Below are 57,671 nucleotides of genomic sequence, written 5' to 3'. Positions count from 1 at the left end.
GATACAGGGTGTAGCTGTAGATCACGTGGAAGAACTGTTGCTTTCTTCTTGCCGCCAACTTTAATTTCATATGTGTGAGACATGAAACCGCCACGGTTCAGAAGACGAACAACTTCGTTCAGTGCAATCTGAATTGATTCTGGTTCTTTGCTATCGCCGTAAATTACAGCAGGTACAAAACCGGCACGACGTGCTGCACGGGAGGCTCCCTTACCAATCCGATCACGCGCTTCCGCTTCGATGGTGATGACTTTAGCCATTCACTTTCTCCAAACTTTAAACCTGGTATTCAGACCATCCGAATACCGACCGTCGCTTCCTCCAAGGATGTAAGGACGGATTCCCCATAACAGGCATCGCTGTATGAGTCGGCGCGATGTACCGCGAATCCCCCTGAAATGCAAGAAATAAAGCAGTATTACTGCTATATTTATGACGCTATCCAGTGATTGTGATTAGGATTTCAAAAATAGGGATGTCACTGTTCAGTATCTATTCATATAAACTATGGATGATAGTTCATAGATATATAAAAAATGAAGATTTAGGAGCCAGCAAATGAAGAATATCTCCGCTCATGCAAAAGCTGCAATTGGCGCAGTGTTTATAATGGCTGCGGCTATGCCGGCACAAGCCGATGTTAAAGTGAGTTATTCTGACACGCTTGAGAAATACCACAGTGCCTTGGATCGAGTGGAATTGGGGCGTGAAGAGACTTTTCGTAAATTCCGCACAGATCGAGGTAGAGGCGCTTCAATTCGACCGCGGGATTATATTAATAAAAGTCGGTTTTCTGGCACTGAGTGGGGTAATGAACGCGCGATCCCTGAAATCGAGAATTTCAGTGTAGATAACTTAATTGTTGCTATGTTCGAGCGTGGAATACATGCAGCAAAACCTGACTTTGATGGTGATATTCTTGTGCATGTTGATCACTTACGCGTGCGCAACCATTCTGTGTCCATTCTTAGTTCTTTCAATACCTTTATGGAGGGTACAGTAACTTTGTTGGATGCTGATGGTAAAGTTGTGGCAAAAGAAAAAGTCAAAGCTTATCCAACTCGCAATTTTACAGTTTCTCGAAGTTATAAAGGGTCTGAGTATGCCTACCGTACTGGATCTCTTAACACTCGAGTAGGGCCGATTTTCGCTAATTTTTCAGAGGCAGCACTGGAAAAGCTGTTTCCTGAATATGATGCTCCGGGCTTTATTCTGGTTGAGGATTAATCAAGCCATAATATTTGTAAGCATGGATATAGTGAGGGGTTCAATTGAGCCCCTCTCTTCGTATTAAAACTTGTAGGATAGGCCTAGACCGTATGTGCGTGGTGGGCCAGCGATAAAGGTTGGAATACCGAAACTGCCGCCCGTATTACCGCCATCGATGATGTATTCTTTATCGAATACATTATCCATATAACCTTGAATGGTTAGTCTGCCTTCCATAAGCCTTAGGCCAGCTCTGATATTCATCAGACCAAAGCTATCCTCGCGTGTGCCCGGTACAACAAAGAGTGTGCTGCCGGACGCCGGGTCAACAACCGCAAAGTCATCCTGATTGTCATCCTCGAAGTAAACTTCAGATTTCCATGTGTATGTGGGTGTCAGGAAGAAGGTGCCGAAATCAAGTTCATGCTCATAGTGGAAGCCCGCAGAGAAAGAATGATCTGGTGACAGGCGGAACTGGTTGCCGCCAAATACCTGTGCATTGCCTTCATCATCTGTTTCGTTAAAGCGGCCACGGTTATAGGCGTAAGTAACGAAAATATTCAGATTATCTGTTGGTTTGGCATCGAACCCAATTTCAAAGCCGTATGAATCAGCTGTACCACCATTTACGTTTTCAAAACGCGGTGGCTGACCAGGGCCTGCATCAACAGCAACTGATGTCTGGAAGTTTTTATAATCATAATAATAAAGCGCACCTTCAACCGTAAGGCGGTTATCCATAAAGCTGCCTTTAGCGCCCAGTTCGAAACTGTTCACTGTTTCTTCAGAGATCAACGTGAAAGCAGGTGTTACACTGGCATCTGGGTTGGTTGTGAACGAATCTTCAATTACTTCAGGACGCCTGCCGCGGCTATAGTTGAAATAGATATTGGCATCTTCTGAAAGCGCATAAAGAAGAACTGCCCGCCAGGAAAAACCACCAAAGGTGCTATCAACATCAAAATCATCAGAAGAAATAACACCGTTTGAATTACCTGCGAGCAGGGCTGGTGTGCCAACAATAAGAGGGGTTAACGGGTTTGGTATTTCAACAGCGGATGAGAAAGATGTTTCTTTATTGTCGTGGCTATAACGGCCACCTGCGATGAAGGTTAAACGCTCTGTAAGGTCTACTTCCACTTCGGCAAATACATCGAGAGAGACATTATCCGCAAAATTGGTAAAGGTTTCCTGCTGGAAAACACCTGTTGGAATGCCTGCTGCTGCAAGTGTTGCATTCAGGATTTCCGGGTTGCCGCTCAGGTAAGCTTGTGCCAGCGGAATGCTGCCACCAAAGAAGGCGGTACCATCAACCGGGTCTGATGTTGCGGCAACGGAACCGAAAAGGCCCGCTGTTGTACCGATATCGATACCGAGTGGTACGCCTTGGCTACCTTCCTCGACGAAAATACCGCCACCAAAGAAACCACGAACACTGCCGCCAGCATCATAGCTGAAGCGCATGTCATGGCTGAATTGCTCGCCTTTTGCATCTTCTGCAAAGATAAAGATATCAAAGCCTGTACCGTCTGGATCAAATACTTCAAGGCTATCAAATTCGCGGTATGCAGTTGTGCTGAGAAGGCGCCAGTTATCGGAGAAATTCCAATCAACAATTGCAGTAATATCAAACAGCTCACGGTCTACAGAAATATCTGTGCCGCCCAGGAAGTTTCCAAATGTGTTCAGGGAGGCTGGAGAGTTCGGGCTCGTGTTGCCACCAATTGCCGGAATAACACCTGATTTAAAGCTGGTGCCTGTAGGGGTATCTTTTGAATAGTTTGCAATCAGATCAAGTGTGAAATCTTCGTGCGGGCGGAAGCGAAGGCTGGCGCGAGTGGCAAATGTATCGGTGCCGTTCAGGGCTGGGCCTTCTGTGTTTTCCGTGTAACCATCCGCATAATCATATGAAGCAGCAAGACGGAAGGCTACTTTCTCACTAAGTGGTACGTTAACAAAGCCGTCAATACCAACGGTATCAAAGTTGCCGTATGTGGCGTTAATACCTGCTGATGGTTCAAATTCTGGTTTGTTGGTAATGATATGAACAGCACCAATTTGTGCTGAACGACCAAAAAGTGTTCCTTGTGGGCCTTTAAGAACCTCTACACGCTCGAGATCATAAAGGGGTACGACAGAGCCGCGGGAACGAGAGATAGAAACGTTATTCTGGAATACGGAAACACGGGCTTCAATATTTGATGCACCGCTGTCTGACGTAATACCACGTAGTACAAAGCCCGGGTTATTCACGCTTTGCTCTTGTACCACAAAACCGGGTGTGAAGGCTGAGAGCTCTTCAAAAGAATCTACGCCGATCTGATTTAAGAAATCACCGTTATAAGCGGTAACAGCTAATGGTACATCAATAGCACTTTGCGCTCTGAACTGCGCTGTTACTGTGATGATTTCAATTTCATCTTTAGCGGTTTCTGGTTTGCTTTCCTGTGCAGTGGCTGGTGTGGATGCCAAGGCTATGGCGCTGGCTGAGGCTAAAAGAAAAGTACGCATTTTGAAGAACTCCCTGAAATATATGCTCAGCCTCCTACCGGAGGGGAATGAAGAATGGGTGATGGTTTTGCTACGCTTTTGTGTAATGACTACAGCGTGTTAAGTTTATTGTCAAATTTGACAATAAACTATCATCTCAAAAGATAGGAAAGAACGTAAGTTTTCCGTAACGGTATAAGCCCGGTCAATAACAGTATTTGTTATTGAGGAAGCGCTATTTGACGTTCAATTGACATTAAGTGGTGTAGTGCCGACTTTAAAAAATATAAGACAGCGAGGATACTATGACTGACACAACATCGGCGAAGGCTGAGAAAAAGAGACAATTCTCCGTTTCAGCCCTTTATGATTTATTGCTTATTGTAGGTGTGCTTGTCGGCGTAAAGCAGACAGCTTTGCTTTATTCATCTCAGTTTGCGGGGCCTATCTCAACTTTTACGGCTATGATCGTGGCGACATGGATGTTGCATAGACGCGGTATGACATGGGCCGACCTTGGTTTTGTAAAACCGGAAAAGATTTGGAAAACGCTTCTTCAAGCGGCTTTGGTTTTTGGTTTTATTTTACTGTTTCTGGCAGCAGGTGGTTTCATTGCTGACCTGTTCTTTGACAAAGGCTTTGTTGTTAATCGGTTCGAAGGTGTGGAAGGAAATGTGCCCGTTTTTATTATGTGGTTATTCCTTGTATGGACTCACAGCGCCTTCTTTGAAGAAATGCTTTTCCGCGCTGTTATTATGAATCGCCTCAGCACGTTTTTAGGGGGTGATACAGCGGCGACAATAGCGGCAATTGTTCTTTCCTCCATCTTTTTCGGGTATCGGCATGCATATTATCAAGGTGGGCACGGCTTTATTGTGACAGGATTCGCGGGGTTGGGTTTTGCTATTGTCTACGTGGTTTTAGGTAAAAAGAACCTTTTGCCTCAAATACTTGCGCACGGAACAATAAATACAATCGGCTTTACTTTACGGTTTCTTGGTATGCGAGAATAATAAGTTAACGATTTGGTAACTATAGATTCTACTATTCAGTCGCTTTCTTATCTGATATTCACCCTCGGGCTCGGAATTAGGGGAGGGCGACAGAATAGTGAATAGAGTTCTCTATATACTTTCTATCTGCGTTGCGGTGATTGCCGCGACACCTGTGTGCTCTCGGGCTACAGAAGGCCCTTCAGCGGCACCACTAAATGTTTATACACATGGTTTTGGGCCGTTCGCCTTTCTACGTAAAGATGGTGCTATCGAGGGGCCTGGGGTTGATGTGCTTTCCTGCGCCCTGGGCGCAATGGGATTAAAGTATCAATTGAATGTTGTGCCTCTCGCTCGTGCTCGCCGATTATTTGGTAATGAGACACTTGATCTTTGGTTTCCTACCTATCACTGGAGTGGCAGGGATAATGAGCAGTATATTATTGGTGAACTGGGGCGGCGGGAGCTGTCTTGGTATATTCGCCCTGACGCAAAAATAAACCCTGATAATCCGGATTTTAAAGCAAATGCTCTTATCGGTACATTTGCAAAGTCTGGCCCTGAAACAATGCTACGCGAACGTGGGTACCAGCTCGGCAAAACCAGTGATAACGGAAATCAACTCCTTCTTTGGTTGCTTGAAGGGAAAGTGGATGCACTTCTGACGCTTAATTTTCGTAATCTCCTATCGCCCAGACTGAAGCAAAGGTTCGATGAACTTCAAAAAACATATTACGAAACCTTCCGTATGGGTTTTGAAGTTGCCCAGCATTTTGATGAAAAACATCCGACCTTCAGGCCTGCGTTTAAAAAGCATCTAAAGGCTTGTGACCTTACCACCAAATAATCTCTGAAATTGCTAGAAAACCGACAGGCTAAGGTTTAAAACGCACCTGTTGATTGATTTATTAAAACACTTTCGCGTGAAATAACTCTTATAGTTGTGTTCTGATCTTGTGTTTTGAACAAGGTTATACAATATTATAACACCTATAAGTGGATTGTGTTATCAAAAGGGTTGAGGTGTTTTATGATCAAGATTAAGCATGGCTTACAGGCTTTTGTTATTGCAGCTGCGTTCGCACTACCTGCAAAAGCTGAAGTTACCGTTACATTCTCCGATTACTTGAATAAGAAAATGGGGCAGATAGACCGCATTGAAAAAAGCCGGGAAAGTAAATTTCGCGAAGCAAGCGCGGAAGGACCAAATCCACGCGTAGCAACCGGGGCTGCTGTTCTTAAAACGCGCTTTAGAGATATGAACTGGGGGAATGCGGAGCTTATTCCTGATGTTGATAATTATAACGTTGAAGCTCTTATCACTGCTATGATGGAACTTGGTGTAAAGGAAGCTGCCCCTGATTTTGAAGGCAATATCAATCTGCATATCAAAAGAATTAATGTGAATAACTTTGCAGCCGTTTCAATTGCCAGCAGAAATACTCCTACACGGATGCAAGGGACAGTTTCTGTTTATAGCCGCGAAGGTGATTTGATCGCTGAACAGAAAGTCATGGCGACCGTTAATCGGCCTAATTTATCGTCTCTGCGAGAGTTTGAAGGTAGAGGCTATGCTTATGCCGCTGCCGCAAAAGATACGCGTGTTGGCCCTATTGCTGCAGAATTTACTCAGAAGGCATTGGAGAGGATTTTCCCGACATATGATGCTCGCGGGGCTGTTCTGGTTAGATAATCAGAATATTGAAATTTAAATAAAAAAGCCCTCAGTCGATTGGACGAGGGCTTTTTTTGCTTTGTTCTTTACTACCTTTTAATCAAACAGGCTGGAAACGCTTGTTTCGTGTGCGATACGGTTCATCGCTTCCGCAAGAAGCGGAGCAACTGTTACCACACGAATTTTCTCACACGCTGCCACTGCATCTGTCGGGCGGATACTGTCAGTGATAACCACTTCGTCCATGCCGCTTTTCGTGATGCGTTCAACTGCAGGGCCTGAAAGTACGCCGTGCGCTACATAGGCTGATACTGATTTCGCACCAGCATCAAGTAGTGCCTGAGCTGCGTTACAAAGTGTACCTGCGCTGTCCACGATATCATCCACTAGGATACAGTCTGTGCCGGCAACATCACCAACAATATGCATCACTTCAGAAACACCAGCGCGTTCGCGGCGTTTATCAATGATTGCAATTGGCGCATCCATGCGTTTCGCATAAGCGCGAGCACGAACCACACCGCCAACATCAGGAGATACGATTGTCGTTGTACGGCCTTCGTATTTTTCCTTCAGGTCGCGCACAAGAACAGGCATCGCATAAAGGTTGTCTGTCGGGATGTCGAAGAAACCTTGAATCTGGCCAGCATGCAGATCAATCGTCAGCACACGGTCAGCACCCGCTGTTGTGATAAGGTTCGCAACCAGTTTCGCAGAAATTGGCGTACGCGGACCAGGCTTCCGGTCTTGGCGCGCATACCCGAAATATGGGATAACTGCTGTAATACGGCGTGCGGATGCACGACGAAGAGCATCAATGCTCACAAGCAGTTCCATCATATTATCGTTTGCTGGGAAATTGGTCGGTTGCACAAGGAATACATCCTCGCCCCGAACATTTTCATGGATTTCAACGAATACTTCCTGATCGGAAAAGCGTTTGATATCCGCTTTTGCGAGAGGAATGTTAAGATACTCACTAATCGCCTCAGCGAGTTCCCGGTTTGAATTCCCGGTTAGAATCTTCATGCCCATTAAATGGCCTCCACGGTGATGAAGATTGACGTCGGTTTCCGTCCCTTTATCAGTGCACAAGGTGCCTGTAAAGCAGACAGATGCATCTCAGGCATATTTGTGCAGAAGGGAAATTAAAATCCACTTAATATTGTGACTTATTTCTTACAGTTAGCTATGCAGGCAGCATTATTGCGGAAATTTGTCTGCCATAGTCTGGTTCGCCTCTATGTGTAGTGCGGCGATAGGAAAAATGCACATCACTTGTGTATGTATCGATTCTCACGTTATGGTGGGCGAGAATGTTTGCGGTTTCTAGTCGCGCGGTTACGAGGCCGGGTAAATCGAACTGGAAATGATCGCTATCCTTGCCCGCAATGAAGAATTTTTCGAACGATGTATTTTTCTCAAGAAACTGATCTTTGAAACCGGCTCCAACCTCATAGCTTGGTTGGTGAATAGTAGGGCCAATAGCAGCTTTAATATTGGCGCGCGTGGAACCCAGTTTTTCCATTTCCAGAATTGTGTTTTCAAGCACACCGCTAAGTGCACCTTTCCAGCCCGCGTGTGCTGCCCCAATAACACCGGCTTGTTCATCTGAAAATAAAACTGGTGTGCAATCAGCTGTTAAAATTCCGAGAATAAGCCCGGGTGCTCTGGTAACCATCGCATCGGCCTTCGGGCGGTCCTCCCCCCAATCTGAGGAGGCAACGACAACATCTGCGCTATGGTGTTGATAACAAGAAAGCACATGAGCATCGCGGCGTTTTGCAATATGCTCTGCAACGATTCTTCGGTTCTCGGCCACATTTGCGGCATCATCATTAGAACCAGGGCCACAGTTGAGACTACGGTAAATACCCCGGGAAGTGCCCCCCTCATTACTCATAAAAGAATGAGGAAAAGAGCTGAAATCATCAATAGTAATGTGCTTGGACATGAGATCAATCATCGCTGAGGTGTTGTTTTTTCAAAACCTTATCTGCTTTAATTGGTAAAATAAAGGCGGGGAGAATACAAATAGCAGCTTCCTTCCTGATTTGACTGATTATCCTATGGATGCACAGAGGGATATTTAAACGGTTGTTCCAAGCTAGATGTCAAATCAGTCAAATCAGTTAAATCCTATTGCAAACTCATGAAAAAAGAGCAGCAGGCAATTGCCAAGAGCAATAGGAAGAAAACTGCCACCGTGTCTTCTGGGTAGTTACATAATCTTAGGATAAAGTATCGCTCACAGGAGTGTTCTTCTTAGGATTATATTGATGAGCGGTTAACCTATTTATAGTTGCTCTTGCGCGTAAACAAGCGATTGCGGCAGCGGAAATTTTATACTTGCACTGATGTTTACTTTCAGTTGAGATGCATATTCATTTATCCAACTGTTTTGTGAATCGGGGAGATTTGTTGTGGTTAAAAAGAAACTGGCTTATGTGGTTGCAGGAGTTCCAGCTCTTTTATTAGCGGCCACCCTCCACACTCCTCTGCAAGCGCAAGATGGTAGTCCTGCTGAAACAGTATCAAGCGCGAAGGTTTGTGGTGCAATCGACGATACGGCAAAGCGGCTTGCCTGTTATGACAAGCTGTTCCGCGCGAAAAAGGTTGCCGCTGAGAAAAAGCCCGATGCGAAAAAACTTCAAGCGGCGCTGAAAGAAGCAGAAGAAAGAGCAAAAGCCGCTGAAGCGCGCCTTGCAGAACTCGAGCGCAAACAACAGGAACTCGCGAAACAGCAAGCTCAGGCCACAGCTACGCCAGAGCAATCGTTTGGCAAGCGTGAACGTAAAGCCGAAGAAATTGATGAGCTGGAAGCTACAATTGAGGAAGTGGCTACGCTGAAGAATAATCAGGCAATTATCTTCCTTGATAACGGGCAGATTTGGCGCTCGATTGAATCTGCAAAACGCTTCTATCTAAAAGCTGGAAAAAAGGTGCGGATTAAAAAGGGATCACTTGGGTCTTACCGTTTGTTTGTTGGTTCATCAAATCGAGCTCTGCGGGTTAAACGGAAACGTTAAAAGCTTGATAAAGGCTTGAGCTACCTAAAACCCTGGTGGTGGAGGTAGCTCATGGTTTTGAACGGCAAGCACTTTAAAGAGAGTTCCCATTTCGTCAGGTGCGGTAAGGCGCTTAAGTTCAGAAAGAATCTTTTCCTGTTTGGCTGCATCCGTGCCAGAAGCTAGTGCCTGTGCACGGCTGCCTATCCCTAGCGCCATCAGGAACATACCCTGCGGTGTTGAACCATATGCCTTTGAATGTGCCTCTGTTGCCGCGCGGTGAAGCTGATCAAACGCTACATGGGCGGTGAGATCAGCTGCGCCGGGTTCAGCGAACGGATCAACATATTCGTGGTTTTTAAGTGCCTGGAATGTATCGCCAAAGCTACTTATCCGGTAGCCGTAATCGAGGAACAGGGCCGAACCGCCATGTGTATTCAGGCGGAGTGCTATATCCCCCATAATGGAAAGGGCAGATGGGCAAATCTCGGCTATGCTGCCGTCCGGTCCATCTTTCATATGTTCGGGTATCAGCGCAACATGAGCGGTTGGTTTGGTAACAACCAACTGAAATACACCATCTTCGGCGTGCACCCGACGTTCCAGCCATTCGCCGTTTTGTCGTTCATACTGATGAATGGGAAGGGCATCAAAAAACTCATTCCCAATAATCAGGCTGGGGCCCTCTGGTACCGTATTCAGGGTATCGTGCCAGTTACCGTGTGGTACTTTCTTTTTTTGAAGTTCCCTTAATTGCAAGCTGGTTTCAATGAAATGAACCTCTGCGGCATCCACAAAGCCTTCTACAGGTGCTGTAGCGCGCAGAATATCAGCCATTAAAGTACCACGGCCGGGGCCGAACTCAATCAGGTGGAAGCTTTGCGGCTTGCCCATTTTATACCAGCGGTCCGCCATATAAAGCCCAATGATTTCACCGAACATCTGGCTCACTTCAGGGGCGGTGATGAAATCACCATCTTTTCCGAAAACACGTTCTTTCTGATAGTAACCGTGCTGAGGATGCATCAGACATTCGGCCATAAACTCTGCAAGCGTAATTGGCCCAGTGGCTTCAATACGGCGGATCAGGCTTTGTTTCAGCTCGGTCATCTAGCTTACCCTTTATTTGCCAGCGCTTTCTTGTGGCGAATACCTTTGCTGATAAGCCATGCGGCCAACAGGAACATAGGTACTGAAAGCATCTGCCCACGGGAAATACCTGCCATAAGGCCGATATGGGCATCAGGCTCACGCACAAATTCCACAATAACACGGGTAAGCCCGTATCCCGCAATAAAGAGGCCTGCAAGTACACCAGGCATATCTTTTGCCACACGGGTTTTATGGTAAAGCAGTTGCAGAACAATAAAGAGAATAAGCCCTTCACCCAGTGCTTCATAAAGCTGGCTTGGGTGGCGCGCTAGTCCGCTCGGGTCACTTGGGAAAATCATTGCCCACGGTACATCAGTGGGCCGGCCCCAAAGCTCACCGTTCACGAAGTTTGCAATCCTGCCAACAAGCAAACCAATAGGGCTTACGATGGCAACGGTGTCTGCCACACGCATTAAATCAAGCTTATGTTTGCGCACATATAAGATCACGGCGATCACAACACCTGCGAACCCGCCGTGGAAAGACATGCCGGTAAGCCCTCCATCCCAGAAACGAACGATACCTACAGGGTCTGCCATATATTTCGCGAAATCATAGAAGAAAACATACCCAAGGCGGCCACCAAGAATAATCCCGAACACAGCCCATGTGATGAAATCATCAATATGGTCCCGGCTCATGGCGGCACCCGGTTGGCCTGATAGCCGGCGGATATACCACCAGGCAAACAAAATACCGCCCAGATAAGCCATGCTGTACCAGCGAATAGCGATAAAGCCGAAATCAATCAGAACAGGATCAATCTGCGGATAGGGGATGACGCCAAGTGTCATAAGGAAATGCCTTTAATGTCGCTTCAATATCTGCGCCATCATGCTTTCTGGGCGCTTTGTGTCAAGTGAAGGCTTTGATAGAAAGGATTTAGGGCATATGTGCGGCACATCGCCCATTGCAATTCTATGTATTTTCCCCCATATGAAGCACACTGATTTATAAGGAACATACCAATGCAGACACAGAATAAATTCATGGATGACCTTGCAAAGCTGGCAACAGGTGCTGTTGGTGCAGCTCATAGTGTGAAGGGTGAAATGGAAGGCGCGTTTCAAGCCTGGCTTGATCGTCAGCTTGCTGGAATGGATCTTGTAAGCCGTGAAGAATTTGAAATTGTACGTGATATGGCTGAAAAAGCCCGTACTGAAAACGAAGATTTGAAGGCTGAAATTGAAGCTCTCAAGAAGAAAATTGGTTAATTTTGCCATTTAAATACTGCTTTCGGGGGTAAAATTATCCCCGATGGATATATATCTTATCCACTTCAATATACCTTTGTAACAGCCTGAAATACCGCTTTAAATTTTCCTGCATTAAAGCGATGGTTGAAGAGTTTTCCACAAGAAATTTGGCCCAGACAAGAATATTTCCTTGCAAGTTTGGAAATTCGTGGCACGCTATATTTAGTGTTAAGTCTGTAAGAGGGAGCCAGATATCGTGTTTCTGGTTATAAATTACTAGACGTTGACCGGCGGAAACTCAGCCGGTTCAGGCCGGCGTTACATCTCATAAGGGGAAACCGAGATGACGACTTTAAGTACCGGGCATTCCGAGATTGCACTAAACAATCCTGTAGACATGGCTGAAGAGCTTGCAGGCGCTAATGACTGGAGCGTCGAACGGCACGGCGATAATGAACTCGTCATGTTTATCTCAGGTGAATACACCGATCTGCAATTTCGCATCATGTGGCGTGAAGAATTTAAAACACTTCAATTCGCCTGCTTGTTTGATCTTAAAGTCCCAGCCAGCCGAAAAGCCGATATTTATAAAGTTATTGGGTTGATCAATGAACGTATGTGGATTGGTCATTTCGAATATTGGGCAGAAGAGAATGTGCTGCTTTACCGCCACGCCAGCCTTGCGAATGATTTAATGCTCGGCGGTATTGGTGAAGATCATATGGTTACCATGGTGGAAACAGCGCTTGGTGAAAGCGAACGGTTCTTCCCTGTGTTCCAGTTTGTTATGTGGGGCGGGCACAGCCCAGAAGAAGCCATTGAAGCGGCAATGCTTGAATGTGCTGGATCAGCATAAAACCGCAGGCCTCAGGCTTAGGGAGCGGTACCGGGATTTGATAGCTTTTTTAACAGGTTGAAAAAGAAATTGTCATTTTCCTGTGCTTGAATGGAAAGGTAGGTGGATGTAGCATCCATCTACCTTTTCTATTGAAATATGAGGCCTTTATGCAGCACGTTTTCTCACCGGATAATCCACTGATTCTTGTTGGTTGTGGACATATGGGCCATGCGATGGCGCTCGGCTGGCTGAGTGCTGGGGTTTCACCAGAAGCAATTTTTGTGATTGATCCCGCGCTGGATAGCGCCTGCTTGTCGGGCGTGGCTACAAAACGCTGCGTTACTTCGTTTGAAGAACTGCCCAAAGGTACGTTGGCGAAAGCCGTCGTTCTGGCAGTGAAACCGCAGGTGATTGACCGTGTGTTGCCGCAGGTGGCAGGTGTTGTTGACAAAAACAGCCTTGTTATTTCTGTGGCGGCAGGGGTTACGCTTGATCAGATGCACAGAGGTATCGAACACGAATGTGTGCTTATTCGCTCAATGCCAAACACACCAGCGGCAGTTGGCGCAGGCATTACGGGGCTTACTGCAAAGGAAGGTATTGCGGCTGCTGATAAAACACTGGCGAGAGAGCTTTTGTCAGCCACTGGCGCAACCGTATGGATCGACAGCGAAGATCAGATGAACGCTGTAACCGCTGTTTCCGGCAGTGGGCCAGCTTATGTGTTCTATATGGTGGAATGTATGGCCGCGGCTGGCGTGCGCCAAGGCTTGCCCGAAGATGTGGCTATGGCACTGGCAAGGCAAACTATTATCGGAGCAGGTCGGCTTCTGGCGGCGGATAGTGATATCGAAGCTGCGGAACTAAGACGCAGAGTAACAAGCCCCGGCGGCACTACAGCCGCCGCCCTTAATGTGTTGATGCAGGAAGAAGGGTTGCCTGACCTCATGCTGAAAGCTATTGAAGCCGCAAACAAGCGCGGCGCTGAACTAGCGGGATAGGGAACCAGCCCTACTACATGTGCATCTTGATGGAGACCTTACCTCTGATGATGCGGTTAATGCAGTACAAAGGCTCGGGTCTAGAGGTGTGGAGTTACTGCAAAAGGCAAAAGAGAAATCGATCAGCGCAACGTTGCAGTGAATGGTGGAGTAAACAAATGTGAAAGCTGCGGTGTTGAAACTGTTCTGGGACAAAGAAGCTAGAAAGGTGTTACACCCCCAGGCAGTGAGCGACAAAGAGATCATATTATTCCACGTTCGAAAGGCGGTAATGGACCTCTTGTAAATGGTCAAGTTCTATGCTCGGATTATAACATACGCAAAAGCGATAAGGATCCAATGGCGCTATAATGGTTGAGTATCAAGCGAAATATGAAGATACCTATGTCAAAGTTCTATTTGAACTTAAGTAAGATGAGGATGGTTATCCGCCTGAAAAATGGGAAAGCTTATGGGCGATGCCGCTAGAGGAGGGATTATTCAAGATTGATAACATTCCTTTCTATGTTCCTCGATTAAGCTGTGACGATGTTGTGAAAGCCCGAAAGCTTGGGGATGAATATCTGTTTGAAAGTGTTAGTGAGCACTCTGAGAATAGTACGATTAGAATGATCATTTATGACTTGGGTGATGTTGAATCAGTCCGAGAGAAGCTGACTTCTTTAGGTTGTGATGTCGAGAAAAGTGGGACACCGGGCTTCATTGCGATCAATATACCTGTGGCAGCAAAAGTTAAAGAATTGGTAGCTTACTTGGAGGCGGGACACGATAAAGGTTTATGGGATTATGAAGGAGCTTCTTTGAGGTTTTAGAATTACTTTAACTCTGTTGCCGCATGGCTTGCGACGTTTGTTAGGGGCAAGCGTCTGGGCCTCTTTTTACCATCAATCTTTCTACACACCTGAACGCAGGTGCATGTTTTGGCGTTTTATTTTTTAGAAACAGGGACTTGAGGTAAGGCTACGGACCAAGCTACAAAAAGCGCCGCGTAGTTTTTGGTTGTAGCCGTCTGATTTTATTGGGTTGTTGTTATGGAGTTGAGAAACGGCTCCGCCTTCACATGAGACTTTTGCTCATGCGTTAATGCGTGATGTAGCTGCTAAATACTGCAGCGTTTTGAGGCTTAGTTGAATCGTTGGTTGTCATGCTTAAGGGGTGGACTTTCAGCGAACACGGTGGTGAGCTGGCGGGTTAAGGTTTTTTAGGGAATTGGTACCAGTATTTTTCCGGGATATTTTGAACCCGTTTGCTGAGGCGCGGGTTCTCCAGTTCAAAAACGATTGGGTTATGCTTCATAACAGCATCAAGGGCAATTTGCAGGTTTGAGGCCTTCTTGAACATCCGGTCATACACCCCGTTTTCCATGATGCGTTCCAGCCCTTGCTGAAGAATAGCCGCGTGTTTAATATCTGATTTATTCATATAAAAGAATAAGTCAGATTTGTATTTCAGTATGACATGGGTGTTGAGCAGGATTTCCCCGCGTTTAAAATAGCGCTCAAGGGCTTCTTTGTTTCTTTCCCATTCCATGACAGAGCGCGGATATATATCAACGCGCTGCCTTGCCAGCATAATAGGAAGGCTCTCGTTCGGTGCCGGGACAACCGTTAAGCCATTATGCTTGAGTATTGGGGTATCCGGCCAGGTGGTGCCTGAGGCGAAGGTGAAGGTCTTCAGATCTTCAAAAGAAGTAATCTGATTGATTTTGGCATCACTCTTTGGCTGAACGAATAATACCCGGGTACCCAGAAGGCCTTTCGTGAGCGGAATATCAATTTGCAGAAGCGTTTGTTCCCGGTCTTTGTCATGGCCGGTTAGATAAAGATTAAAAGGGGCCTGCCCGTGGCTAAGTTCAGAGAGTGTCCGGGCCTGATTATAGCGTACCAGCGAATAGTTCTCGAGGGTGTGGTCCCCATCTGCGGCGTTTAAGGCTTCTTGCAGTAGTTCAAGGAAAAACGGGTCAGATTGAGCATAGGAACCAAGCTTGAAATGTTCGGCATGACAGGAAAACGTGCCACAAAAGAAAAGGCTGAATATACCGAATATCCATATTTTCACTAACGTCATGGGTTGATCCTACAGCGTTGATTCTCAAACAACAAGTATGCGGCAGATAAAAAAAGACCCCGGAAAAATCCGAGGTCTCGAAAGTGTATCAACATAGGGAGTTTACGCATCAAACGTCTATCAGCGTAAATTAGTAAAGGGCCGGTCCCGGAGGGGAAGTGGGGGAGGGGGAGGAACTCCGGGACCGACCTTTATGGCGGAAACCGCCAAAACTTTAAACTCGTTGCCGCTGAGCAGTTAGTGTGCTCGTTGGCGTTGACAGGTATATAGGCCTGCACCACAAAAAGGAAAAGAGATGATTTCGCCGTACCAGCCATGCGTTTTGTGCATGCCTTTCAATTGTGAACTATTTGTTAAACGCATTGCTTGACGGCAGCGATTAATGCTTCATTATAGCGTTTGAAAAAGCCTATTTTAGGCAAATACTTAGCGGGGGATGCTCATGAACTGGTACAAAATGTCAGTGGCTGGCTTGGCAATATTTGCAGCGGCTGCATGTGGTGACAGTGGTGGTGAAACTACTGAAAAAAAAGATTGGAAGGCCGAAGTTTTAGTTGCGGTGGACCAACGTGATGTGGCGAATCCTGTTTTTGAAGAAGCTTTGAATGCAAATCAGCCTGAAGTTTTGGCCTTTATGGGGCATATGGGCGAAGAGATGTGCGGCAAGATTGCACCGTATTTGGTAAGTGACGATAAAAATTACCGCTATTATGCCGCGATTGGTGCCGCATACTGCCAGGATGAAAAGCTTTCCGCGAATCTTCTTTCTGCATTTGATGCGGAAGAGGATGTGCGCATCAAAGAAGTTTTGGCTGTGGCTCTGGGGTATTCGGGCGGTGAAGTTGCACGGATGCCGCTTTTTGATAATTATGCGGAGCTGGATGAAGCGGGTCTTGTGGCGATTATTCAATCCATCGCTTATGCTCAGGTGAAGGCATCTGATTATCAGCTCGCACCATTTGGTGAATTGCTTGATCTCACTTCCGATAAAAAGCTGGGGTATGCTGCGGCTTATGCGCTTGGGCGTGTAAACGGCCTGAACAGTATGCTTGAGCTTGCGGATGTTGAACGCGCTATCAGTGAAGCGCCATCTGTTGATGTAAAAATTGCTCTTACCCGTGTTGCTCGTCAGTTCGGTAATGAAGCAGCACCGCTGTTGTTATCACTTATCGAAGGACAGGCGAAGGTGGTTCGTATTGCAGCGATTACGGCAATGGCCCGGCTTTCTGATGAAGCAACAAAGCTGGCACTCTATAACCTTGTTGAAGACGAATCTGCTCATGTAAGGCATGCAGCTCTTGCGGCGCTTGCAAACCGGAATATGGATGATCCCGGTGTTGAAGCTATTCTTGATAACGCGTTATCAAACGGTACAAGCTGGGATAAGGTTTCCGCTATGCGCGGTATTCGGGCGCGGGATGCAGAACTTGCAAACCGTGTAGCCAGTGAATGGCTTGCAGGCGATGATTATTACCTTGCGTTTCAAGGGTTGATTATCCTGTCTGGTTCTGATGAAGGCCGCGAAATTCTGAAAGAATATGCTGATACACATAAAGATACTGTGCGCGGCTATGAGGCAGCTGTTGCGCTTGATCCGTCTATTGAGGCGGATACTGTGCCGCGTGCAACACCGGATTTTGCTACAACGCAAAACTATGTGACCAAAACACTGACCCTTTCTACGACCCAAGGCGATATTATAATTAAAATGCGCCCGAATGCACCCTTTGCCGCCACAAGCTTTTTGCAAGCAGCAGAACAAGGCAAGTTGGATGGTATGCTATGGCACCGGGTGATCCCGAACTTTGTTGCGCAAGCTGGCCAAAAGGAAGACCCAGAGCTTTATAAGTGGGGTAGCATCCGCGAGGAATGGGGCGGTGCTCATGAAATTGGTACTGTTGGTGTAGCAACCGCGGGCCCTGATACCGGGACAACCCAGTTCTTTATCAATACAGCATACAACATGCACCTGAATGGTCGTTACACTGTGTTTGGCGAGGTAACCAGCAGTATGAATGTGGTTTATAACCTTCAGGAAGGCGATAAGATTATAAAGGCCACTGTTAGCCGTTAAAGAAATAAGCCACCTCATTTTTTTGATGGGGTGGCTTTTATATTTGCAGCCTTCAAAACAGGTGTGATTAGCGAAATGGAAGCCCTCAATTTTGTCAATTTAATACAGGCAGGTGCCATTGCTATTGGGGTGTTAGGCGGCGTTCTCTTTTGGCTTACCAAACCGTATGAATTTCGGGGCATTGCATTTTTCTATTTGGCGATGGCACTGGCCGCCACAATCAATATTCTCGAAGAAACAGGCGTTACCAGGGATATTTATCTGGTTAGCCCTGTTTTCATCATGCTTTTTGGGCCAGCAACATATCTCAGTGCAAAGCTGATTATTGAAAAAAAGTTGCTGTGGCGTGAAGCATGGCATTTGGCACCAGCCTTACCGCTCCTGTTTTTCACCTCATACACTTATGAAGTAATTGCCGTTGGTACAATATGGCGGCTTGCCTATGCGCTCTTTACTATGTCGATGATCTGGAAATACAAGCGCTTGCTTGATGAAGAACGTTCTGATGCTGAAGAACACTCGCTGAATTGGCTTATATGGGTGTTGGTTATAACCGCAGCTTTCAACCTTGTTGATCTTGTCCGTTTGAATATTCAGCCATTGATCTCCCACGGTTTGAATATTCTTGGGCAAGGTGTGAATAATGCAGTTTGGCTTGTTGCTTCAATGGTCATTATCGTGAAGTTCCAGATGCAGGGAAATCTTCCAAAGAAAAGCGCAAAACTTTTGCCTGATACCAAAGATGGTGAAGCCAAGACGGAAGATTATACTGCGGTTTTTGAAGAACTGGATAAGCTTATCAGGTTGAATGAATGGTATTTAAAACCACGCCTTACTTTGAATGATTTAAGTGAACTAACCGGCTTGCAGGTTCGGGAAATATCACGGGCAATTAATGTGGTGAAAGAGCTTCCCTTCAACGAATATATCAATGGCTTTAGGGTTGAATATGTCTGTAACGCTATCGAGACAGGGACCAAGCAATCCTTGCTTGAAATTGCAATGGCAGCCGGGTTTAGTTCGAAAGCATCCTTCAATAAGGTGTTTAAGCAAATCGCAGGGATGACACCGTCAGAGTATAAAAGCCGCATAAAGGCCTAACAACAAGATGATAGACGTCAAATAACCTGTTTCTGGACGACAGGATTATTTGCTCTTCCTAACTCATAGCTTTCTAAAGCGAGGAGTTAGGTATGAAATTTATCCCCTGTGTGCTGGCAAGCCTATTGATTGGCTGTAGCGCTGTAAGCGAAGACATTGAGCCACTAGGTAATGGCTTTATCTTACAAAATGTAAATGTCGTTGATGTAGCGAACCGTTCTATTCTTTCGTCTAAAACCATCAGGGTGGAAAACGGTAAGATCACCTCAATTACTGATGTGGATGTATCTGATAGGTTGGCTGACCTTCCTGTTATTGAAGGAAAAGGCGGGTATGTAACACCAGGCCTGATTGATATGCATGTGCATATGTATGAGCGCGCAGCTTATGTGATGACCTTAAGCCACGGGGTAACCCATGTCCGCATTATGAACGGCGTGCCAAAGCAACTTGAATGGCGTGATAAGGTAAATGCAGGAGAGATGCTTGGTAGTAGCTCAACGGTTAGTAGTCCGATTATCTCTGGCTACAAAGGGGCTTATTTGCATCATGGTGTTGAAACCGCTGAAGAAGCCAAGGAAGCTGTTCGCAAGTATCATGGTGAAGGCTATGATCTGATCAAGCTTTATGGAAACTTGAGCGAAGCAGCCCTTAAAGGCGCTGTTGCTGAAGGCAAGCGGCTGGATATGCCAATGGCCAAGCATGGACCGCACGCATCGGGTGAGATGCCTGTTGGCAAACTAAAGGGGTTGCAGTCTTTTGAACATGCGGAAGATATCTATCAGGGCCCGCTGAATTACAAATTTGAACCTGAACGTCTGCTGGGTATTATTGCCGAATTGAAAGTAACAGAGGTACCGCTCACACCAACACTGAATATCTTTTATCAGTTAACGAAACTGAGTGAGGAAAAAGAAGCGTTTCTTGAGCAGACCCCAAAACACTATACCTCTGATATCATTGCGCTTGAGGCTACTAAAAACCAAGTGGATCGCTGGCTAACCGCCTCTGACAAAATGGTGGCACATAATAAAAAGACCTTTGCCTTTTTACAGTTGATCACGAAAAGCGTGCATGAAGGGGGAATTCCTCTACTGGTAGGCTCTGATTCAGGCGTGCTATTGTCCCCGCACGGTCTTGCAACGCACACTGAGATGTGGCTGATGAAAGAAGCCGGACTTGATAGTTATGAGGTATTGGCGGCAGCCACCATTAATTCAGCCAAGGCGCTGGGGATGCAAAATAAGATCGGGCATATAGCGGTAGGGTATAATGCAGATTTTATCTATACCGCATCTGATCCCATTGATGATCTTTCTGTACTCGTGGAGCCTGCCGCAGTTGCAAAGGCGGGGCAATGGTATACGCGCGGAGAGCTTGATGAATTAAGGGAGTATGCCATTAAAAACCGGAGCTTCTGGGAAGAAGTTAGCGTGCTCTTTGGGGGTATGTAAATCACCCATATGAAAAAGCCCTCGCGATGTTGCGGGGGCTTTGTATTTTAAAGGATATTACTTTCAGCTTTAATCTGCCGCACCATGAAATCACGGAACAGAGCCACGCGGAGCGATCCTCTAAGCTCAGGCGGATAACAATAATAGCTATTAAACGGTTTGCCCTCGATTTGGGGCAGAACCCGCACAAGCGTTTGCCTGTTGTGCACCAGATAATCCGGTAAAACCGCAATGCCCATACCGGCTTCCACAGCATGCATCACGCCGTAAAGGTTATTTACCTGTAGGCGCGGCTTCCGTTTCTTGGTTGGGTTACCAACATTTGCGAGCCAGCCAAGGTTCTTCAGTGTCGGCAGGTTTGTTGTGCCGAAGGTGATAAGATCGTGGTTATCCAAGTCTTCAGGTGTAACGGGTGTTCCCATACGGTCCAGATACTCCGGGCTTGCATAAATGTGGGTGTGGAAACTAGCCAGCGGGCGCTGGATCAAATCAGCCTGTTCTGGATCATGAAGGCGGATCGCCACATCCGCTTCACCAGCAGCTAGGTCAAGATCGGCATCATCAAGGATAACCTGCACATCAATATCAGGATATTCAGCCATAAACTGTTCAAGATGCGGCGTGAGCCAAACCGCACCGAACGTTACCATTGTGGTTACACGGAGAAGGCCTGATGGACGCTCTTTTGATTCCATCAAACTGCGTTCGGTTTCTTCAATGCGGTGGACCACATCACGGGCAGTGTTGAAAAGTTCCTGCCCTTCCTGCGTAAGAACAAGGCCGCGAGCATGGCGTGTGAACAGAGAAACATTAAGGCTTTCTTCAAGCGCGCGAATTTGGCGACTGACAGCAGACTGGCTACAGTTCAGCCGGGCACCAGCATTTGTAAAACTGCCAGATTCCGCAACGGTATGAAAAATGCGAAGTCTATCCCAATCCATGCCATGTTCTCCTAAGTTTCGCTGACTATCCCATTCCTTGGGGCAGGGTGCAAGTCCTTCATGTCTTTATGTTTTCACTGCTTGCTGCGGCCCTTCATATTGCATAAACTGACCCTTACACAATCTTGAGGTTAGCTCCGTGACAAGTAACGATAAAATTCTGGAAGCAGTAGCAGGATATTTCAAACGGGAATATCCAGGCATGACAGCAGAAGCTGTGATTTGCTTTATGATTTTATCCGATCTTGGTGATCAGGCACGCATGTATGATATCGGTGTTGGCACTGGCATGACATGGGAAGAAGTGTACCAGCATATGATGCTGATGAAAGTGGGGAACGGTGCAGGGTTGGTTGCATACCAGCAGCTCGCGGACGGACATTATATGGTGATCCTTACTGATAAAGGTAAAGCAGCGCGGGATGCGCTTCAACAATCGGTGCCAGCGGGCTGATGGATATTGCACTTGCTCTTTTTGAAGGTAGGCGAGGGGCTATTGCCCGTGCAACTGATGTTGCGCACCATATAAAAGATAATCCGGAAGAATTTAGAACTTTTCTAAAGCTTTTATCCAGCGAGGATGAAGTGATTGTTTCCCATGTCTCGCATGCTTTGCAAACTTTGGGGGAAATAGCACCTGATCTGGTTAGCGGTTGCTCTTCAGAAATTGCAGTAAAGCTTATTGAAAATAGCCAATGGGAACTTACCGAAGCTTTTTCAAAGATACTTTCCATACTCACTTTGAATGAAAAGGAAACAGAGGCTGTTTTTGATACACTTTTTGAGCGGTTTGAAACAGGAAAGGGTAGTTTGCTCCGCACATGGGCGCTTCAGGCACTTTTTGATTTATCTGTACTACATCCACGGTTTGAAAGCCGAGTTTCCAAAGCGCTGGGTATTGCTCTTGAGATAGGCAGTAAAGCCATGCAGGCCAGAGCTAGAAAACTGCTTTCTCAATAAAGAATGAGGCCCACACCTGGGGGGAGCGGGCCTCAAAACCTGATACGGTTTAACTCAAAACATAGTACTCGAAACAATTAACTCAGAACATCATACTCAAAACACGGGTACTCAGAACTAAACTACTCAAAACAAGTTACTCAGAACAAAAACACTCGGAACACTATACTTCGAACAAACTCAATACTTGTACTCAGTACAAATTCCTATTCAGCGGCTTTTGCTGCTGCATGGTGCATTTCAGCAATATATTTTTCCGCTTCCAGTGCTGCCATACAGCCCATTCCTGCTGCTGTAACAGCCTGGCGGTAAACTTTATCAGTTACGTCACCCGCAGCGTAAACGCCCGGGATATCTGTTTCTGTGCTATCTGGCTTTTTGATCAGATAACCTTCTTCATCCATCGGAAGCTGATCTTTGAACAGCTCTGTTGATGGCTTGTGCCCGATTGCAACAAAAACACCGTGTACATTAAGTTCTTCAGTTTCACCTGATTTAACGTTCTTCAGGCGAACACCAGTAACACCTAGAGGTTCTTCTGTGCCAAGAACTTCATCAAGCACGGTATCCCATTTTACTTCCACATTCTCTGTGGCAAATAGACGCTCCGCCAAAATCTTTTCAGAGCGGAACTCATCACGGCGGTGAACGATCGTTACTTTCGAGCAAATGTTCGCCAGATACAGCGCTTCCTCAACAGCAGTGTTACCGCCACCGATTACCACAACTTCCTTGCCGCGGTAGAAGAAGCCATCACATGTTGCACATGCTGATACACCGTAACCGTTAAATTTCTCTTCAGATGGAAGACCAAGCCACTTAGCTTGCGCACCTGTTGCGATCACAATTGTATCAGCAGTGTATATAGTGCCGCTGTCACCAATTGCTTTCTTTGGTGTAGATTTCAGGTCAACTTCGTTGATGTAATCATAAATGATATCTGTACCAACGTTTTCCGCCTGCTGGCGCATAGCTTCCATAAGCTCAGGGCCTTGAACGGCATCAGCAAAGCCAGGATAGTTCTCTACATCCGTTGTAATGGTTAGCTGACCACCAGCTTGCATGCCAGTTACGATTGTTGGCTTAAGGCTTGCGCGCGCAGCATAAATCGCAGCTGTATAGCCCGCTGGGCCAGAACCAATAATCAGCATGTTGCTGTGTTTTGTATCAGTCATCTAATCATTCCTTAGTCTCGCGCTCATGCTGCGCATTATTCCTCGGCAATTAGCCCGCCAATTTCTTGGGGCAATTTCTTGAGCATGTACATAATGCCTGAAATCGCACTTGCCAATGCATAACACGCAAGATCACGATGGATTGTTTCGATATTTATAATCGAAAAAGCTGAATATTAGGTGAAGAGACCTATTCCTGCTTGCCCAGCATCAATGTGAACAGGATCACAAAGTATAGCGGCAGCAGTACATAAGCACCGCCTACAACACCCATCAAGCCCCACTGAATACCAGCCATGATCCACAGCATAGCAACGTTAATAAGAAAGCCGATGAACATAACTTCGCCGCCTTCTTTAACTTCGCGCACCATAGGGCCGAGAATAGGGATTAGGAAAAATAGCTTCTGGAATAGAAGACCAAAATCCAGTTTGTTTTCTGGTTTCAGAGCAATATCAGACATGGGGAGTACCTCACATAAACTTCAAACTTGATGCTTATGTATGTGTTTTGGTTGCCCCTGTAACTGTGGACAATTGTCGCAGGATTTAACCCTTTGATTTTGTACAGTATTGTAGGGTTTGGTGCGTGAAGCTCTATTATGTCCTGCTATTATTTTACAGAGAATCTATGCACTATTCCGGCAAGGGCGGCATTTTGGGTGTAGCATTTGGTGTGCGTTCATAAACAACTTCGCTTTTTTCACCCCACACGCCGCGTAGCTTGAACTGTGTCCAGCTATACATCTGCCCGTTTCGGATGGAATAGCCCGCTCTGGTTTCTGTGGGGCCTTCTTCTGTTGTACCACGGATATATTCATGCACGATAATGCTGCCGTATGAACGCTCGGTGATGACACCGTCGGTATAAAAGCCGCTATTGTTTACATATCGGTATATAATCTGCTGGTCCACATCATCCCAGTGGATAAGGCTTTCGCCTGCGTATGCTCCATCATTTACGCTGTGGATAATGCGAACAACCTTGCCACCAAAAGCCCATTCCCACCGTGTTACATCAATGAAGCGCTTTCTGGGATCAGGCGTATCTGAAAGAGAGGTCCAGGTTCCAATGAAGGGAATAAGACCCTTCAATTGCTCAAGAGGCTCTGCCGCGCGCACATTTACGGAAACACATAATAAGATGAGCATGGAATAAATGAAACGCAAGAAAGCCTCCTCTTCATATGGCGGCAGAATAAGCAGGAATTTATGCGCTGCCAACATAGCTTTGATTATTTTTCAGATTTTCCAGGTGATCTTCATGTATGCTGACACTTTCTGGCGTTGTTGTTTTTTACCTACTGCATTCCACGACTAATTATCAGAGAGGTAGATATGAAACTTTATTGGGCACCACAAACCAGATCAGCACGTGCTTTATGGATGCTTGAGGAAATTGGGCAACCTTATGAGCGAGAGCTCATAGAGATTAAGGAAGACACGGCTCGGCCTGATGCCTTGTTAGCTGCTAGTCCTATGGGCAAAGTTCCTGCGCTTGTTGATGGAGATGCAAGCCTTTCGGAATCAGCTGCTATCTGTCTCTATTTAGCTGATCGTTATAGTCTCGGCAATCTGTCTCCTGCGCTGGATAGCGCTGAACGCGGTAAGTTTCTTTACTGGATGATATATGTACCGGGCGTGATTGAGCCAGCTATGGCTGAAAAGTTTGGCGGTTGGGAAGCAAATAAATACTCTCACGGTTGGGGTGATTATGACAGCATGATCGAAACACTTGTATCAGCGTTAACAGGTAAAGAGTGGCTTGTTGGGGATAAATTTACCGCAGCTGATGTTATGGTAGGTTCAACATGTTACTTTATGAAAAAATTTAACATTTTGCCTGATAATGATGTTTTAGGTGCCTATGTGGCCCGTTGTCTGGAGCGGCCAGCCTACCAGACTGCTTTAAAAATAGATGAGGCTGGCTAATGTGCTGAGCACTAAGGGTGAGGAAATTTGTTCAGGCGCTTATTTGGTTTCATACTAGCTAGCGTTGTCTCTGTTTCCGCTTTTGCGGTGGAGAGAGGGACGATATCTTTATGCTCAGATGAGAACTTTTGGGCGCCATATGCATTTTCATATGACGGTAAGAGTAGTGGAACAAATATAGAGATCGCCAAAGAGGCTCTGAAACGGTTGGGTTACCGTGTTAAGGCTCAACCGCTTTCGTGGCAACGGTGTTTATCAGAAGCCCGAAAAGGTAATTACGATGTTATAGTTTCAGCTGCTTACAGGCCTGAGCGTGCTGCTGATTTTTATTACCCTCCTGGGGCTGAAGCTGGCGAGATTTCCCCATACCGTATTATTCAGGCCAGTTATGCGCTGGTTACCAGACGGGGTTATGTTTGGGATGGTATAAGGGATAATTTGCCTCATCCTGTTGGTTTACCAAAAGGATATTCAAATGCCCTTGAGCTTGAGGAAACAGGTGTAAAGGCGGTTTATGCGGAGCGTTATAGCCAGCTGTTTCGTATGCTGCTGAGAGGGCGGTTAAATGGAATTATTGTTCTAGAACCTGCTGCAAGGATCTATCTTCTTGATGAAGATTACCGAAACAAACTCACCGTTCAGCCAGCCATTTACAGTTCAAAATCTTATTATCTGATTGTTTCGAAAAAGGGGAAACTTGCTTTAGATCAGGCCAAGATGCTCTGGTCGGAGGTCAAATCGATCCGCGAAGATAATGATGAAATGTATAATATTCAGATGAAAGTACTTAAACAGCTACGTAAGTGCCTGAGTGCTGCAAAAGATTGTAAACGGTAGCTTTTTTGAGTTTGCATGTAGCCTGAGCTTGGCTATTGTTTGCGAATGGAAAAGCAAGGGACCTATCAATTGGAAGATGAAAAAGCCATCGTGCCTGAGAAGCTACGTTCTCAGTGTGGGATTGCTGCTGCCCTTGATTTGATTGGTGACCGATGGACCTTGCTTATCATCCGTGATTTAATGTTTCACGGAAGAAATACCTATCAGGAAATTCAGAATGGGCCTGAACAGATATCGACGAGTACGCTCGCTGCTAAACTAAAAATGCTGGAAGAAAAAGGCCTGATCGGCAAAGAAATGTATCAGGAAAATCCGGTGCGGCACCGATATTATTTAACATCTGCGGGTAACAGATTAAGACCAGTATTACTGGCAATTGGGAAATGGGCAGATACAGAGGTTGAAGGTATTGGCTGCCAACCTCTATTTCCACAAAATGATCAAGATGCCTGATCCTTAGTTTGATTTATGGATATCAAAGCTCAGGATTTTTAGCTCTTTTTTATCTACCACGCAGATAATGCTGGCTTCTTCACGGCTTTTGCCTTCAACCATTTTGATAAGCTCAAAACCGAAGTTGCGGTTTACCTTTGTTTTCTTATCAAGAAGGATGCGGCCCTTACCAAGCTTCGCACGTGTTTCTTTCATGCATACCTTAAGAGCTTTATCGGATTTGCCCGCAGCAATTGCCGGAGCAGTGAAAGATACGGCTGTAAGCGCCAAAACAGACGCTGCCACTAGGGAGGTTTTTTTCACAGTATTGTCCTTTAATATACGGCCGCCTGAATACAGGCGCAAACTACATTACGCTGCTATATAGACCGAGACTTCGGTTTTGCAAGTTACTTTGTTTGTAAAACATAAACTGCGCGGATTAGCCGCAGCTAAGCAGGTGTTTTGAGGTTATCTGTGTTTGTTTTTAACTTGTGTACCACAGCGCGGACAATTTAAGTGACCAACCCTTATCTTCAGGCTGCCGAACAAACTAATGCGGAAAATCTCGCCGCAGGAACGGCAGCGTCTTTGAGGTTTTTTCCAGATGTGCACAAAGTAAAATGCGCCAAAAACCGCTACAGAAGCGATGGCTGCTGTTTCTGGAAGTGCTATCAATGCAATAGGTGCCATCATTAAAAAGATCGCTAAACCCAAAAATTTGTCTACGGTTGTCATCTTACACTCAATACGTATGCACAAGTATGTTTCATGTTTGCCTGAATTTACCCTGAGCCCGAATACAACTGATAAGCTTCAAAAAGTTAAATGTCTATTAACGGAATTGAGAGATTTGAGGGTTTTTCATATTTATTTTTTATGACAGCTACAAAGTTCTAAGAATTGACGTATCTATTTAGAATTTAAATAAACTTTCGTAAAATTTATTAGTATCCGGGTAATGGCCTAAACCTCTAAAACGGATATTTACAGAACGCCTGCTGGTTCTGATTTGAGTGGAATTTCAGGTTGAGTGAAAGCAAAGAATGGTTAAAGCATATTCCAGATAATATTCACCGCAGCCTTAAAAGAATTCTGGTTAAAGAGCCGCCACTCTGTTGGTTGACCGCGCAGCCATGTTTGAGTGATCTTGATATTTTCCAGATCAGCATCTCTGGTGGTAAGTGGGTTATCGGAAAGAATAACAAAATCAGCAGATTTCCCCGCCGTGATAGAGCCAGTCTCATGTTCAAGGCCTAACTGCCATGCAGCATCTATTGTCATTGCTTTCAGAGCTTCTTCAGGGCTGAGGGCTTCAGGTGTTGCCATAGGCTGACTTCCGGTGCGGCTCAGCCGCTGGCGTGCTGTGCGCATTACCCTTAGTGAACCAATGGGGCTAGCGGGGTTGTCTGTATGCACAGAGACTTTTTGCCCCGTGTTTAATGCAGTTTTCAAAGGCATGTAACGGTTAACACGCTCTTGGCCTACTAAATCACCTAAAGCGTGACCATAGAAATACACATGATCCACAAAGAAACTTGTGGTCATACCCAGAGAATGAGCGCGCTCTAATTGCTCTTTGGAAATAAGGGCACCGTGTTCAAGCCGGTGGCGGTGGTCAACGCGAGGATTAACCTTGAGTGCAGTTTCAGCAGCATCAAGAACACGCTTCACAGCGCGTTCGCCCTGCACGTGAACAGCTACCTGATATCCTTGATCATGATATTTTTGGAAGAGAGCTTCAAAGTTATCCTGATCATAATTCAGCGCAGCCAGGTGGTTATGGCCAAGATGCAGGCGTTCTTTGACCAATTCAGTGTTTTCATAGGGTTCTTGAAAAGCTGCCCCTCCCGCGAAGGGAGAACCATCCATCCAGAATTTTACACCAATCACTCCGCCTTGTTCCGAATTATCATCAGGTTTGCTTGTTTCTGGTAGCTGGTTTGGTAAGGCATAAATAACGGAACGAACAGGCGCATTATCCATTCGTGTAACTGCTTGATAATCACCTAGCGGATCATCACTTTGAATAACAATACCCATGGCCCCCAGCGTAGTGTAGCCAGCCTGAGCATACTTGGGAAACTGTGTCGCGAGAAGGTACTTATAAGCACCTTCAGGTGGTTTTGGGATAGCGTTCATCAGAACACCAATCGCGCCCACTTCGCGTACGGTGCCTGTAAGTTCACCGTTTTTATCTTTCATAAACTCGGAGCCTTGGGGCGCTTCTGTATCCTTTGTGATGCCAGCAGCTTCAAGCGCGAGCGAATTTGCATAGGCATCATGCATCATCTGCGTGAGGATCACCATCGGCATATCGGGGGAAAGAGCGTCCAGTTCTTCAAGGGTCGGCACGTGGAGATCAGGCAACATCACAGGATCCCAGCCGTAGGCAACCACCCAACCGTTGTTACCGCCCTCCGCAACCCCTGCTTTTAGGCTTTCTATCACCTCAGCGCGGTTTTTATTCGTGAAACCAGATACATCGGTAACGGCCCCCAGTGTAGCAGCAGACATTGGGTGCGTGTGGGGCTCAATAAAGCCGGGCAGCATGGTTTGGCCGTTAAGATCAACTACCTCCACATCATCCGTTGCCAGTGCGCGGGCAGCGGCTTCTGTGGTGGCTGAGATAATTCTGCCGTTTCTAACGAGTACAGCTTCTGCGGTTGGATTTTTATCATCCATGGTGACAATTGTACCGCCCACAAAGAGTGTTTCTTTGCTTGCATGAGGGGGCTGTATCCAGAAACAAAAAACGAGAAATGAAAGCGCCAGCACCACAAAAATAGCTGTGATAATAGGTAGTTTCCGTTTTTGCATCATAGGCTCTCCGTTATTCCCCGAAATGACAATAGTCTGAATTTTGCTCAGGTAAAGGGTTTCTTGCTATTTCGCGAATGGCTTTCTAAGCTGCCGCTTAAAAGGGGAGAAATTATGAAAAACCTTGTTTTATCAGGTATGTTACTAGCCGGATTTGCAGCGCCAGCGCAGGCAGAGGGCGTGTTTGAAACACTGAAAGCAAATTGTGGGAAAGCCTTTAAAGGTGAAGTCGCGCGCGGTGAGCAGGATGATGCATGGCGCAAAGCCACGATTATCATGCATGTGCGTGAATGCTCTGATAAAGAGATTAAAGTGCCTCTTCATGTGGATGATAACCATTCAAGGGTTTGGATTATAAGCCGCACAGAAGATGGTATGCGCCTTAAGCATGATCACCGCCACGAAAATGGCCATTCAGATACGGTTACCATGTATGGGGGCGATAGCCGTAAAGGTGATGGTGCTGTGGGAGATGATGAAATTGCCTTCCCGGTAGATGCTGAAAGCATTGCGATGTTCAAAGAAAACGGGCTTGAGCGTTCTGTTACCAATGTGTGGCACATTGCTATTAAAAACGGTAAATTTTCATACCGCCTCACCCGCCCGAACCGGGATTTCATGGTTGAGTTTGATCTTTCAAAACCTGTCACAACACCACCAGCCGCTTGGGATTTGGTTGGGCACTAGTAGTGTTGATTAACTATAATTATGATTTTCCCATATTTGGTTGTTTAATATGGTGAGCATTTTGATAACTGATAGATTGGTTCTCCTAGAGTCATACATACTCTTCACTAGATGAGAATCTAGTGAAGAGTATGTATAAAAAAAGGCCCCGGTTTCCCGAGGCCTTTCTGTTCAGATAAATCTGGTAAGGAAGCTTAGAGCTTCTCAGCGTTTTTACCGAGGTATTCAGCAACGCCAGCAGCGTCAGCTTTCATGCCTTCGTCGCCTTTGTTCCAGCCAGCTGGGCAAACTTCGCCGTGCTCTTCGTGGAACTGAAGCGCTTCAACAAGACGTACGAACTCGTCTACGTTACGGCCTAGTGGCAGGAAGTTAACATACTGGTGCCAAACCATGCCGTCTTTACCGATTAGGAATGTACCACGAAGGCTGATGCCTTCTTCTTCGATAAGAACGTCAAAATCACGTGCGATTTGCTTTGTTTTGTCAGCAACCATTGGGAAATCAACTGGGCCTAGGCCACCTTCAGAAGTTGGTGTGTTGCGCCATGCAGCGTGTGTGTGCTCGCTATCAACAGAAACAGCAACAACCTTTACACCAAGCTCTTTGAACTTGTTCATGCGGTTGTGGAACGCAAGAATTTCAGAAGGACATACGAATGTGAAATCAAGCGGGTAGAAGAATACGAGGCCGTAATCGTCGCCGATGTATTCTTTTAGGTTGAAAGATTCGTTAATGCTACCGTCTGCCATAACAGCAGCGGCGGTGAAATCTGGAGCTGGTTTACCTGCAAGAACAGCCATGTGGGCCTCCTATAGAATTGAAGTAAATGTACAAACTGAATATCGAGCAATTACCACAGCGCTATGACAGCAATATGGCTTCGCTCGCTCGCGCATACTTTATGCTTTTTGGGGGTAAAATCAATGTGCTTTAAAGCGATTACTGTAATCGCATTTTTCGATTAATATATAGTGTAATCAACGGTGTGATAAATTAACCCTGCGCTCTAAACTTTCGCTTGTCAAGTTTTCTCTTGGGAGTTTCAGAAAAGCAGATTTATAGTTTCATCAACAATATAAAATGCGAGGCTGTGGGTGCTTGAGTTCTACGACAATCTGTTCCGTTTCTGGGCTATTGGGCTTTTCTTTTTTCTGGGTGCCATTGTGGTCAGGAACTATGGCCGCACGCAAACAGGCTTGCTTGGTTTTGCTTCTGCTATATCCGGAGCCGCTTATCTTATTTGTTCTAGCGCGGTGGATAAAGGGGATATCGGTTATCTGATGCTGGTTATTGAGCCCTTTTGTTATATGGGGCCGATTGTGGTGTGGCTGTTCAGCCTTTCCCTGTTTCAGGATCATTTCAAACTAAACCGCTATCATGTTCTGGTGTCTGCCGGGTATCTGCTTCTTTCAAGAGTTCTTGAATATGAGTTCGGGAATGATGTTTGGGGTGTATTAGGGCCGCTTCTTGTTATCCATGGGCTATCACGGGTAGGGCTTTTGGTTCATGCAATTTATATCGCATGGCAGGGCTGGGCAGAGGATCTGTTAGAGAACCGCAGGAAATTCCGTTCCGTTTATATTGTGCTGGTAACAGGTGTTTCTGCCGTGATTTTCTTTATTGAGGTAATTTACCGACCGGATGTGCCAACGGCAGCACTGCATCTTTGGCAGTCAGCCTCATTTGCGGCGCTCGCGAGCACCATTGCATGGTTTGCAGTGGCCCCACGGAAAGGTTTGTTGGACGCAAAAACTGTTACAGTGAGCGAAAAGAAGGCAGCAGAGAAAACCGCCAATGCCAGCGATAAACTTGATCTTAAGACTATCAATAAGCTTGTTGTGGAAGAAGAGGGGTATCTGGAAGCGGGCCTTACCATTGCCAAACTGGCGCAAGATGCCAAATTGCCAGAGCACCGTCTGCGCCGGTTGATCAATCAACATATGGGCTATCGTAATTTTGCAGATTTCCTCAATCACTACCGGATTGATGCCGCCAAGAAACGGCTTGCGGATGCAGAAGCACGGCACACACAGGTGTTGGTGATTGCGATGGATCTCGGCTACGGCTCATTGGGGCCTTTCAATCGTGCGTTCAAGGAACGTACGGGGCAAACGCCTACGGAATATAGAAAACAAGCGCTTGCTGAAACTGAATAAAACTCGCCGATTTTGAAAAATCAGTGTTCGTTTTCAAAACCAGACAGCCAGAAAGCCCGTAATCCTTCATAGTTTCCATAGTCCCGAGTTCGACAGTTCGGTTATGAGGAAATAATAAAGATGGATACATTAATCTGGGTTCTTGAGCGTTTGTGGCGCGGGTTTACATTCGATTTTACTCGTTACTTTTTAGCCGCTGGTGGTGTTTATCTGATTGTGTGGGTGCTGTTTAATAAACAGTTCGCTCCGCTTAAGATTAGAAAGAAAATACCGCGGACACGCCAGATGGTGATCGAATTCCTCACATCAATGCGCACAGTGCTGATATACGGCTTTGTTGGCTTCCTTACCTTTTGGGGCATTGAAAGCGGTGTGATGCGCTATTACCCGGATATGGAAGAATACGGCACTGTTTATTATATTTTCTCCATCCTCTTTATGATTGTGGCGCATGATGCCTATTTTTACTGGACACACAGGGCCATGCATATGCGCGGTGTGATGAAATATATCCACGGTGAACACCATAAATCCATGAACCCAACACCCTGGACAGCATACAGGTTTGATATATTTGAAGCCGCATCCCACGCACTGTTTGTGCCGCTGTTCCTTTTATTTGTGCCGCTTCATCACGGTGTGATTGGGGTATTCCTTATCCATATGATTATCAGAAACGCTATGGGTCATTCAGGATATGAACTGTTCCCGCGTTCTTGGGCTACCCATCCTATCCTTGGATGGTTAAACTTGGTGACCCACCATGATATGCACCATGCGAACGGAAACTATAATTTTGGGCTCTATTTCACTTGGTGGGACCGTATCTGCGGAACGGAGCACCCGGATTATATCGCTCGCGTAACGAAAACCCCGGGTGCAACACGCGCAAACCCACAAGGAACAGCTGAACCTGTTCATTTGCCTGCCGAATAACCAGTATTTGAAATTAGAATAGCGATAGCATGAAGGGCTGCTGATAGATGCGGCTTTTTGTGCTATTCTGTTTTTTGTTCACATTTGTTAAGCCATTAAATTAATGAATTTCAACTATTTATATATTTAACCTTTAAAGAATTCATCATATAGCCCATATGGTGAAATGCTGTGTGGTAAGGGAATAAAGGGGCCCTAAGCGTGACAGTGCTTGAGCTGTTAGATAACTTTCTCCGGTTTGGGGCGATTGCATGCTGTTTGATGACAGCAGCCTTGGTGCTGCGCGATGCCCGTAACCGTATATCAGCCAAGCTTTCCGCTTTTTGCTGTATTACCACATCTTCCTATTTGGCATCTTCCATACCAGGGCTCGGTGAAACCATTGGCTTCTGGATGTTGCCAATATTAGCTGTTTGTTTGTTCGGGCCAACGGCGCTTTGGCTTTTCAGCCTTTCCATGTTTGAGGATGATTTCAAACTGAAACGGTTCCACTATATTGTGGTGGGCATTTTCGCAGCTCTTTGCCTTATTCAGTATGCCCTTTACTGGACTTTTCTTGATCAGCCGCCGCTTATTTCCCCGACCAAGCTTCATGCAGAGCTCCGCGGGGTGCATTGGCTTTCAACCATTATTAGTTGGGCGGCACTTTTGATGAAAGTGGCTATGTCGTTCCATATGCTCTATAGCGCATGGAAGGGTAAGGATGATGATCTGGTAGAAGCGCGCCGTAAATTCCGCGAAACCTTCGTAATGGCATCTGCGTTTATTTCCTTTGGTATTGTTATCACTGAAAAATGGCTTTTGGGCTTTGGCCACAGTACGGGCGCTATTTTGCTGCTGGGGCAATCGGCTTCTATTATGGCTGTGGTTATATATATGATGTGGCATGTAGGGGGCATTGACGGTAACTGGCTATTTGGTGAACCAGAGACAAGCCCGGTGCCCGCGAAGCCAAGACGCCCACTTTCTGCCGACCGCCATGATCTCGAAACTCTGGATACACTTGTGACCGAAGGTGTGCTTCTTGAAGCAGGGCTTACCATCAGCAGGCTGGCGGATATGGCTAGTATGCCTGAGCACCGTCTGCGCCGATTGATTAATGAGCATCTGGATTTTCGTAACTTTGCTGATTACCTGAATTATCACCGTATTGAAGCTGCGAAAGACCGCTTGGCCGTGATAAAAGATCGGCACGTACCAGTGCTTACGGTGGCGATGGATTTAGGGTACGGCTCCCTTGGGCCTTTCAACCGGGCCTTCAAGGAACGCGCGGGAATGACCCCTAGTGAATTCCGCAAAAAAGCGCTTGCCGATTGTTAAAAACAGTCGCTGATTTCTTTAAAAGCTGCCTATTTTCAGAATTGATAAGATAAAACGCTTCACACCTGTGCATTCTGCCCCTAGATAAGCCGCAACGCTTTATCTAACTCATGAATAAAATCTGTTCGAGAGTATTACGAGACACGAGGAGAGACGTTATGTCTTCATATGCACCTTCCCAAGAGTTCCTACCACTGCGCGGTATTTCGGCTGCTTTTCGTTCTGGCCTTAACACGTTTTTCAGCCGCAAGGCTGCGCAGTCCCTTATTGCTGCTGGCGCGCTAATCGCGGGCACAGCGTCTGCAACAGCGCTTGATGCTTACGAAGTTGAAGGCTTCTGGCTGAACAAAGCTGGCGACGCGATTGTGAAAGTTGGCCCTTGCACAAATTCTCACGCACGTCTTTGTGGTGATGTTGTTTGGACAGCAAACGGCGCCAATGTTGCTGTAGGTGATCGCGTTCTAACTGGTTTCCGTGTAGACGGTAACAAAAGTGGTGATCGCTGGACACAAGGCAAAGTAAGCCTGAACGGTAAAAAAGGTAAAAAAGGCAAGCTTCGCTTCGCTGAAGATACGCTGAAAGTTGGCACATGCCGCGGTTCAAAATGTAAGAACGTTACATGGACACGCCCAAGCGCAACACAAACAGCACAAGCTGGCCTGAACGGCGCTGAATAAGCTTTCCCCAGAAGCTTAATATTGAATAAAAAAGGCGGAGCATTTGCCCCGCCTTTTTTAGTATCTGAAGTTTGCCAGTGTTATTGACGAACTACCTTATGGCCTTTTGCTTCTAGAAGCTCTTGCACTGAGTTCTTCCCTGCAAGGTGACCTGCGCCTACAGCAATAAAGATATCACCTGAACCCTTCATCAGTTCATCGATTTGCTCCGCCCAGTTTTCATTACGGTCATAAAGAGCAACTTTCGCCAAAGCAGGTGTTGCTTGCATCGCTTCATTCATAAGCGCGCCTACTTCTTCTGGTTTTCCAGAAGCCCAATTGGTTACAAGATTGTTGAGAAGCGTTGAGCTTTCGCCAAGCTGTTCCAGCATTTCAATAAAATAGGCGTTTTCGTTTTCAGAACTTAAGGTGCCGAATATTTTGATCTGGGTTTCAACAGATTCTAGATATTTTACATCTTTAGATGCCGCTTTAGCTTCCTTAAATAGTAGTTTGTCGACACCTGATTCTGGATTGAAACCATTTTGTACATAGTTCTGTACAGTGAGGTTAAGTCCTATAATCCAAGGACGATATGGATCAAATTGCTTGAGCGCAGCTTCTGGAATCCCTAATCCACCAGAGAGTTCCTTAATTTTACTGAAATCTTCCGGGCTAAAGCGGTTGCTGAATGTTACGCCAGCTGGGTTAAGCGCATATGGTTGTATAATAGCCATCATTTCCGACTGAGGTGTTTCTTCAACAGCTGCTTCGAAATAGACAGTTTCAGAACCTTTAAAGGCCGTTGTTACTTTATCTGAGCGCCAAACTGTATCAGGCTTGAGAAGATGCACTGTGCCAAATAGATAGATATTGCTGTCTTCATCAGAAAGCTTCCACAGTGCTGGACCATCTTCGGCTTGTACTGGGTTTGCAAAGAAGGCCGCTGTCGCAAAAAGGGCCGGTGCAAGGGCTGCTGCCGCTGCTTTTTTTAGTGTTAGCCGAAGTGCCATAGTGTAATTCCTCAATCTTTATTAACGCGCTGCTTATGCATTTTTTCTACGCGGTTACCTTTACAGTCTCAGGACAATAAAAAAGCTTACAGAAATTATTCGTTCGGTATGAAATAATTCAGGTATTCCTGATAGGTGATTGATTTATCGTTGTTTTTATCTGTCACCATAAACAGCTGTTTGATTTCATTGTCGTTTTCTGTCCATTCTATAAGGCCATTTGTTTTGGCTAAATGAACGGTTGCCTCTTCTGTAGCATCCGGGTGCCAGCAGGTAGCCGCATAATTGAAAGAGTAAAGAAGAGTTTGCGAATGAAAGAAATCATCTTTTCTTATCTCTTGCAGTGCTGCTTTAAACTCCGAGGTTGATATTATTCTGTCTGCATTTTTATCGAGATAGCTGAATTCAGTTTTGAGATCGACTGCGTTAGGAATGGTGGGAGATTTTCCAAATTCTTCTTTGGATAACATGTTGTTCTGATCGGTATCCAGCGTGTTGAACAGCACTGTTTGCTGTGCTGTTGCCAGCTCCAGAATATTACAGCCTGGGCCTTTACGCTCATCTTCCGAGATCATTCTTTCATCAATTAACTTATCAAATTCCGGGAATTGAAACAGATACCCGCCAACGATATGTTTGTATTTCTGAGAGCGCACCGCTGGCTGAACCGTAGCCAAATATTCATTTAAAGATATTTGCCCGTTACTATTGGCATCAAGAATGGCGAAAAATGGCTCAATAAGAGGGCTTTGTTCCTGCTCTACTATGTTGGCAAGGCCGAATATTCCCCCAACTGTAATAGCACCTGCGATAAATCCTGTTGCTAACATTATCAATCTCCTGTTTGGTTTTTCTTCAGGAGTGAGCTGCCCGCTTTCTAAATACAGCGTGATTGCTTCTCTCAAAACACCACTGGCTGTTGCACCGTTTTCTTTACAGGCTTTCATAAAGGCCTGTTTGTTTTCATGAGGAAGACGAACTTCCAGAAACTCGGTTTTCTTGGGGGTTTGGTTGCTGTTTTTAGTCATACGAACTTCTCATTTCCTGTGGGTAACAGGGGTGATCAATGAGAGAGCATTATACAATCAATTCTGTGTATGGCTTGAGAAAAAACATGTCCCCAGAAAGGCTTAAGCGTGTCCGGACAGGCTGTTTTAAGGGGATGTAGTTATTTTATTTATTAAGCTGGTCACGCAGCGTGCGCATGCAGGCACTTGCTATTTCACACTGAAGCTTTGCCTGTGGATTATCATCTTTTGAACAGATATCGCTTAGACGTTTAAGGCTTTCTTCCAACATATGAACAGTGGAAAGCAGGGTTTCTTTATCGGCGCTTGCTTTATCAATGGGTGGATCCCATTCCACAGAATCCGGAAGTGACTTATCCTGCGGTTCTTTCGCTTGTGTGAAGGCAGGCGCAACCTCATCTGCAAGCAGGCTTTCAATTGCTGCCGCAGCTGAATCAATAGGGCTTTTAGGCTTGGAAGGTTCCGTCACCGGTGCCTGAGTGGTTGTATTAATTGTCGCCCTGGCCAGAGTTTCCGCACTTGGGCGCTTCATCTCGCTTGGGTTAATCGGCGCATCATCATAATCAGCAAGTACAGACGGCTCTTCCGTAAAGGCTGCTGGTGTACGTTTACGCTCACGCTGTGGCGGAGCGGCTATATGATCTTTCGGGAAAAGATCACTGTTATTAACAACTTCATCAAGAAATAGGGCGTTTGCATCTGTTTCGCTTGGGAAAACTGTATCGTCGCCTTTTGCAGGGAGGACAGGCGCCAGGCTGCCTTCATATCCTTCAAAAATACCGCCACACTGGCTGAATACTGGTGTGGCTTCCATTGTCCAGTTTTGATGCGCATCTTCAAGGAATTGAATAGTTACGGGGGCATCATGAATAGCGCTGCGGCGCTGGAAAGCGCGCGCTACCGGATGGCCGAGTTTTTCGTTTAAGCCTAGAAGATCAAGAATACTGGTGTCACCGCTTGCGTACCCTTCACCGAAAATGGCTGTCGCGAAGGGAGAGATGCTAACAACAAAGCCGTCCCGATCACTGATCCAAGACCAACCACCCGGGCTCGGGTCTTTAGCGGCTTTGACTTTAGATGTCTGCGTTTCAGCAGGTGATCGCTGGTCGTCGGCTATCATCGTTGGCTGCTCATCAGCAAACATTTCTGTTTCTGGCTCGCTTGCAGGAACACTGTGCATATCATCCTGATCAGGGAATTCAGTTTCCTGTTGCATTTCGCGTGAGCGCTCAGCAATCAAATCTTCATCGGTTTTCAAAATACGGAGGCTGGATTGCCGGGTCTTATGCTCAGGAAATGGTGTTACTGTTCCTGAAGACTGTGCCGCTGTGCGCGTAATGCCTAAATCATCACTCCACAGAGCCAATGTGGATTGATTGTCAAAAGGCGGAGCTGCGGGTGCAGCACGAGCCAGTGCAATCCATACATTAGCGGATAAATCGTTCCGAGTGGCAATAATCTGGTGATGTTCCCGGCCTGTTTGACTGATAAGCTCAATCACTTCTTCTTCATCCATCGGGAGCGATTTAAGAAGATTAGAGACAAGGCTTGCGCGGTCGCGGCACAGGCGAATTGCCAGATCAAACGGCGGGTTTGACATGCCAGCGATCAAATCAGCAGCTGTACGGCGATTATCAGAATCTACATGCGGGATTAGCGCTTCAATAACATCAAGAAGCTGGGAGCGTGTTGGAGTAATTTTCGGGGCTTTGCCAGTAAGGAACAAATCAATCAAGTTACGGAAAAGAATGGAGCGATCTTCACCATCGCGCTCTCGGGCATATGCCACAAGCTCACGAATCCTGCTGTCTAATGCATTCATGTCAAACGCAGAAGCGCTGGCCACAGCTCACTCCCCACCCAAATAAACACCCGATTCACACAAAATTCGGAAAGACTTGCGCTTCCCGAACCATATTCCTTGGGCAACATAACTCCCGAATCACCCAATAGTTTCATTGTACTTATTTCAGCGGCGGATGCTAGTAATGATTACACTTAGAAATAAAATTATCCGCATTTGGAACTTTATTTCCCAGAATTGCTTATGTAAGATACTTGGCAATTATTCAGTTTTTAAGGAGTTTCCCTAATGGGGCGTGTCAAACTAGATGCTGTTGACCGTAAAATTCTATCGTGCCTGCAATCAGAAGGCCGAATTACGAATGTTGAACTGGCTGAGCGTGTAGGAATTACAGCGCCGCCTTGCTTGCGCCGCGTTCGCGCGCTTGAAGAGGAAGGTTACATCCACGGCTATCACGCAAACCTTGATCAGGATAAGCTACAATTTGGCTTAACTGTTTTTGCAATGGTTGGGCTGCATAGCCAGGCGGAAAGCGATCTACAAGCATTTGAAGAGCATGTGAAAAACTGGCCAATGGTTCGTGAATGCTACATGCTTAACGGTGAAATTGATTTTATTCTTAAAATCGTTGCTGCTGATCTCGCTGCATTCCAGGAATTCCTGACAAGTGAACTTACTCCTGCACCAAATGTGGCGAGTGTGAAAACATCTCTTACTATTCGCACATCAAAGCATGCACCGGGTGTTCCGCTTCCTGAAGTAAGCTAAAAGCTTGCAAATAAGATTTACAAGGCTCGGTATTTTTACCGGGCCTTTTTTATACTCCACTGAGTTCTTGACCACGGGGTGCTCTGCCTTACCTGATAAAGTGTAAAGCTATGGGGAGGTTTAAGTGACAGAGACATCAGTAAGTACAGAAATTCAAGATGATATTCTGATCGTTCGTATAAACAGGGCGGAGCGCCGGAACGCTGTTGATGGTGAAACCGCGGAAGCTCTTTATCAGGCATTCAAAAATTTTGATGGAGATGAAAAGTTTTCTGTTGCAGTCCTAACCGGTGAGGATGGTTATTTTTGTGCTGGGGCTGATCTTAAAGCGCTTTTGGAAGGAAGTAAAAACCCACTTCAAATGGGAGGGGATCTGGGGCCGATGGGAGCTTCGAGGCTTCAATTGTCCAAGCCAGTTATTGCCGCGATTGAAGGGCATGCGGTAGCGGGCGGTATGGAGCTCGCGTTATGGTGTGATCTCCGGGTGATGGCGTCTGATGCCGTAATGGGAATTTTCTGTCGGCGCTTTGGTGTGTCTTTGATTGATATGGGAACCATTCGTTTGCCGCGCCTTATCGGGCAATCTCGATCCATGGATTTGATCTTAACAGGAAGGCCTGTTGGTGCTGATGAAGCCGAGCATATTGGCCTTGTTAACCGGGTGGCTGAGCCAGGAAAATCTCTGGAAGTGGCTATTAAGCTTGCTCAACAAATCGCAGCGTTTCCGCAGGCTTGCATGAGAAATGATAGGCTTTCAGTGCTGGAACAGTGGTCACTTACCGAAGAAGAAGCAATGCAAAATGAATTTAAACGAGGGCTTTCAGTTATTGATGCGGGAGAAACTGTGGCGGGCGCCAAGCGGTTTGCATCAGGCGAAGGGCGGCATGGAAAGTTTTAAACAGGTAAGTTTATTTGGCTTTGCCAAGGAAGTTATAGTTCATCAAACAATTGATCTTGGTGCTCGCTAGGTCTCTATAATTTTTTCGATTTTTGGATAGGGCGAGGTAAACATTCTCTACACCTAAGCGAGGGGTAACGGCTTTGATTTTCGACAGCCCCTGATTTTTAATTTCCTGCTCAATAACAGGTGTTGAGCCCGCGATGTAATCCAGTTTGTGTCGGGATAGGTTTTCTACAAGCGAAGCATAGCTATTTTGCTCCGATTTTACTGGGCCACCTGATCTGACATAAGCATCAAATCTAGCTTCAAGCATTGCACCCAGCAAAATACCGACACGCTTACCGTCCAGGTCTTTGAGGCCGCTGATTTGCGTAGAGTGCATATGTTCGTCAGTGAAGATGTTCATTTGAGTTTCCCGTAACGGGAATTTTGCAAAATCGAATATTTCTTCACGTTCAGCCGTTTTGTGGGCTGGCACGATGGCATCCACTCGGCCATCAACCGCTATGGTATAAGCCCGGTTCCAAGATGGGGCAAAAATAACATTAGCACTTAGGCCGCAAGTGCTGGCACCTCTTTCAATGCGTTCAGCGATAAGGCCTTGTGCGCCAAAGGGCGTATTTGCACGTTCCAGACTGGAGGAAAGATCAATTGTAATAATAGATAGCGGCTTGTTCTGAGATTCTTCCGCAGTACTTGAGGAAGCCATTACATGCAGTATTGACCAGAACAGAATGATGTAAAGAGTAGCTCTGTGCATGTGATGTTTCCGTGCCTCTCTCAACTTAATATATAACTCAGGAAAGTGGCTTGGTAAATAAAACTGAGATTTCGGAATGTGTTAACAAAAAAGCCTACTCAAAATAAGCAGGCTTTTCATATCTTCAGATATAGAATTAGCTATACAAAATCGATCTTTTCAACGTCGTAGTAGCGATCACCGCCCGGTGTTTTCACTTCTACTTCATCGCCAAGGCGACGACCGATTAGAGCACGAGCGATTGGGGACTGGTAAGAAATACGACCAGCTTTAACATCGCCTTCTTCCTCGCCAACAATCTGGTAAATAACCGTTGCATCGTCTTCATCAATAAGCGTTACCGTTGCGCCAAAAACAATACGGTCACCAGCAAGTGCTTTAGGATCAATTACATCAGCGCGAGAAAGCTTGCCTTCAAGTTCTTGAATGCGGCCTTCAATATGGCCTTGCTGTTCTTTCGCGGCGTGATATTCAGCGTTTTCTGAAAGATCACCGTGTGCGCGTGCTTCTTCAATTGCCGCAACAACATTTGGGCGCTCAACGGATTTTAAATTTTTTAGTTCTGCTTCCAGTTTAGCGTGGCCTTCTGCAAGCATGGGCACTTTATCGTTCATGTGTCCCGTCCGACTTTTCTATTTTCACATCCGGCAGAGCAAATGATGCTCCAGCCTTTACAAAATACGAGCGCCGACTCAAAAGAGCCGGCGCACTGTTCTGTCATTATGTAGTAAAGAAATTGCAAAAAATCAAGCCTAAGCCGATTCTCTGCTGATTCCTTAGTCGTAATCCTGAATCTTCTTCACATCCAGTGCACCAGCTTTTAGTGCTTTCAACGACTTAACCGCAGCGCGGGAAGCGGCAATGGTTGTGAAGTATGGAAGCTTCATCGTAAGTGCTGTGTTCCGCAGTTCATAACTATCCTGAATAGCTTGCTTGCCTTCAGTTGTGTTGAACATAAGCTGTACGTCGCCATCTTTCATGATGTCTAGAACATGTGGGCGTGCGCCTTCGTTCACTTTGTAAACGCGTTCTACTTCAAGATTGTTGGCCGCAAGGTAATCAGCCGTACCTGATGTGGCGATAACACCGTAACCCATATCGAGAAGATTACGTACCATCGGTACAAGCGCATATTTATCACTGTCTTTAACAGAGATGAAAACTTTGCCTTCTTCAGGTAGCTTCACGCCAGCAGCCAACTGGGATTTATAGAAAGCCATAGAGAAGGTTTTATCGATCCCCATCACCTCGCCAGTAGATTTCATCTCTGGGCCAAGCAGTACATCAACGCCCGGGAAGCGTGCCCAAGGGATCACCACTTCTTTCACCGCAACATGCTCAGTGATTGGATCAACCAGATCAAAGTCTGTTAGTTTTTCACCAGCCATTGCACGAGCGGCAAGGGCTGCGATTGGGCTGCCTACAGCTTTTGCAACAAATGGCACGGTACGGCTTGCGCGTGGGTTTACCTCAATCAGGTAAACTTCATCGTCTTTCACCGCGAACTGAACATTCATCAAACCAACCACGTTAAGAGCGCGGGCGAGTGCGCGAGATTGGCGCTTTACTTCGTTCACAAGGCCAACAGGCAAGCTGTATGGCGGCAAGGAACAAGCACTGTCGCCTGAGTGAATGCCTGCTTCTTCAATATGCTCCATGATGCCAGCAACATGAATGTTTTCACCGTCAGATAGCGTATCAACATCTACCTCGATGGCATCCTTAAGGAAGCTATCGATTAGTACTGGGCTGTCACCTGAAACCTGCACGGCTTCAGCAATATAGCGGTCAAGGCCTTCACGGTCATGTACGATTTCCATCGCACGGCCGCCAAGGACATAACTTGGGCGGATAAGAACCGGATAGCCAACACGTTCTGCAACCTGAACAGCCTCTTCGTGGCTGCGAGCAAGGCCATTGTTTGGCTGCTTAAGGCCAAGTTGTTCAACTAATTCCTGGAAACGTTCGCGGTCTTCCGCAAGGTCAATCGCATCCGGGCTTGTGCCTAGGATTGGAATGCCTGCTGCTTCAAGGGCGTGAGATAGTTTAAGCGGTGTTTGGCCACCAAACTGTACGATCACACCTTTAACTGTGCCGTTTTCCTGCTCGCGGCGGATAATCTCAATCACATCTTCTGCGGTTAGCGGCTCGAAATACAAGCGGTCAGAGGTGTCATAATCTGTTGAAACCGTTTCAGGATTACAGTTGATCATGATGGTTTCATAGCCTGCGTCAGAGAGCGAGAAACATGCATGACAGCAGCAGTAATCAAATTCAATGCCTTGGCCGATACGGTTAGGGCCGCCACCAAGGATAACCACTTTTTCGCGGTCTGATGGGTTTGCTTCACATTCGGCAGGCTGGCCTGCTGCAAATGTTTCGTAGCTTGAATACATATAAGGTGTTTTCGCATCAAACTCAGCGGCGCATGTATCAATGCGCTTAAAGCTTGGGCGTACGCCTTTTTCGTGGCGTGCATCCATAACAGCTGCTGGTGTAACGCCTGCAAGCTGGGCTAGGCGTACATCAGAGAAACCAAGCATTTTAAGTTTGCGTAGCGAGCGTTCATCAGCTGGAATGCCGTTCTCTGAAACTGATTTTTCAGAGTTTACAACGCATTCAAACTGCTGAAGGAACCACGGATCAAAGTGTGAAACACGGTGGATATCTTCAAGGGATACGCCTTCACGGATTGCCTGAACAATGCGGAGAATTCGGTTATATTTCGGTACTGCCAGATCGTTCAGAATTGGCTGGAAATCACCAGATGCTGGATCATAATCTTCGAACGTGATTTCATCCAAGCCTTCGAGGCCCGTTTCCATAGAACGCATAGCCTTCTGAAGGCTTTCTGCGAAGCTACGGCCCACGGCCATTGCTTCACCAACAGATTTCATTGCGGTGGATAGGGTTGGGCTTGTGCCTTCAAACTTCTCGAAAGTGAAACGCGGGATTTTGGTTACTACATAATCGATTGTTGGCTCAAACGAAGCTGGTGTAACGCCCGTGATATCATTCAGAAGTTCATCAAGTGTGTACCCAACTGCAAGCTTGGCAGCGATTTTTGCGATCGGGAAGCCGGTTGCCTTGGATGCCAGAGCAGAAGAGCGGCTCACGCGCGGGTTCATCTCGATAACAATCAAGCGGCCGTTCTTCGGGTTCACAGCGAACTGTACGTTCGAACCGCCTGTTTCCACGCCGATTTCACGAAGAACTGCGATCGAAGCGTTCCGCATGATCTGATATTCTTTATCCGTAAGCGTAAGGGCAGGGGCTACAGTAATACTGTCGCCTGTATGAATACCCATTGGATCAACGTTTTCGATGGAACATACGATAATGCAGTTGTCCGACTTGTCGCGCACCACTTCCATCTCATATTCTTTCCAGCCAAGGATGCTTTCTTCTACAAGTACTTCTGTGGTTGGAGAAGCATCCAGGCCTTTGGTAACGATTTCGATGAATTCTTCTTTATTATAGGCAACACCGCCACCTGTGCCACCCATGGTAAAGCTTGGGCGGATAATAGCTGGGAGGCCTGTCCATTCGAGGGTTTCAAGGGCTTCTTCAAGGGTGTTTGCTGTACGGCCGCGACATACTTCCAGACCGATTTTTTCCATCGCAGCATTAAAGCGTTTACGGTTTTCAGCCTTGTCGATTGCATCTTCATCAGCGCCGATCAGCTGAACGCCGTATTTCTTAAGAATGCCCTGTTCAGAAAGCGCCAGTGCTGTGTTCAGGCCTGTTTGCCCGCCCATAGTTGGCAGGATGGCATCCGGCTTTTCCTTGGCGATGATTTTCTCAACAACCTCGGGCGTGATTGGCTCCACATATGTGGCGTCCGCCAGTTCCGGGTCTGTCATGATGGTGGCAGGGTTACTGTTCACCAGAATAACGCGGTAACCTTCTTCTCGGAGGGCTTTACAAGCCTGTGTTCCGGAATAATCAAATTCGCAAGCCTGACCGATCACAATAGGACCGGCGCCAATAATCAGGATGCTTTCAATATCGGTTCTTTTTGGCATGTTGTGTTATCCGTTTTTCTGGCGTCTGTTACATCTGTTATTTGTGCTGAGGACCAATAAAAAGCCGCAAAAACTATGCGGCTTTATGATTCTCAATCATATTCATAAATTGTTCGAACAAATAGAAGCTGTCCTGCGGCCCGGGCGATGCCTCTGGGTGTTGCTGAACACTGAAGATTGGCTTCTTGGTATGTTCGATACCACACACTGTTTTATCAAACAGTGAGATGTGGCTGATTTTGACATCTTCCGGCAGGCTATCACCATCCACGCTAAAGCCGTGGTTCATTGACGTGATTTCCACTTTCATTGTGCGCAGGTCCTGGACCGGGTGGTTTGCGCCGCGGTGCCCTTGGTGCATTTTGTATGTCTTGCCGCCGAACGCGAGGGCAAGTAGCTGGTGCCCAAGGCAGATACCAAAGATTGGCAGGCCTGTTTCAATAAGCTTGTGAATAACCGGTAGGGCATATTCACCCGTCGCGGCCGGATCACCCGGGCCGTTCGATAGGAAAATACCGTCCGGGTTATGGCTCATGATATCATCAAAGCTGGTTTCGGCTGGTACCACAGTAACCTTCGCTCCAGTGGCTGATAGGCAGCGAAGGATGTTATCTTTCGCGCCGTAATCAACCGCAACAACGTGTGCTTTTGGGTTTTCAAGAACGCTGTAGCCTGATTTCAGGTCCCAGCGGGTGCCGTCCCAGCTTTCATTGCTTTCGCGTGTTACATCTTTCGCCAGATCCATACCTTCAAGGCCTGGCCATTCTTTCGCTTGCTTGATTAGCGCAGGAATGTCGAACGTGCCGTCTTTACTATAAGCAATAACACCGTTTGGTGCACCGTTTTCGCGGATATAGCGTGTTAGCTTTCTGGTATCGATCCCGCAGATGCCGACAAGGCCGTTTGTCTCTGCCCAATCTGCAAGATGGTGTTCAGCGCGGAAACTTGATGGGTCTGTAATCTCTTCTCTAATAACAAGACCGCGTGCTGCCGGAGTGCGCGTTTCAATGTCTTCTATATTAGTGCCCACATTACCAATGTGTGGGAAGGTGAAAGTGATGATCTGGCCCGCGTAAGATGGATCGGTTAGAATTTCCTGATATCCAGTAATGGAAGTGTTGAAACAAACTTCGCCGACGGTATCGCCTTCTCGGCCAAATCCATACCCCCAAAAAATAGTTCCATCAGAAAGAACGAGAACAGCAGAAATATCATCCGCTGGAGGTGAGTACAGATCAGAGTCGGTCATGGTCAGGCCTTCTTTCACCAGAGTGTCACAATGTCGTCCCTTGCATATCAAGGGATTAGCCGCTAGATAAACACACCTTAATAGGTATATTGGCTGCGGCCAAATTGACGGGACAATAATCAAACAGGGACTTGGGGTCAAGGGAAAAATATTATAATTTTTCCTTTAAAATCAATAACTTAGCAAATTTTAATAAATTGCTAATTTTTGGGCTCTGCGATAGTATGGTGGCTTCCGACTCGTAGACCGGGGTACAAGGATATGTTACGAGAAGATCTCACTAAAGCAATGAAAGCGGCGATGCTTGCAAAGGAAAAATGTAAGCTCACTACTGTTCGTCTGATTCTGGCGGCCGTTAAAGAAAAAGATATTGAGCTGCGCTCAGAAGACCGTACACCTGAAGAGGATGATGCACTCATCACTGATATCCTCTCTAAGATGGTGAAACAGCGCAATGACAGCATCAAGGCTTATGAAGAAGCCGGACGCTGTGAGCTTGCTGAGCGCGAGCGCGAAGAAATCAGTATTATTCAGGAATTCCTGCCAAAGCAGATGAGTGATGATGAAATCACTGATGCTGCAAAAGCTGTGATTGATGAAATTGGTGCGGAAGGCCTTAAGGATATTGGCCGCTGCATGGGGGCGCTAAAGGCAAAATACGCGGGCCAGATGGATTTCGCGAAAGCAAGCGTTACCATCAAGGGTATGCTGAGCTAATTTAAGCGCTTATATATACATTATTAATAGGGTGAAGCTGCGAGCGTGGCTTCACCCTATTTTTTTATGCTGATCATACATGACCCAGATGTTTTGCTGTTTTAGGGAAGTATGATTTTGATTTTTCCGGCCTTCGGGATGGCTTTGAAAATCCTTTCCTTAATTCAGTTAAGGCAATTTCATCAGCGGGTACCAGCAATACAGTGAGCCTTTCAAGAAAGCTTAGCTGTTGTGTATCGTTGTTTTTCATCATTATATCCTTTCATTTCTACAAGAGATATGATGAGATTTGACCAAATATACAAATTCGTAATATGAAGACTAAGACTTAGATAAATTAAGGCTTAAAGCGAATGGCTTTTAAATTACGCAGTCTTTCGGGGTTGATGGCGTTTGATGCCGCGGCACGGCACGGCAGTTTAACGTTAGCGGCTAAGGAACTTGGTCGCACACAATCTGCTGTGAGCCAGCAGGTGAAGCTTCTGGAAGAAGAAACTGGATTGAACCTGTTTGTGCGAAAACCTCGGGAAGTTGCCTTAACGCCGGAGGGGCGGGCGCTGGCGGATAGTGTGCGCGAGGCGTTCGAAGGGATTGAAGAAACCATCAATCAGCAGAGCAAACGGGATGAGCCTAATGTACTCAGGCTTACCACCTATCAATCGTTTGCTATCAATTGGTTGATTCCAAGATTATCTAAATTCAATGCGCGCCACCCGGAAATTGATGTGATTCTCAATGTGGATGACAGACCGCAGGATATTCGCGCGGAAGGATATGATATCGCCGTGCGGGTTGGGCGTTATTCAAATGTACTGCTTAAAGAAATGTTTGCTCCCATTTATGCGCCTAGCTTGAGTGAGGCCAAGGATATTACTAAGGAGATTGCACACAGCTTTTCTCTCCTCGAGCACCAGACCAAAGATGCATGGGCCAGTTGGTTTGATCTAAACGGTGTTGATATTGCGAAAGTGAAAATTGCAGGGCGCTATAGCCATTCAGGTTTGCTTATTCAGGCCGCTGCCGCGGGGGCTGGGATTGCGCTTGTGCCTTATGCAATTGCTTCTAATGCTATCTTCGCAGGGCAGTTTAAATGTGTACGCGGCAAGCCGCTTGATACGCCATATGGCTATTACATTGTGCATGCACAGGAAGATAAGCCGGAAAAAGCTCGTTTGTTTGAAAGCTGGCTGGTGGAAGAGTTTGCCGAAATGGAACGCCAGATGGAACCTTATCTTATAATTTAGGTAGGTATATTACTTGTTGCTTTGATCAGACATGTAACTAATAAGTTGATGGCATGCTGAGTTAATATACCTAATAAGGGCTTTATTTTGCCGCTATTTGGGATATCATTAGAAGTGTAACACTTGTATTAGGGAGCGTTTTTCGAGGGGCTCCCTTTTTTGGGATATCTAATGGCCTTCAGTCCACAATTTCTTGAAGAGCTTAAACAGCGTTTTACCCTGTCCGATGTTGTTGGACGGCAAGTAAAACTTGTGCTGCGCGGGCGGGAACACCACGGCCTTTGCCCATTCCACAATGAGAAAACGCCGTCTTTCACCGTGAATGACCAGAAAGAGTTTTATCACTGCTTCGGTTGTGGGGCTCACGGTAGCGTTTTTGATTTTGTAATGAACACACAGGGGCTTACTTTCCCTGAGACCATTGAAATGCTGGCTGCTGAGGCTGGTATGGAAGTGCCGAAACAGTCGCGAGAGCAGCAGGAGCGAGAGAAAAAGCGTGCTACGCTTTATGAAGTGATGGATGCGGTTTCCAGTTGGTATCAGGCGCAATTGGTTGGCCAAATCGGTCGCAGCGCGTTTGATTATATCAAAGGGCGCGGCTTAACAGATGAAACGTTGAAGCGATTCGCGCTTGGTTACGCACCAAATAATCGGTCTGCACTCAAGGAAGCGATGCTCGCGCGCGGTATTGGTGAAGATCAGCTTATTGAAACTGGTATGCTCATCAAGCCGGATGATGGCAGACCAAGTTATGACCGATTCCGGGACCGTTTGATGTTCCCAATCACTGACCGTAAGGGGCAAACGATTGCCTTTGGTGGTCGTGCGCTTAGTAAAGATGCAAAAGCCAAATATTTGAACAGCCCTGAAACCACGCTCTTCCATAAAGGTGCAACGCTCTATAATTGGGCGAATGCACGTGCTGCCAGCTATGATGCTGGGCAGGTGATGGTGGTTGAAGGCTATATGGATGTTATTGCCCTTGATCAGTTCGGTGTGAAATATGCAGTAGCGCCGCTTGGTACAGCTCTAACTGAAGATCAAATCGGTCATCTTTGGCATATGGCGGATGAGCCAATCCTATCGTTTGATGGCGATAACGCAGGGATAAGGGCAGCGAACAGGGCGCTTGAACGCGCGCTACCGCTTTTAAAGCCGGGAAAATCACTTCGCTTTATCATGATGCCTGAAGGCGATGATCCTGACACATTGGTGCAGCGTGAAGGCAAAGAGGCTATCGAAAGATTAATAGACAAAGCTGCGCCAATGTCTGAAATGCTTTGGAATTCTCTTACTCAAAATATTGATGCTTCGACACCCGAGAGAAAAGCTGGTTTAAAAAAGCGGATATTTGGGAAGTTGTCAGAAATTCAAGATGAAGGTGTAAAGAAGTTTTATCAGGGGTCTTTCAATTCACTTTTCTTCGATTCTTATGTGCGTGGCTACAAAGCAGCTAAGGCTGGACAGGCGTATAGTCCCAACAAAAAAGGCGGTAAAGGTACTTCGGCTTCGCATTTCGTATCATATACTCAAGGTTACAACGATAAACGTGATAATAGGCCTTATAATCCATTTCAATCGACTTCGAGTAGCTCTTCTAGCCAAGGTGGAATCGCATCAACAAGCATAGGAAGAAGTCGCGGCGAAAGTGCAATTTGTGAACGCCTTGAGCGTGTCATGATGCTGACATTGGTGAATCATCCAGAGATTTTAGTGAAGCATGAAGAGCATGTTGCGACTCTGCGGTTTACAGTGCCGGGGCTAGACGCTATACGCGATGCCTTAATCGAACAGGTAAACGATGATGTTCCCCTTGAACGTGAGGCAGTTAAGACCTACCTTCACGAAAGAGGGCTGACAAATTCATTGGGCACTTTAACTCGAGATGAAACGCTGAAGGACGATTGGTTCGCTTGGCCAGAAGCTGCACTTGCTGATGCGCTGACAGGTTTTGAGCACGTTTATAAGCGTTTTCAATATGTTACGGCTGCGCGCGATGCCTATAGACAAGCTGAGGCAGAGTATGCAGCTGATATGACAGAAGAAAACCATGCACGGTTTGTTGCTGCGCAAGAAGCATATCGGGCACTGGAAGATAAAGAAGTTGATAAAGAAGGATATCGTCTAGAATCTGGGCGTATTTCGTTTGTTTAATACGAATCAGGACGGTTTTCTTTTTATAAATATGGTATAGACTGCGAGTCGCACGCAGATCTGGAGAAAATTTACATGGCAACTACTGCGAATCAACAAGAAGATAAAGCTGCTGGCCGCGATGAGGCAGGTGCAACACCGATGGGCGATTCCACGGAAGCAGCTGTAAAAAAGATGATCGCAAAGGCAAAAGAGCGTGGCTACATCTCATATGATGAGCTGAACGCTGCATTGCCCACTGAAGAAATGTCGTCTGAGAAAATCGAAGACATTATGACCATGCTCTCCGAGATGGGTATTAATGTAACAGACGGCGAAGAGCAGGAAGCTGAAACAGAAGAGCCTGAGGCTGAAGAGCCAGAAGAAGGCAAAGAAGAATTCAAAGCATCAGATAAGAAAGAAGCTGGTGACCGCACGGATGATCCTGTGCGCATGTATCTGCGTGAAATGGGATCTGTAGAACTGCTCTCCCGCGAAGGCGAAATCGCTATCGCGAAACGGATTGAAGCAGGTCGCGCGACAATGATTGAAGGGCTTTGTGCAAGCCCGCTTACATTCCAGGCTATTGTGATGTGGGCAGAAGCGCATGAAAACGAAGAAATGCTGCTTCGTGATATTATTGATCTTGAGGCAACACTGGGTAAGCAGCCCAGTGCAAATGAGCTTGAAGATGAAAACGCTGGCGATGTAATGGCGGATGGTACTTCTTCCGAAGAAGAGGAAGAGCCAGAAGAAGATGAAAACGCTGAAGGCGAAGAAGGTGAAGATGACGGCGAAGAAAAGCCAGCTGCACCAACTGGTCCGCGTGACAGCGATGAAGAAGATGAAGAAGCGGCAATGTCGCTTTCTGCAATGGAAGAGCATCTCACACCTGAAGCTGTTGAAAAGTTCAAGCTGATCACGGCTGCATACAAAAAGTATGTGAAACTGCAAACACAGCGTTTCCAGCTATCACTGACTGGTGAAGACCTCAGCACATCACAAGAACGCCGTTATAAAAAATTGAATGATGAGCTTGTTGAGCTTGTTCGTTCTATCAAATTCAATAACTTCCGTATCGAAGAACTGGTTGATGAGCTATACGGCCTTAATAATCGCCTTATGAGCCTTTCCGGTCGTCTACTTCGTCTTGCTGAACGCCATAAAGTAAGCCGTATTGCTTTCCTTCAAGAATACCAAGGCAATGAACTTGAAGATGGTTGGGGTGACCGCGTTAGCAAGCTGAAAGGCAAAGGCTGGGCAGCGTTTGTTGAAGCTGAAGGCGTTGCAATTAAAAACATCCGTGATCAAGTGGAAGAAATCATGACACGTGCAGGCCTGCATGTGAGTGAATTCCGCACTATTGTGCGTACAGTGCAGAAGGGTGAAAAAGAAGCCCGTATCGCGAAGAAAGAAATGGTGGAGGCTAACCTCCGTCTTGTGATCTCTATCGCGAAGAAATACACCAACCGCGGCCTTCAGTTCCTTGACCTTATTCAGGAAGGTAACATCGGTTTGATGAAGGCGGTGGATAAGTTTGAATATCGCCGTGGTTATAAGTTCTCTACATACGCTACATGGTGGATCAGGCAGGCGATCACCCGTTCTATCGCAGATCAGGCGCGTACAATCCGTATTCCTGTGCATATGATTGAAACGATCAACAAGCTTGTTCGTACTGGTCGTCAGATGTTGCATGAAATTGGCCGTGAAGCGACACCGGAAGAGCTTGCTGAACGTCTATCCATGCCACTTGAAAAAGTGCGTAAGGTTATGAAGATTGCGAAAGAACCTATCTCTCTTGAAACACCGATTGGTGACGAGGAAGATAGCCATCTTGGTGATTTCATTGAAGATAAGAATGCGATCCTGCCTGTTGATGCGGCGATTCAGTCTAACCTTCGTGAAACAACGACCCGTGTGCTTGCATCCCTTACACCGCGTGAAGAACGTGTTCTTCGGATGCGTTTTGGTATTGGTATGAATACAGATCACACACTAGAAGAAGTTGGTCAGCAGTTCTCGGTAACGCGTGAGCGTATTCGCCAGATTGAGGCGAAAGCACTTCGTAAGCTGAAGCACCCAAGTCGTTCACGTCAGCTTCGTAGTTTCCTGGATACATAGGACCAGCTCCTCTGTTTAAGCTTGGTAATATATTCAAAAAGGGTAGTCTTCGCTGGCTGCCCTTTTTTGCCTTTTGGTTAGCGCTTGGTTTTCAGCCTGCTTCAGCTTATGTAGACGGCGCTGAAATAATGCATCAACTTGAGCGAGATGCTTATGGTCGCTTGATGGTTGGTGTACATGTGAACGGCGAAGGGCCTTTCCCTTTCATTCTAGATACCGGTGCCAGCCGAAGCGTTATTTATCGCTCTCTGACAGCTTTGATGGATATTCAAGCTGTTCCCTTTAAATCCCGAAGTATTGTTACAGCCAGAGGATATAGACGGGTTCAGGTTTTTGATGTGAGAGATTTGTTCGCGTTGGGGCAAACGCTACAGGTTGAGGATACTGTTGCTCTACCTGATGTTATTGGCTCACAGGCAAAGGGGTTAATCGGTGTTGATGTCCTCACCGGAAAAACATTGTTGATGAAACCAAAAGATGATCTGGCAGTTCTATTAGATTCATCTGATGATTTCCGTGAGGAAGATGGTTGGAGCTATATACAGGGACGTCCCGTTGCATATGGCTCGCTTGCTCTTGAAATTGAAATTGGCGGTGTAACGGTGCCGCTGATCGTAGATACAGGCGCTTCACATACTGTTATCAATACCTCTGGCGCAGAAGCAATGGCTCGTTCAGGCATAGAAGAAAAAGAGATATCAGCTCGCATTGCAGGAACCCGTTCAACAAAACAAATGTTGGTACCTGACCTTGTTTTAGGGGATTTGGAAATAGGAAATGCAGAGCTTTATGTAGCTGATATACCAGTTTTTGTCTTGTTAGGTGCTTCGAATGTACCGGCCATGATTCTGGGAATGGATGTTCTGGGGGAACATGAATTTGCCATCGATTTCAAAACTTGGCGGCTCTACATCAAGAGCGTTGATAGAGCAGGAAAATAGTAAATAAACACGCAGCAAACTCAAGAGGTTGCTGCGTTATTCAATTTAGATATAGCTTACTTATTCTTGGAACAAGCTTACAATGTTTGAAGGTTGGCTATTTGCAATTGAAAGCGCCTGTGTACCAAGTGCTTGGCTAACCTGATCAGCAGCTAGCTGAGCGCTTGCTTCAGCAAGGTTGGCATCCACAAGATTACCAATGCCTTCTCGCGTTACATTCTCAAGCGTCTGAGAAAATTCTCTGGTCGCCGTGAATTCCTGTGAAGCTGCACCTAGCTCTGATAAGGACGCAGTTACATTTGCAATGCTTGCATCAATCGCTGCAACAGCGGCTTGAGCGTCTGACGCAGTTCCAATGCTTTGGCTATCAGTAAGTGTTACGTTCGGGCCACCCAGCGATAAATCCTGAGCGCTAACCGTAACGCTGCTGTCGCCGTCAGGGCTGGTAATTGCGCTAATGGCATCACCACCAGACTGGAGAGCGTTTGTACCGTTAAAGCTTGAGTTTTCAACAATTCCGGAAATCTGGTCACGGAGCGCATTGAACTGTTGGTTTAGTGCATCGCGGCTTGCATCATCAAGACCAGGGTCTGATGCACGTACCGCTGTTTCGCGCAATTCAAGAAGTGTGTTCGACACTTCTTCAGCGCCAGCGAGCGCAACATCGGTTGTTGAAATAGCTCGGTCAAGCGATTGGCGTACGCTATTCAGGCCGCTAACATCGCTTTCAAGGATTTGGGAAATAGCAAGCAGCGCAGCATTATCCTGCGGGCCGTTTACATCACGGCCTGTTGTTACTCTTTCCTGTGTATTGGCAAGAGAGCTATTTGCTTTCTGCAAGTTTTGAACACCCTGCAAGCTGCCGGCGTTCGTGTTAATGGAGTTTACCATTGTCTCAGCACCATCTTCTATGAACTTAATCTAAGCTCGCGGACCCCTCCGCAAACTTACACCCAATCTTTATTATGGCAGTTTTTCGCTGAAGAAGAAAGGAGTAGATAATATTGTAACAATTGATTTACTGCCTGTTTACCTTATTCAGCGGGTTTTACACCTCTTTTAGGCGGTAAAGGCTTGTCTTTATTGTCGACTATGCCTTGCCTGAATAGCTTCACACCATTCTGCATTACCCACACCATACTGTTAAGTGCTCGAATACCATCTGCAGGGTTATCTGTAAGGTATATCAGATCAGCTTCTTTTCCTTCAGTGATAGAACCTGTGTATTCATCAATGCCAATGATTTTAGCGTTGTTGAGGGTAGCCAGTTTCAGAACTTTAAGAGGAGGTATCTGAATGCGTTCATGGAGTTCCATTTCATAGGGCAAAGATGCCCCGAAAATTACACTGGGTGTTCCTGCATCAGTGCCAATACCAACCAGTGCCCCTTTGTTTACGAGCATAAGCGTGTTTGCCCGCAGGACAGGCAGTTTGGCTTTCAGATACCGTGAGTTATCCCACCAATCTTCCCAGTTGGTCACCATAAGGTCTGAACCCATATTCTGGTAAAGCAGATTGGTGTTAATATTATCCGGATCAAAAACATGTTGTTCTTTAACCGAAGTTTGCACGTCTGCTATGGCTTCAAACATAGCAAAGGTCGAAATATAGGGAATCTGTTTGTCGCGCAGGGTGTTGATTGTTGCATCAGAAAGCTGCTTGTCGACCGTGCCTTGAAGAATGCCGTCCACACCCACATTCAGCGCTGCCTGCACATCATCTGCTCTAGCCGCCGCCACATAAACCTTGCGCTTTAATCGGTGAGTATAAGCTGCTGTTTGTTCCAGCCACTCTACTGGGAATTTTTGCATAGGGTTGCTTGAAAGCCAGCTTTTATCATCGAAGCTAACTTTAACAGCATCAGAGCCACTCGCGAGTGCCAGGTTAACGGTGTTGCGCACCTCTGGGAAGCTTGTGACCTTCTTATCTCCCCAGCCTCCAGGAACTGTGATGCTTTGCCCGGCTGCAAAATAAGATGGATAATCGTTTGGCCTCTCTCGCACTGCTGCTTTCAGAGCGCGCATAACACCGCGCCTTACATTCGGGTCAAATGTAGTGGTGATACCCCAATATAAATTCCTGCGATACAGAGCTAATCGTTCATCCAGGTTCCTTTTTGCAAAACCGCCATCAGCGATATGTTGGTGTGCATCAATAAGACCAGGAATGAGGTATCCTCCTTCAAGGTCTATACGTTCACAGCCGCCGCATTTACCTGTGTAGTTGAAAGATTTAATAATACCGTTCTCAATCAGCATGTTATCAGCCATCAACATGCTTTCTGATGATGCTTCATAAAAACTGAAATTCTCCAGCAAAATACGTTCAGTTTGGGCAAAAGCCTCAAAACTGCTTAATGCTAGAACAGATGCTATGGATGCTGCGATGGATAGGTGTTTTGAAAACATGCTAACTCCCCGGTTTGCAGCGGTTAATTTTATTGGGCTTTTGAAGAATGTCTAGCAAGCAATTGTGGTTTTTGCATGTGCCAATGTTGCAAACAAGCTTGCTGATGACCATATCAGAAGGCAATAATAATCATAAGTTTACAATTGAAGCGAGGATCAACCCATGAATCAATATACTATGGTGTTTTTGATAGTTGTCACTGTAATGAGCAGTTTGGCTTTCAAAAACTGGGTGCAAATGAAATCAGATCAGGCAAAAGCAAAAATGAATGAACTGGGAGATGAAGCTTCCAGAAAAATTGCTGAGCTTGAAGAGCGAGTTAGAGTGCTTGAGCGCATCGCGACCGATAAATCTTCCCGTTTGAGTGAAGAAATTGATGCTCTTTAATTGAGAGTAACCTGCACCAAATAAAAAGGCACCGCATATACGGTGCCTTTTGTTTTTCTATTGCGGCTGCCTTACATTTTAAACTGAATTTGAAGACCGTATGTACGCGGATCACCAAGTACTTCGCGGTTGTTCCGAAGGTCTGGCGAGCTCACATAGTCCACATCAAACAGATTGTTGGCGAATACGAAGATACCAAAGTTTTCACCTTCGTAACCGATACGAGTGTTCACAAGTGTTACTGCATCAACATCAGGATCAAGACCTGCAAACAGGCTTGGGTTCACAATAGCCTTTGCACTGCTACGGTAGTTCATATTGAGGTTGGCAATAAAGCCGTTGTCACCGCGGTATGTAGCGCCTGTGCTTACAGTCCATTTAGGAGCATCCGCAAACGGGCGGCCTGATAGATCGTAAGTTTCGGTTGGTGTTACAACGAGGAATTCCTTGAACTTGGTATCAGAGAAGCCGAGTGTCGCATAAAAACTAAGGTTTTCGTTTGGTTGGTAGAAAGACTCCAGTTCAAAACCGAATACGCGTGAAGAACCAGCATTTTCGGTTTGCCTGTCCAGATCATTTCCTGAAAGCTGAACATCAAGCTGCTGGTTCGACCAATCAATATAGAAAGCATTGGCATTTACTGTAAGTGTGCGGTCCAGCCACTGAGAGCGGAACGAAAGTTCATAGTTCCAGGTGCTTTCCTGATCGAACGGTACAGATGTAGCGCGTGCAACGTTGTTGCTCAGGCCGCCAGAACGGTAACCTTTCTGTACGGTGAAGCTTGTGGAAATATCGTCTGTCCAGCGGTATGTGGCCCCGAATTTTGGCAAGAACGCGTTAAATGTTGCAGAATTTCTTGGCACTGTTGCAGAGGCTGAAGCTACCTGCCCATCAAGAACACCGTTAATCCCTGCAACGATCTGCGCGGTTAGCGGATCAAATGCTGGATTTGTGGGATCAGGGAAGAGGGCACGGTTGGTAACCAGAGGGCTGTTTGAATATTCGTTTGTCTGTTTCTCATGATCAATACGGAAGCCACCAAAGATGGAGAAATTATCAG

General features: G+C 46.3%; 55 protein-coding genes and 1 pseudogene (2 of these 56 cut by a window edge). 31 read left to right on the top strand and 25 right to left on the bottom strand.

The annotated features are described in order from the left end of the window. Window positions 1-260, bottom strand: partial view of a 50S ribosomal protein L25/general stress protein Ctc gene (locus MF542_RS00530; RefSeq protein ID WP_247014830.1) — the start only. It extends 379 nt beyond the left edge of the window; 260 of the gene's 639 nt are visible here — the first part of the coding sequence; it begins with the start codon at window positions 258-260; its stop codon lies off the left edge, out of view. A gap of 298 nt (window positions 261-558) precedes the next feature. On the opposite strand from MF542_RS00530, the gene MF542_RS00525 reads away from it, so the two are divergent. Then, window positions 559-1,227, top strand: coding sequence for a hypothetical protein (locus tag MF542_RS00525; protein WP_247014828.1), 669 nt, complete (start codon window positions 559-561; stop codon window positions 1,225-1,227). A 63-nt stretch (window positions 1,228-1,290) separates the two neighbouring features. Here the strand turns inward: MF542_RS00525 and MF542_RS00520 are convergent, their stop codons facing one another. Then, window positions 1,291-3,720 carry a TonB-dependent receptor gene (locus MF542_RS00520; RefSeq protein ID WP_247014826.1) on the bottom strand — a complete coding sequence of 810 codons (2,430 nt, stop codon included), beginning with the start codon at window positions 3,718-3,720 and terminating at the stop codon, window positions 1,291-1,293. A 284-nt stretch (window positions 3,721-4,004) separates the two neighbouring features. Between MF542_RS00520 and MF542_RS00515 the strand changes: the two genes are divergently transcribed. From MF542_RS00515 to MF542_RS00505, 3 genes are all read left to right on the top strand, one after another. Further along, on the top strand, window positions 4,005-4,712 hold the full coding sequence (locus tag MF542_RS00515) for a CPBP family intramembrane glutamic endopeptidase (RefSeq protein WP_247014824.1): 708 nt from the start codon (window positions 4,005-4,007) through the stop codon (window positions 4,710-4,712). Window positions 4,713-4,809: 97 nt separating this feature from the next. Continuing rightward, window positions 4,810-5,538 carry a hypothetical protein gene (locus MF542_RS00510; protein WP_247014822.1) on the top strand — a complete coding sequence of 243 codons (729 nt, stop codon included), beginning with the start codon at window positions 4,810-4,812 and terminating at the stop codon, window positions 5,536-5,538. Between the two features lie 183 nt (window positions 5,539-5,721). Next, window positions 5,722-6,384, top strand: a complete 663-nt coding sequence (locus tag MF542_RS00505; protein ID WP_247014820.1) for a hypothetical protein — start codon at window positions 5,722-5,724, stop codon at window positions 6,382-6,384. Window positions 6,385-6,462: 78 nt separating this feature from the next. Here MF542_RS00505 and MF542_RS00500 read toward each other — a convergent pair whose 3' ends face one another. Together MF542_RS00500 and pgeF are read right to left on the bottom strand one after the other, a co-directional pair. Then, window positions 6,463-7,395, bottom strand: a complete 933-nt coding sequence (locus MF542_RS00500) for a ribose-phosphate pyrophosphokinase (RefSeq protein ID WP_343264824.1) — start codon at window positions 7,393-7,395, stop codon at window positions 6,463-6,465. A gap of 160 nt (window positions 7,396-7,555) precedes the next feature. Further along, entirely contained in the window at window positions 7,556-8,320 is a 765-nt protein-coding gene (pgeF, locus tag MF542_RS00495; RefSeq protein WP_247014816.1) for a peptidoglycan editing factor PgeF, read from the bottom strand. A gap of 469 nt (window positions 8,321-8,789) precedes the next feature. On the opposite strand from pgeF, the gene MF542_RS00490 reads away from it, so the two are divergent. Continuing rightward, a complete protein-coding gene (locus MF542_RS00490; protein WP_247014814.1) occupies window positions 8,790-9,395 on the top strand; it encodes a hypothetical protein in 606 nt (201 codons plus the stop codon). 24 nt (window positions 9,396-9,419) lie between these two features. Here the strand turns inward: MF542_RS00490 and MF542_RS00485 are convergent, their stop codons facing one another. Together MF542_RS00485 and lgt are read right to left on the bottom strand one after the other, a co-directional pair. Then, complete coding sequence (locus MF542_RS00485) at window positions 9,420-10,484, bottom strand: class I SAM-dependent methyltransferase (protein ID WP_247014812.1); 1,065 nt, start codon at window positions 10,482-10,484, stop codon at window positions 9,420-9,422. A gap of 5 nt (window positions 10,485-10,489) precedes the next feature. After that, window positions 10,490-11,320: a prolipoprotein diacylglyceryl transferase gene (gene lgt / locus MF542_RS00480; protein WP_247014810.1), complete on the bottom strand. Its 831-nt coding sequence runs from the start codon at window positions 11,318-11,320 to the stop codon at window positions 10,490-10,492. A gap of 174 nt (window positions 11,321-11,494) precedes the next feature. On the opposite strand from lgt, the gene MF542_RS00475 reads away from it, so the two are divergent. From MF542_RS00475 to MF542_RS00460, 5 genes and pseudogenes are all read left to right on the top strand, one after another. Beyond that, a complete protein-coding gene (locus MF542_RS00475) occupies window positions 11,495-11,740 on the top strand; it encodes an accessory factor UbiK family protein (RefSeq protein ID WP_247014808.1) in 246 nt (81 codons plus the stop codon). Between the two features lie 325 nt (window positions 11,741-12,065). Further along, window positions 12,066-12,578: a type III secretion system chaperone family protein gene (locus MF542_RS00470; RefSeq protein ID WP_247014806.1), complete on the top strand. Its 513-nt coding sequence runs from the start codon at window positions 12,066-12,068 to the stop codon at window positions 12,576-12,578. A gap of 149 nt (window positions 12,579-12,727) precedes the next feature. Beyond that, on the top strand, window positions 12,728-13,561 hold the full coding sequence (gene proC, locus MF542_RS00465) for a pyrroline-5-carboxylate reductase (protein WP_247014804.1): 834 nt from the start codon (window positions 12,728-12,730) through the stop codon (window positions 13,559-13,561). A 246-nt stretch (window positions 13,562-13,807) separates the two neighbouring features. Further along, window positions 13,808-13,912, top strand: a complete 105-nt coding sequence (locus MF542_RS17870; protein ID WP_425531243.1) for a hypothetical protein — start codon at window positions 13,808-13,810, stop codon at window positions 13,910-13,912. A gap of 104 nt (window positions 13,913-14,016) precedes the next feature. Further along, window positions 14,017-14,373 (top strand): annotated as a pseudogene (locus tag MF542_RS00460) (DUF4265 domain-containing protein); the annotation flags it as partial. Between the two features lie 379 nt (window positions 14,374-14,752). On the opposite strand, the gene MF542_RS00455 reads toward MF542_RS00460, so the two are convergent. Beyond that, window positions 14,753-15,628 (bottom strand): type 2 periplasmic-binding domain-containing protein, encoded by an 876-nt coding sequence (locus MF542_RS00455; RefSeq protein WP_247014799.1) that lies wholly within the window; start codon window positions 15,626-15,628, stop codon window positions 14,753-14,755. Window positions 15,629-16,070: 442 nt separating this feature from the next. On the opposite strand from MF542_RS00455, the gene MF542_RS00450 reads away from it, so the two are divergent. From MF542_RS00450 to MF542_RS00440, 3 genes are all read left to right on the top strand, one after another. Beyond that, window positions 16,071-17,702: a peptidylprolyl isomerase gene (locus MF542_RS00450; RefSeq protein ID WP_247014797.1), complete on the top strand. Its 1,632-nt coding sequence runs from the start codon at window positions 16,071-16,073 to the stop codon at window positions 17,700-17,702. A gap of 75 nt (window positions 17,703-17,777) precedes the next feature. Then, on the top strand, window positions 17,778-18,803 hold the full coding sequence (locus tag MF542_RS00445) for a helix-turn-helix domain-containing protein (RefSeq protein ID WP_247014794.1): 1,026 nt from the start codon (window positions 17,778-17,780) through the stop codon (window positions 18,801-18,803). A 92-nt stretch (window positions 18,804-18,895) separates the two neighbouring features. Further along, window positions 18,896-20,257, top strand: a complete 1,362-nt coding sequence (locus tag MF542_RS00440; RefSeq protein ID WP_247014792.1) for an amidohydrolase family protein — start codon at window positions 18,896-18,898, stop codon at window positions 20,255-20,257. A 47-nt stretch (window positions 20,258-20,304) separates the two neighbouring features. On the opposite strand, the gene MF542_RS00435 is transcribed toward MF542_RS00440, so the two are convergent. Beyond that, a complete protein-coding gene (locus MF542_RS00435) occupies window positions 20,305-21,198 on the bottom strand; it encodes a LysR family transcriptional regulator (protein ID WP_247014790.1) in 894 nt (297 codons plus the stop codon). 139 nt (window positions 21,199-21,337) lie between these two features. Between MF542_RS00435 and MF542_RS00430 the strand changes: the two genes are divergently transcribed. Both MF542_RS00430 and MF542_RS00425 read left to right on the top strand, forming a co-directional pair. Continuing rightward, window positions 21,338-21,652 (top strand): hypothetical protein, encoded by a 315-nt coding sequence (locus MF542_RS00430; protein WP_247014788.1) that lies wholly within the window; start codon window positions 21,338-21,340, stop codon window positions 21,650-21,652. Beyond that, entirely contained in the window at window positions 21,652-22,158 is a 507-nt protein-coding gene (locus MF542_RS00425; protein ID WP_247014786.1) for a hypothetical protein, read from the top strand. The genes MF542_RS00430 and MF542_RS00425 overlap by 1 nt, the downstream gene beginning before the upstream one ends. Window positions 22,159-22,364: 206 nt before the next feature. On the opposite strand, the gene trxB is transcribed toward MF542_RS00425, so the two are convergent. From trxB to MF542_RS00410, 3 genes are all read right to left on the bottom strand, one after another. Further along, window positions 22,365-23,333 (bottom strand): thioredoxin-disulfide reductase, encoded by a 969-nt coding sequence (gene trxB / locus MF542_RS00420; RefSeq protein ID WP_247014784.1) that lies wholly within the window; start codon window positions 23,331-23,333, stop codon window positions 22,365-22,367. A 190-nt stretch (window positions 23,334-23,523) separates the two neighbouring features. Beyond that, window positions 23,524-23,796 (bottom strand): hypothetical protein, encoded by a 273-nt coding sequence (locus tag MF542_RS00415; protein ID WP_247014783.1) that lies wholly within the window; start codon window positions 23,794-23,796, stop codon window positions 23,524-23,526. Between the two features lie 172 nt (window positions 23,797-23,968). Further along, complete coding sequence (locus tag MF542_RS00410; RefSeq protein WP_247014781.1) at window positions 23,969-24,502, bottom strand: hypothetical protein; 534 nt, start codon at window positions 24,500-24,502, stop codon at window positions 23,969-23,971. Between the two features lie 168 nt (window positions 24,503-24,670). Here MF542_RS00410 and MF542_RS00405 point away from each other — a divergent pair, with 168 nt between their 5' ends. The 3 genes from MF542_RS00405 to MF542_RS00395 all read left to right on the top strand — a co-directional run bounded on the left by MF542_RS00405 (window position 24,671) and on the right by MF542_RS00395 (window position 26,554). Continuing rightward, window positions 24,671-25,264, top strand: a complete 594-nt coding sequence (locus MF542_RS00405) for a glutathione S-transferase family protein (protein WP_247014779.1) — start codon at window positions 24,671-24,673, stop codon at window positions 25,262-25,264. Window positions 25,265-25,351: 87 nt separating this feature from the next. After that, a complete protein-coding gene (locus MF542_RS00400; RefSeq protein WP_247015959.1) occupies window positions 25,352-26,101 on the top strand; it encodes a substrate-binding periplasmic protein in 750 nt (249 codons plus the stop codon). Window positions 26,102-26,146: 45 nt separating this feature from the next. After that, window positions 26,147-26,554 (top strand): winged helix-turn-helix transcriptional regulator, encoded by a 408-nt coding sequence (locus MF542_RS00395; protein WP_247014777.1) that lies wholly within the window; start codon window positions 26,147-26,149, stop codon window positions 26,552-26,554. Between the two features lie 3 nt (window positions 26,555-26,557). Here the strand turns inward: MF542_RS00395 and MF542_RS00390 are convergent, their stop codons facing one another. The 3 genes from MF542_RS00390 to MF542_RS00380 form a co-directional block, all read right to left on the bottom strand. After that, window positions 26,558-26,857 carry a hypothetical protein gene (locus tag MF542_RS00390; RefSeq protein ID WP_247014775.1) on the bottom strand — a complete coding sequence of 100 codons (300 nt, stop codon included), beginning with the start codon at window positions 26,855-26,857 and terminating at the stop codon, window positions 26,558-26,560. A gap of 147 nt (window positions 26,858-27,004) precedes the next feature. Then, on the bottom strand, window positions 27,005-27,271 hold the full coding sequence (locus MF542_RS00385; RefSeq protein WP_247014773.1) for an FYVE zinc finger domain-containing protein: 267 nt from the start codon (window positions 27,269-27,271) through the stop codon (window positions 27,005-27,007). A gap of 312 nt (window positions 27,272-27,583) precedes the next feature. Continuing rightward, a complete protein-coding gene (locus tag MF542_RS00380) occupies window positions 27,584-29,356 on the bottom strand; it encodes an amidohydrolase (RefSeq protein WP_247014770.1) in 1,773 nt (590 codons plus the stop codon). Window positions 29,357-29,467: 111 nt separating this feature from the next. On the opposite strand from MF542_RS00380, the gene MF542_RS00375 reads away from it, so the two are divergent. Then, window positions 29,468-30,040, top strand: coding sequence for a hypothetical protein (locus tag MF542_RS00375; protein ID WP_247014768.1), 573 nt, complete (start codon window positions 29,468-29,470; stop codon window positions 30,038-30,040). 194 nt (window positions 30,041-30,234) lie between these two features. Here MF542_RS00375 and MF542_RS00370 read toward each other — a convergent pair whose 3' ends face one another. Beyond that, window positions 30,235-30,840, bottom strand: coding sequence for a peroxiredoxin (locus MF542_RS00370; protein ID WP_247014766.1), 606 nt, complete (start codon window positions 30,838-30,840; stop codon window positions 30,235-30,237). Window positions 30,841-31,134: 294 nt separating this feature from the next. On the opposite strand from MF542_RS00370, the gene MF542_RS00365 reads away from it, so the two are divergent. The 4 genes from MF542_RS00365 to MF542_RS00350 all read left to right on the top strand — a co-directional run bounded on the left by MF542_RS00365 (window position 31,135) and on the right by MF542_RS00350 (window position 35,129). Continuing rightward, window positions 31,135-32,196: a helix-turn-helix domain-containing protein gene (locus MF542_RS00365; protein ID WP_247014764.1), complete on the top strand. Its 1,062-nt coding sequence runs from the start codon at window positions 31,135-31,137 to the stop codon at window positions 32,194-32,196. 120 nt (window positions 32,197-32,316) lie between these two features. Then, window positions 32,317-33,132: a sterol desaturase family protein gene (locus tag MF542_RS00360; RefSeq protein ID WP_247014762.1), complete on the top strand. Its 816-nt coding sequence runs from the start codon at window positions 32,317-32,319 to the stop codon at window positions 33,130-33,132. 201 nt (window positions 33,133-33,333) lie between these two features. Continuing rightward, window positions 33,334-34,452, top strand: a complete 1,119-nt coding sequence (locus tag MF542_RS17735) for a helix-turn-helix domain-containing protein (protein ID WP_247014760.1) — start codon at window positions 33,334-33,336, stop codon at window positions 34,450-34,452. Window positions 34,453-34,610: 158 nt separating this feature from the next. Next, window positions 34,611-35,129 (top strand): DUF2147 domain-containing protein, encoded by a 519-nt coding sequence (locus MF542_RS00350; RefSeq protein ID WP_247014758.1) that lies wholly within the window; start codon window positions 34,611-34,613, stop codon window positions 35,127-35,129. Window positions 35,130-35,209: 80 nt separating this feature from the next. Here MF542_RS00350 and MF542_RS00345 read toward each other — a convergent pair whose 3' ends face one another. The 3 genes from MF542_RS00345 to MF542_RS00335 form a co-directional block, all read right to left on the bottom strand. Then, window positions 35,210-36,121, bottom strand: coding sequence for a TraB/GumN family protein (locus MF542_RS00345; protein ID WP_247014756.1), 912 nt, complete (start codon window positions 36,119-36,121; stop codon window positions 35,210-35,212). Between the two features lie 95 nt (window positions 36,122-36,216). Then, window positions 36,217-37,149: an EF-hand domain-containing protein gene (locus MF542_RS00340; RefSeq protein WP_247014754.1), complete on the bottom strand. Its 933-nt coding sequence runs from the start codon at window positions 37,147-37,149 to the stop codon at window positions 36,217-36,219. A gap of 145 nt (window positions 37,150-37,294) precedes the next feature. Next, a complete protein-coding gene (locus tag MF542_RS00335) occupies window positions 37,295-38,995 on the bottom strand; it encodes a hypothetical protein (RefSeq protein WP_247014752.1) in 1,701 nt (566 codons plus the stop codon). A gap of 246 nt (window positions 38,996-39,241) precedes the next feature. Here MF542_RS00335 and MF542_RS00330 point away from each other — a divergent pair, with 246 nt between their 5' ends. Beyond that, window positions 39,242-39,721 carry an Lrp/AsnC family transcriptional regulator gene (locus tag MF542_RS00330; RefSeq protein WP_247014750.1) on the top strand — a complete coding sequence of 160 codons (480 nt, stop codon included), beginning with the start codon at window positions 39,242-39,244 and terminating at the stop codon, window positions 39,719-39,721. Between the two features lie 124 nt (window positions 39,722-39,845). Further along, window positions 39,846-40,619, top strand: a complete 774-nt coding sequence (locus MF542_RS00325; protein ID WP_247014748.1) for a crotonase/enoyl-CoA hydratase family protein — start codon at window positions 39,846-39,848, stop codon at window positions 40,617-40,619. A gap of 10 nt (window positions 40,620-40,629) precedes the next feature. Here the strand turns inward: MF542_RS00325 and MF542_RS00320 are convergent, their stop codons facing one another. The 4 genes from MF542_RS00320 to carA form a co-directional block, all read right to left on the bottom strand. Continuing rightward, window positions 40,630-41,382, bottom strand: a complete 753-nt coding sequence (locus MF542_RS00320; RefSeq protein ID WP_247014746.1) for a substrate-binding periplasmic protein — start codon at window positions 41,380-41,382, stop codon at window positions 40,630-40,632. A 140-nt stretch (window positions 41,383-41,522) separates the two neighbouring features. Continuing rightward, the gene (gene greA, locus MF542_RS00315; RefSeq protein WP_247014744.1) at window positions 41,523-41,996 is read right to left on the bottom strand and encodes a transcription elongation factor GreA; all 474 of its coding nucleotides are present in this window, start codon (window positions 41,994-41,996) and stop codon (window positions 41,523-41,525) included. 162 nt (window positions 41,997-42,158) lie between these two features. Beyond that, window positions 42,159-45,407, bottom strand: coding sequence for a carbamoyl-phosphate synthase large subunit (carB, locus tag MF542_RS00310; RefSeq protein ID WP_247014742.1), 3,249 nt, complete (start codon window positions 45,405-45,407; stop codon window positions 42,159-42,161). A 73-nt stretch (window positions 45,408-45,480) separates the two neighbouring features. Beyond that, on the bottom strand, window positions 45,481-46,656 hold the full coding sequence (gene carA, locus MF542_RS00305) for a glutamine-hydrolyzing carbamoyl-phosphate synthase small subunit (protein WP_247014739.1): 1,176 nt from the start codon (window positions 46,654-46,656) through the stop codon (window positions 45,481-45,483). A 261-nt stretch (window positions 46,657-46,917) separates the two neighbouring features. Here carA and MF542_RS00300 point away from each other — a divergent pair, with 261 nt between their 5' ends. The 5 genes from MF542_RS00300 (at window position 46,918) to MF542_RS00280 (ending at window position 53,815) form a co-directional block, all read left to right on the top strand. Then, window positions 46,918-47,373 (top strand): GatB/YqeY domain-containing protein, encoded by a 456-nt coding sequence (locus MF542_RS00300; RefSeq protein WP_247014737.1) that lies wholly within the window; start codon window positions 46,918-46,920, stop codon window positions 47,371-47,373. 353 nt (window positions 47,374-47,726) lie between these two features. Next, window positions 47,727-48,617 (top strand): LysR substrate-binding domain-containing protein, encoded by an 891-nt coding sequence (locus tag MF542_RS00295; protein ID WP_247014736.1) that lies wholly within the window; start codon window positions 47,727-47,729, stop codon window positions 48,615-48,617. Between the two features lie 171 nt (window positions 48,618-48,788). Beyond that, complete coding sequence (gene dnaG / locus MF542_RS00290) at window positions 48,789-50,771, top strand: DNA primase (protein WP_247014734.1); 1,983 nt, start codon at window positions 48,789-48,791, stop codon at window positions 50,769-50,771. A gap of 75 nt (window positions 50,772-50,846) precedes the next feature. Beyond that, the gene (rpoD, locus tag MF542_RS00285; protein WP_281501473.1) at window positions 50,847-52,874 is read left to right on the top strand and encodes an RNA polymerase sigma factor RpoD; all 2,028 of its coding nucleotides are present in this window, start codon (window positions 50,847-50,849) and stop codon (window positions 52,872-52,874) included. 128 nt (window positions 52,875-53,002) lie between these two features. Then, window positions 53,003-53,815 carry an aspartyl protease family protein gene (locus MF542_RS00280; protein ID WP_247014732.1) on the top strand — a complete coding sequence of 271 codons (813 nt, stop codon included), beginning with the start codon at window positions 53,003-53,005 and terminating at the stop codon, window positions 53,813-53,815. Between the two features lie 60 nt (window positions 53,816-53,875). Here MF542_RS00280 and MF542_RS00275 read toward each other — a convergent pair whose 3' ends face one another. Together MF542_RS00275 and MF542_RS00270 are read right to left on the bottom strand one after the other, a co-directional pair. After that, window positions 53,876-54,706, bottom strand: coding sequence for a flagellin (locus tag MF542_RS00275; protein ID WP_247014730.1), 831 nt, complete (start codon window positions 54,704-54,706; stop codon window positions 53,876-53,878). 143 nt (window positions 54,707-54,849) lie between these two features. Continuing rightward, window positions 54,850-56,223 carry an amidohydrolase family protein gene (locus tag MF542_RS00270; protein WP_247014716.1) on the bottom strand — a complete coding sequence of 458 codons (1,374 nt, stop codon included), beginning with the start codon at window positions 56,221-56,223 and terminating at the stop codon, window positions 54,850-54,852. A 163-nt stretch (window positions 56,224-56,386) separates the two neighbouring features. On the opposite strand from MF542_RS00270, the gene MF542_RS00265 reads away from it, so the two are divergent. Then, window positions 56,387-56,611, top strand: coding sequence for a hypothetical protein (locus tag MF542_RS00265; RefSeq protein WP_247014714.1), 225 nt, complete (start codon window positions 56,387-56,389; stop codon window positions 56,609-56,611). A 71-nt stretch (window positions 56,612-56,682) separates the two neighbouring features. Here MF542_RS00265 and MF542_RS00260 read toward each other — a convergent pair whose 3' ends face one another. Continuing rightward, window positions 56,683-57,671: the 3' end of a TonB-dependent receptor gene (locus MF542_RS00260; RefSeq protein ID WP_247014712.1), read on the bottom strand. 1,327 nt of this gene lie beyond the right edge of the window; only the last 989 of its 2,316 coding nucleotides appear in the window; its start codon lies beyond the right edge, outside the window; its stop codon occupies window positions 56,683-56,685.

This window comes from Kordiimonas laminariae, assembly GCF_023008165.1.
Taxonomy (GTDB): Bacteria; Pseudomonadota; Alphaproteobacteria; order Sphingomonadales; family Kordiimonadaceae; genus Kordiimonas; species Kordiimonas laminariae.
This window is presented reverse-complemented; position numbering and strand designations above follow the sequence as displayed.

Coding starts and splice junctions, on each gene's coding strand:
- MF542_RS00515 (WP_247014824.1), top strand. CDS start 4,005: ATGACTGACACAACATCGGCGAAGGCTGAGAAAAAGAGACAATTCTCC.
- MF542_RS00440 (WP_247014792.1), top strand. CDS start 18,896: ATGAAATTTATCCCCTGTGTGCTGGCAAGCCTATTGATTGGCTGTAGC.
- MF542_RS00475 (WP_247014808.1), top strand. CDS start 11,495: ATGCAGACACAGAATAAATTCATGGATGACCTTGCAAAGCTGGCAACA.
- MF542_RS00450 (WP_247014797.1), top strand. CDS start 16,071: ATGAACTGGTACAAAATGTCAGTGGCTGGCTTGGCAATATTTGCAGCG.
- lgt (WP_247014810.1), bottom strand. CDS start 11,320: ATGACACTTGGCGTCATCCCCTATCCGCAGATTGATCCTGTTCTGATT.
- rpoD (WP_281501473.1), top strand. CDS start 50,847: ATGGCAACTACTGCGAATCAACAAGAAGATAAAGCTGCTGGCCGCGAT.
- MF542_RS00505 (WP_247014820.1), top strand. CDS start 5,722: ATGATCAAGATTAAGCATGGCTTACAGGCTTTTGTTATTGCAGCTGCG.
- MF542_RS00280 (WP_247014732.1), top strand. CDS start 53,003: ATGCATCAACTTGAGCGAGATGCTTATGGTCGCTTGATGGTTGGTGTA.
- MF542_RS00360 (WP_247014762.1), top strand. CDS start 32,317: ATGGATACATTAATCTGGGTTCTTGAGCGTTTGTGGCGCGGGTTTACA.
- MF542_RS00345 (WP_247014756.1), bottom strand. CDS start 36,121: ATGGCACTTCGGCTAACACTAAAAAAAGCAGCGGCAGCAGCCCTTGCA.
- MF542_RS00320 (WP_247014746.1), bottom strand. CDS start 41,382: ATGCACAGAGCTACTCTTTACATCATTCTGTTCTGGTCAATACTGCAT.
- MF542_RS00350 (WP_247014758.1), top strand. CDS start 34,611: ATGTCTTCATATGCACCTTCCCAAGAGTTCCTACCACTGCGCGGTATT.
- MF542_RS00470 (WP_247014806.1), top strand. CDS start 12,066: ATGACGACTTTAAGTACCGGGCATTCCGAGATTGCACTAAACAATCCT.
- MF542_RS00340 (WP_247014754.1), bottom strand. CDS start 37,149: ATGACTAAAAACAGCAACCAAACCCCCAAGAAAACCGAGTTTCTGGAA.
- MF542_RS00405 (WP_247014779.1), top strand. CDS start 24,671: ATGAAACTTTATTGGGCACCACAAACCAGATCAGCACGTGCTTTATGG.
- MF542_RS00380 (WP_247014770.1), bottom strand. CDS start 29,356: ATGATGCAAAAACGGAAACTACCTATTATCACAGCTATTTTTGTGGTG.
- greA (WP_247014744.1), bottom strand. CDS start 41,996: ATGAACGATAAAGTGCCCATGCTTGCAGAAGGCCACGCTAAACTGGAA.
- dnaG (WP_247014734.1), top strand. CDS start 48,789: ATGGCCTTCAGTCCACAATTTCTTGAAGAGCTTAAACAGCGTTTTACC.
- proC (WP_247014804.1), top strand. CDS start 12,728: ATGCAGCACGTTTTCTCACCGGATAATCCACTGATTCTTGTTGGTTGT.
- MF542_RS00525 (WP_247014828.1), top strand. CDS start 559: ATGAAGAATATCTCCGCTCATGCAAAAGCTGCAATTGGCGCAGTGTTT.
- MF542_RS00425 (WP_247014786.1), top strand. CDS start 21,652: ATGGATATTGCACTTGCTCTTTTTGAAGGTAGGCGAGGGGCTATTGCC.
- MF542_RS00295 (WP_247014736.1), top strand. CDS start 47,727: ATGGCTTTTAAATTACGCAGTCTTTCGGGGTTGATGGCGTTTGATGCC.
- MF542_RS00435 (WP_247014790.1), bottom strand. CDS start 21,198: ATGGATTGGGATAGACTTCGCATTTTTCATACCGTTGCGGAATCTGGC.
- MF542_RS00395 (WP_247014777.1), top strand. CDS start 26,147: ATGGAAAAGCAAGGGACCTATCAATTGGAAGATGAAAAAGCCATCGTG.
- MF542_RS00455 (WP_247014799.1), bottom strand. CDS start 15,628: ATGACGTTAGTGAAAATATGGATATTCGGTATATTCAGCCTTTTCTTT.
- MF542_RS00375 (WP_247014768.1), top strand. CDS start 29,468: ATGAAAAACCTTGTTTTATCAGGTATGTTACTAGCCGGATTTGCAGCG.
- MF542_RS00445 (WP_247014794.1), top strand. CDS start 17,778: ATGGAAGCCCTCAATTTTGTCAATTTAATACAGGCAGGTGCCATTGCT.
- MF542_RS00370 (WP_247014766.1), bottom strand. CDS start 30,840: ATGGCTGTTCTTGCAGGTAAACCAGCTCCAGATTTCACCGCCGCTGCT.
- MF542_RS00385 (WP_247014773.1), bottom strand. CDS start 27,271: ATGACAACCGTAGACAAATTTTTGGGTTTAGCGATCTTTTTAATGATG.
- MF542_RS00520 (WP_247014826.1), bottom strand. CDS start 3,720: ATGCGTACTTTTCTTTTAGCCTCAGCCAGCGCCATAGCCTTGGCATCC.
- MF542_RS00485 (WP_247014812.1), bottom strand. CDS start 10,484: ATGACCGAGCTGAAACAAAGCCTGATCCGCCGTATTGAAGCCACTGGG.
- MF542_RS00500 (WP_343264824.1), bottom strand. CDS start 7,395: ATGAAGATTCTAACCGGGAATTCAAACCGGGAACTCGCTGAGGCGATT.
- MF542_RS00330 (WP_247014750.1), top strand. CDS start 39,242: ATGGGGCGTGTCAAACTAGATGCTGTTGACCGTAAAATTCTATCGTGC.
- MF542_RS00415 (WP_247014783.1), bottom strand. CDS start 23,796: ATGTCTGATATTGCTCTGAAACCAGAAAACAAACTGGATTTTGGTCTT.
- MF542_RS00300 (WP_247014737.1), top strand. CDS start 46,918: ATGTTACGAGAAGATCTCACTAAAGCAATGAAAGCGGCGATGCTTGCA.
- MF542_RS00275 (WP_247014730.1), bottom strand. CDS start 54,706: ATGGTAAACTCCATTAACACGAACGCCGGCAGCTTGCAGGGTGTTCAA.
- pgeF (WP_247014816.1), bottom strand. CDS start 8,320: ATGTCCAAGCACATTACTATTGATGATTTCAGCTCTTTTCCTCATTCT.
- MF542_RS00265 (WP_247014714.1), top strand. CDS start 56,387: ATGAATCAATATACTATGGTGTTTTTGATAGTTGTCACTGTAATGAGC.
- carA (WP_247014739.1), bottom strand. CDS start 46,656: ATGACCGACTCTGATCTGTACTCACCTCCAGCGGATGATATTTCTGCT.
- MF542_RS00270 (WP_247014716.1), bottom strand. CDS start 56,223: ATGTTTTCAAAACACCTATCCATCGCAGCATCCATAGCATCTGTTCTA.
- carB (WP_247014742.1), bottom strand. CDS start 45,407: ATGCCAAAAAGAACCGATATTGAAAGCATCCTGATTATTGGCGCCGGT.
- trxB (WP_247014784.1), bottom strand. CDS start 23,333: ATGACTGATACAAAACACAGCAACATGCTGATTATTGGTTCTGGCCCA.